Here is a 57,671-nt window from a genome sequence, read left to right as displayed (position 1 = left end):
GGCTTTTGCTTTGGCTAATCGCAGCACTAAAGCATGGGCCGATTCTTCGAGATACGCCGTTTCGTCAATATTAGGATTGCAGCATTCGAAGGGTAACCCGAGTTTTTGCAGTAAAGATTGTCGATATACAGACGTCGAAGCTAAGATTAATGGGGTTGGCATAATGAGATATCCGCAAAAGAATGACTCATATTGTGACCAATCAATGCGAGAGAGTGCAAGAGTTTCGTCTTTTACGGTTTCTTTTCAATGAATGCGACTATTTTAGGCGGCTTGCGCTTGTATGCGGTCCCATGCTTGGGTACTATTTCGCTTCCGTCAATTTCAATGTTGGGGCAGGGGAAAGGCTTAAGTCGCAAACTGGGACTTAATTTAGCATTTTTTCTTTGACTCTAGCGTTTTCAAACTATAATATGCGCGCCTTATGCAAACAGTAAAGATACCGGTTTCAATTGATCCATTTCGCGCCGCCTCGAGTCGCCTAGTTTATCAGGGCGTTGTTCCTGGTGTGCAACTGAAAAGATTAACTGAGTTATGTGCCGGCGACTGTTCCGATGTGGCAGTGTCGCTTGAATGTGGCGTAGATTTACAGGGGATAGTCTACCTGAAAGGGAAGGCTGTGACGGAGCTCACTCTGATATGTCAACGTTGCATGACACTATTTACCACTGAGGTTACGGTCGAGTTTTGTTTTGGTCCATGTCGGACTAAAGCAGAAATCGATGAGCTCCCGGATGCGTATGACCCAATTGAGTGCAATGAAATTGGCGAAGTGCGTCTACATCAATTAATCGAAGATGAATTGATAGTCGCTATGCCGATAATCCCAATGCATCAAGAAATTGATTGCAGTGCGGGATCTAAAGACATGGTTGTAGGCGAGATAGAACCCGCTCAAGAGGAGCGTCCAAATCCGTTTGCAGTGTTAGAAAAACTGAAGAGCAAGTAATCGAGGAGACAGGCCAATGGCTGTACAACAGAACAAAAAATCACGTTCAAAGCGCGGAATGCGCCGTTCACATGACGCACTGAGCACTGCTCAGCTGTCTGTAGACGCTACCAGCGGTGAAATCCATATGCGTCACAATGTGACTGCAGATGGCTTCTATCGCGGTAAAAAGGTAATCAACAAGTAATTTGTTGGTTTCCTAATGACGAATCTGACGCTTGCGTTAGATGCAATGGGTGGTGATCATGGCCCCCACGTCACGGTGCCTGCAGCCTTGCGGGCACTACAATTACATTCTTTTCTTAAAATCATTTTAGTCGGTGACAAGACTGAAATTGATGTCTATCTACGTCAAGCCGAAGCGAGTTTACTTTCGCGCATAGAAATCATTCATACCGATGAAGTCGTTAGTATGTCCGATAGGCCTGTGCATGCCTTGCGTACACGTAAAAACAGTTCCATGCGATTGGCTATTGAGTTAGTGCGTGACGACCGCGCACAAGCGTGTGTGAGTGCCGGTAACACAGGGGCGCTGATGGCAATGGCGAAAGTATTGCTGAAGACCTTGCCTGGTGTTGATCGACCCGCCTTAGTCAGTTGTTTACCTGCGGTGACTCAAAAACCGGTTTATTTGTTGGATTTGGGCGCGAATATTTCCTGTGATTCTGAAACCTTATTTCAATTTGCCGTGATGGGCTCAGTCCTGTGCGAAGCGGTAGATAAGAAATCTCGGCCAAAAGTCGCCTTGCTCAATGTGGGCGTTGAAGAAATTAAAGGTAATGACCAAGTTCAGCAAGCCGCGCAGTTGCTGCAACACACAGAACAAATCAATTACACAGGTTTTATCGAAGGGGATGAAATCTATTCCGGTAATGTGGATGTGATTGTTTGTGATGGGTTTGTGGGTAACATCACGCTCAAGACCTCAGAAGGTATTGCCAAGTTATTAGTACATCAGTTAAAACGGGGACTAACCCAAGGTTTATTCGTTCGTTTTCTGGCTAAACTTATCGCCCCTCGTATCCAGGCGGTCCTTAGTCAGATGAACCCCGACCACTATAACGGTGCAAGTCTGATAGGATTGCGCGGAATAGTTGTAAAAAGCCATGGAAACGCGGATGAAACTGCCTATTTACAAGCAATTAGTTTGGCAGTAACGGAAGCTCAACGTCGACTCCCTGAAATGATAAAAGATCGTTTGGAGTCGATTCTTTTAGATATAAATAACTGATCCCTCCTTATGCATACAAAAATTCTCGGAACTGGTAGTTATCTACCGGTGCAGGTGCGTAGCAATCAAGATTTGGAAAAAATGGTGGAAACCACTGACCAATGGATTGTTGAACGTACAGGTATATCAGAACGTCGCATTGCGGCTTTCGATGAAACCGTTTCAACTATGGGCTACCAAGCGGCATTAAAAGCGCTAGAAATGGCTGGCATAGAAGCATCAGATTTAGACATGATCGTCTGCGGCACCACCAGTGCTTCCAATGCTTTTCCGGCTGCAGCTTGTGAAATTCAAGCCATGCTTGGCGTGCATACCATTCCAGCTTTTGATATCGCAGCGGCGTGTTCAGGCTTTGTTTATGCTTTATCTGTTGCCGATCAATTTGTAAAAACGGGCGCGGCTAAAAAAGTATTAGTGATTGGTGCCGATGTACTGTCTCGCTTATGTGAGCCAGAAGATCGTTCAACGATTATTTTATTTGGTGATGGTGCGGGCGCGGTTGTGATAGGCGCATCCGAAACACCAGGGATCATTTCGACCCACATTTATGCCGACGGTCGCCAAGGTGACTTATTGAAATGCGCTTTCCCACCACGTAAAGGCGAAACTTCTGAAGCGGTCGGTTTTATGACCATGAAAGGCAACGATGTCTTTAAAGTGGCTGTGACTCAATTGTCCCATGTGGTGACTGAGACGCTGCGCATTAACAATATCGATAAGTCAGAAATTGACTGGTTAGTGCCACATCAAGCCAACTTCCGAATTATCAATGCTACCGCTAAAAAGCTCGATATGAGTCTTGAGAAAGTCGTATTGACTTTAGCTAAACACGGTAATACTTCTGCCGCGTCAGTGCCCATTGCATTGGATGAAGCCGTACGTGATGGCCGTATTCAGCGCGGACAATTACTGTTGCTTGAGGCCTTTGGTGCTGGATTTGCGTGGGGCAGTGCGCTCATTCGTTTCTAAGTTCTACATGTGTGTTCCACATGATTTTTCAATAAATTAAGTTAGCCATAGGTAATTTGAATATGGAAAATGTTGCTTTTGTATTTCCGGGCCAAGGTTCACAAGCCCTAGGCATGTTAGCCGAGCTTGCCGAATCTCATGCTGTTGTTGGACAAACCTTTGCTGAGGCGAGTGACGTCTTAGGTTATGATCTGTGGGCATTGGTTCAGCAAGGTCCTGTTGAAAGCTTAAATGAAACCGATAAAACTCAACCAGCCCTATTAGCGGCGAGCGTGGCGATTTGGCGTACCTACGTGGCTTCAGGCAAACCTATGCCTGCTATACTCGCGGGTCACAGCTTAGGCGAGTATTCTGCTTTAGTTTGCGCTGGTGTGATGGATTTTAAAGACGCGATTAAGTTGGTGGAATTACGTGGTCAACTGATGCAGCAAGCGGTTCCAGCTGGCACGGGTGCTATGTATGCGATTATCGGTTTGGACAACGAGAGTATCGCTAATGCCTGCGCCGAAGTGGCTCAAGGTGACGTGGTGAGTCCAGTTAACTTTAACAGTCCTGGTCAAGTGGTCATTGCAGGTCAAAAAGACGCAGTTGAGCGCGCTGCAGTAGCTTGTAAAGCAGCGGGCGCTAAAATGGCGGTGGCTCTACCTGTCAGCGTGCCATCACACTGTGCATTAATGAAACCTGCGGCGGATAAACTGGCCGTGGCATTAAACGATGTACAGTTTAATACCCCAACAATTACAGTGATTAATAACGTTGATGTGGCATCACCCACCTCTGCTGATGACATTAAAGATGCGTTAGTGCGTCAGTTATATTGTCCTGTCCGCTGGAGCGAAACTGTTGAGCTAATGGCCCAAAAAGGCATTACCCAACTGGTGGAATGTGGTCCTGGTAAAGTATTGACAGGATTAGCAAAACGAATTAATAAATCACTATCAGCCCAAGCGGTTAATGATGTTGCTTCATTAGCAGCATTAACTGAGTAAGGAGTTTATATGAGTTTCAACCTGAATTTAACAGGCAAAGTGGCTTTGGTGACAGGTGCGAGCCGCGGTATTGGCCGTGCGATCGCTGAGACACTGGTCGAAGCAGGTGCAGTGGTTATTGGAACCGCAACCAGTGAGAAGGGCGCTGCGGCAATCCAAGAATATCTGGGTGACAAAGGTTTTGGTTTAGTGCTTAATGTCACAGATAGTGAATCTGTTACACATTTATTCGCCTCGATCAAAGAAAAAGCGGGTGATGTTGATATTCTAGTCAACAACGCGGGTATAACCCGTGATAATCTGCTGATGCGGATGAAAGATGATGAATGGCAGGATATTATCGACACCAACCTGACATCGTTATTTAGACTGTCAAAACCTGTGATGCGTACCATGATGAAAAAGCGCTTTGGCCGAATCATCAATATCGGTTCAGTGGTAGGCACCATGGGCAATGCAGGTCAAGTTAACTACTCGGCAGCAAAGGCGGGTTTGATTGGATTTACAAAATCTCTTGCAAGAGAGGTTGCATCTCGTCAAATTACAGTTAATGCTATCGCTCCTGGATTTATCCAGACCGATATGACAGATGAGCTGACCGAAGAGCAGCAAAAAGCTATCATGTCACAGGTTCCGATGGAACGATTAGGGCAAGCGCAAGAAATTGCCAATGCAGTGCTCTTTTTGGCCTCGGACTCAGCCGCTTACATCACAGGCGAAACTTTGCATGTGAATGGCGGCATGTACATGGTTTAAGGGCGAATGGCAGGGATTTCTGTCGCAACTGAGTAGTGATCTGTATCAATTGATAGTGAAATTTCGTGGTTAGACCACGAAAACTAAGCTTGCATTGTCAGCCAAATCTAATAAACTACTCGCAATCTTACGCAAGTGCGTAATTTGAATAGGAAAGAAAACTAATGAGCAACATCGAAGAACGTGTAAAGAAAATCATTGTAGAGCAACTGGGCGTTAAAGAAGAAGACGTTAAGCCAGCGGCATCTTTCGTTGACGATCTGGGTGCAGATTCTCTGGACACTGTTGAGTTGGTTATGGCTCTGGAAGAAGAGTTTGATACCGAGATCCCTGATGAAGAAGCTGAAAAGATCACTACTGTTCAAGCAGCGATCGACTACGTTTCTAAGAATCAGTAATTCTGAATTCTTGAAGACAGGCGGCATTTTTGCCGCCTGTTTTTGTTTTACCCCCGTCAAATTCTGCCTCCGTGCCATTCAATCGTCTCTGGATCGTGTTTTAATTGTTATCCACGAGATGCTCGCCGCAGATTGGCGAATTTTTCTAAATAAACGTTATTTAAGAAATTGTCTAATGATAGAAAACCCTGTGTCCTCTATCTGAATTAACAAATTAGCATTTAAAGGTGACTGCCGTGTCTAAACGTCGTGTAGTGGTAACCGGTTTGGGGTTAGTAACTCCAGTGGGCAATACTGTCGATACTACTTGGAAGGCTTTGCTTTCGGGTAAGAGTGGTATTGCACCGATAACCAAATTTGATGCCAGTGAATTTACCACTCGTTTCAGTGGTTCAGTAAAAGATTTCGATGTTGAGCAATACGTAACGAAAAAAGACGCCCGTAAGATGGACCTCTTTATTCAATACGGTATGGCGGCTGGCATCCAAGCTATCCAAGACTCAGGTCTGGACATGAGCAAAGAAAACCCTGGTCGTGTCGGTACTGCTATTGGTGCGGGTATGGGCGGTATGTGGTTGATTGAACAAGGTCACAGCGCATTGATGAATGGTGGCCCGCGTAAGGTTTCTCCTTTCTTCGTACCTAGTACCATTATCAATATGATTTCGGGCCACTTGTCGATCATGTTTGGCATGAAAGGCCCAAATTTTGCCGTGACGACCGCTTGTACTACTGGCGTGCATAATATCGGCTTTGCTGCACGTACTATTGCCTATGGCGATGCAGACGTGATGGTTGCCGGCGGTGCTGAGGATGTCACTTCTCCTTTAGGCGTTGCAGGTTTTGGTGCAGCGAAAGCGTTATCGACACGCAATGACGATCCGACTGCGGCGAGCCGTCCATGGGATAAAGACCGTGATGGTTTTGTGATCGGTGATGGCGCTGGTGTGATGGTGATGGAAGAGTACGAACACGCAAAAGCACGCGGTGCGACCATTTACGGCGAGTTAGTCGGTTTTGGTATGAGCGGTGATGCGTTCCATATGACATCGCCTCCAAGTGACGGAGCAGGCGCTGCGGCGGCTATGGTCAATGCCATTAATGACGCTAAGTTATCACTGGAGCAAATTGGTTATATCAATGCCCACGGTACGTCGACGCCAGCAGGTGATAAAGCGGAAGCGGCAGCGGTTAAGTCAGTATTTGGAGACCACGCTTATAAAGTACTGGTTAGTTCGACTAAATCGATGACGGGTCACCTATTAGGTGCTGCGGGCGCGGTTGAAGCGATTTTCACTTTGCTAGCACTGCGCGACCAAGCCGTGCCGCCAACGATTAACTTGGATAATCCAGATGAAGGTTGTGACTTAGATTTTGTTGCCCATACAGCCCGTGACGTGAAGATGGATTACGCTCTGTGTAACTCCTTCGGTTTTGGTGGGACTAACGGTTCATTACTATTCAAGAAAGTGTAAAACACGCATTTATGGTGTAAAAAACAGTGAAAAAATGCGCCTGAGGGCGCATTTTTTATGGGTCAAATTCATTGCTCATGTGAGTTGAACTCCGTTATCTTATGGCTTTATTGTGATAGATGTCACTTTCTAACTGTGTGATATCCATAGTGTTAACATTTGTTCATCAAGCTTGTTTAATTCTAGTGACCACAGATAATGACAGACATATTCAATCTTAATGGAGTGTGTCATGTTAAATCCTGCGGTGATCCCGCTTGTTCCCCTCATTGGCGCATTAACTGCCAATCTGACCGAATTGATCCGTGGTGAGTTTAAAGTGTGGCATCCAAACATGGACATTGGGATCAAGACTTTTACCTTAGCAATCGCTGCTTACGTGGTGGTTTGGTTTGCCTTATTGGTGACGGCGATTAACGTCGGTGGCGATAGCAATATGTCTTCGGGCCTCGAAGTGCTGGGTTTCTTTATGTTTGGCTTAGGCGTTTACACTTTTGCTAAGGGTACGCGTTTCGTCAGTAGTGAATTTCAGCTATGGATTTATCGTTTAGCGTTGCCGAGTTTATTGCTTTGCTGCGTGCTTATTAGCCACTTTGGTTAAATCGAATTTTTTGACGAGGTCAATCGTAATTATTTTTACGCTAATGGGGCTTTCTATCGTAAACTCAGCCTATTGCACGAAACATTGAGCCACAGTGGCTGAATAAGTTGAGGTTATATGGCTGGTATAGATAGACAAAGTACCCTGAGATTTTTGTCAGAGCCTGCGGATGTGAATTTTGGTGGTAAAGTTCACGGCGGCGCTGTGATGAAGTGGATCGATCTCGCGGCCTATGCCTGTGCAGCGGGCTGGAGCGGTAAATATTGTATTACTGCTTATGCGGGCGGTATTCGTTTTGTGCAACCCATTTTGGTGGGCAATATCGTTGAAGTCAGCGCAAAAGTGATTTATACGGGTAAAACTTCTATGCATATCGGTATCGATGTGCGAGCGGGCGATCCTAAAGTTTCTGAGCGTCATCTCACCACCCATTGTATTGTGATCATGGTCGCAGTTGATGAAGATGGCCTACCTACGCCTGTGCCTGAGTGGATACCACAGACGGAACATGATATTCATTTACGGGATTCTGCACTGCGCTTGATGGAAATGCGTAAAAAGATTGGCGCCGAAATGGAAGCCCATGTGGTGAAATAGCTCCATAAATTAAATCAACAAAGGCGCTTAAGGCGCCTTTGTTGTTTTTAGCGAAAAGTGCATTTATTACTCGCTCCGATTTCATTCTGACGTTACCGTTGATGAATGTTAAACTGCGGCCACTATTTTGAATCGATTCATTTTGTTTATCTATTTAAGGATCAGCTCATGGCAAAAGTCGCATTTATTGGTTTAGGCGTAATGGGATATCCCATGGCGAGGCATTTACTGAACAAAGGCCATGAGGTCACTGTTTATAATCGTACTTTTGCCAAGGCGCAAACTTGGGTCGACACCTATGGTGGCCGCTGCTGTCCAACACCAAAGGAAGCGGCAGAGGGTCAAGATATAGTGTTTACTTGCGTGGGCAATGACAACGACCTGCGTGAAGTGGTATTAGGCAGTGATGGCGTTATTCATGGGATGGAAAAGGGCACTGTGCTGGTTGACCATACTACGGCTTCGGCCGATGTCGCTCGTGAGCTTCATCAAGTGTTAGCGGAAAAGGGCATTGATTTCCTCGATGCGCCCGTGTCGGGCGGACAAGCGGGCGCCGAAAATGGCGCCTTGACTGTGATGGTCGGCGGCGATGAAGCGGTATTTGAGCGTGTTAAACCCGTGATTGAAGCCTTTGCCCGCTGCGCCGAGCGTTTAGGTGAGGTTGGTGCAGGTCAGTTAACTAAGATGGTGAACCAAATTTGTATCGCGGGTGTGGTGCAAGGTTTGGCAGAAGCGCTGCAATTTGCCCGTAAAGCGGGACTCGATGGCGAGAAAGTCATTGAAGTGATCAGCAAAGGCGCGGCGCAAAGCTGGCAGATGGAAAATCGCTACAAGACGATGTGGGGCCAAAGCTATGAGTTTGGTTTTGCCGTCGATTGGATGCGTAAAGACTTAGGCATAGCCTTAGAAGAAGCCCGCCGTAATGGTTCACATTTGCCATTGACCGCTTTGGTGGATCAATTCTATTCAGAAGTTCAGGGCATGGGCGGTAACCGTTGGGATACGTCTAGCTTGCTGGCGCGCTTAGAGAAATCGGCGAAATAAGTTTTACCTTAAGTTTCATCGTTATAACAACTTAGGTTTTGTAGTGATAAAACTTTGGTTTCGGAGTGATAAACACTCTGGTTTCGCAGTGATAGGTTTTGCAATGATAAAAATGCCCAGTTTCGATTGCGTTGGCAAATAGGACTGGGCATTTTTGTTTGTATCGTTTTTGACTAGGACATTAAGAGCTAGGATATTTAATCGTTAGTCTTTCCAGCAAATATGGGTCACTAAACTGTGGGTTTCACCTGGTGCGAGCACGACTTTATCTTCTAATACATTGGCCGCTTCTAGGCAGACCATGGTCAGATAATCTTCTGGATTAAATCGGCCCAGGCGTTGTGACTTTTCAATCCATGGATTCCATAATACCGCTGATTGGCTGTTTTCACGGCTGACTTCGATTGTCCCCTGCGGCGTATGCAATAACTGCACTGGGCCGAGATCGGTATAGACACGATCTGTCTCGCGATCAAACAGCACTTCATCCGTGGTTTGCGGATAAGGCCCTTGTGCAAATTCGATGTATTTTGACCCACTAAAACCGCTGGCTTTGAGTTGGTGGATATCCTCAATCGGAAAATAGCTGTGCAACGCTTGGGTAAGTGTAACGGGGTCAGTACCTAAGTTGGTATTCACAAGACTAATGCTTAGGGTGTCGCCTAAGGTAAACAGTACGCTGACCTCAGTGTTATGCGGCCAATAGATTTTATCTTGCTCACTGATCTTTAAGCTAAAACGTAAATCTACTAGCTGGTTGCGCATTTCTACCGATCCCAGCGCCCAAATACGTGTACGGGCGAAACCGTGTTGGGGAAAGTTCGCTTCACTACTCATACCAAACCAAGGCCAGCATACGGGTACACCGCCACGGATCCCATTACCGGGTTGATAATCGTCAGCCGATGAAACCCACAGCAAAGGTGGTTTGCCTACGGGTTGAAAATAGTCTATTTGCGCGCCCTGCAAAAAAATTCTTGCCTGACATAACGCCGTATTCACTTCGACATAATCGAGCCCGTTGGCGTGCTTTTTAGTAGTGACAGAACCCATAGTAGCAATATCCTTAACTCTGCTGGCATATCAGAAAAACAGGCAGTTAGCTTACAAAGTTTTCCGCGATAACATAAGGCTTTGTTGCGATCAATTTACGGTTTCGCTGTTCGTTTGTGTAAACAAAAGTCTGTGGCGGATACTGAGGTGCTTTCTTTTTCGGCAGATTTAGCTAAAGTGGTCAGAGCACCAAAGTGGTCAGATCACTTAGTTGAGTTGCAGTCTAACAAGAAAAGGGAAGCGATTATGCCAGTCTATCAAGCGCCGCTGCGCGACTATCAATTTATCCTCGATGAAATGTTACATATTTATCAGCAAGATGCACTCAAGGGATTCGATGAAATCGATCCAGATCTTGTCGATGCGATCCTGCAAGGTATGGCCGACTTTAGTACTGAAGTTATGTTACCGCTCAATAGTGTCGGCGATCTGCAAGGCTGTAAGTTGGTCGATGGTAAGGTGATTACACCGGAAGGATTTGATAATGCCTATCGGCAGTTTGTTGATAATGGCTGGCCGACGCTGACTTGCTCCCCTGAATATGGCGGCCAAGGTTTACCCGAAGTGGTGGGGATTTTTGCCACTGAGATACAAACGGCAACTAACATGGCTTTTGCCATGTATCCCGGTTTGACCCATGGCGCCTATGCCGCCATCTATGCCCACGGCAGTGATGCTCTCAAGCAAAAATATTTGAGTAAACTGGTTAGCGGTGAATGGACTGGGACCATGAACTTGACCGAGTCCCACGCGGGTACTGATTTAGCCTTATTACGCACCAAAGCCGTGCCAGTATCTGAAGGCGTTTTTGCTATTACCGGCGAAAAAATTTTTATCTCCTCAGGTGATCATCAACTCACCGACAACATAGTGCACCTCGTATTAGCTCGTTTGCCCGATGCACCTGAAGGTGTGAAGGGCATATCTTTGTTCGCCGTGCCTAAAGTATTAGTGAATAACGATGGTAGTTTAGGCGCACCGAACACTTTATATGCCAGTGGCCTTGAACATAAGATGGGCATTCACGGTAACTCAACTTGTGTGATGGTATTTGAAGCTGCGCTGGGTGAGCTTGTCGGCGAGCCGCACCAAGGACTGCGCGCCATGTTTACTATGATGAACCAAGCGCGTTTAGGCGTTGGCGTGCAAGGTCTGGGTGTCTCTGAGATTGCCTATCAAAATGCGCTAGCCTATGCCAAAGACAGATTACAGAGCCGCGCCTTAAGTGGCGCCAAAACACCCGAAAAAGCCGCCGATCCGATTTTGGTTCACGGCGATGTGCGCCGCATGTTGCTCTCGCAAAAAGCCTTCAATGAAGGCGCAAGAGCCTTAGTTGGACAACAAGCTTTGTGGCTCGATGAAGCTGAGCGTCATAGCGATCCCGCAAAAGCCAAAGTTGCCTCCCAATTAGCGGCACTGTTCACGCCAGTGGTGAAAGGTTTTATCACTAACCGTGGTTTTAATGCCTGTGTCGATGCACAGCAAGTGTTTGGTGGACATGGTTATATTCATGAGTGGGGTATGGAGCAATTTGTGCGTGATAGCCGTATTGCACTGATTTATGAAGGCACTAACGGTATTCAGGCATTGGATTTAGTGGGGCGTAAGCTGCTTAGCGACCGCGGTGCGGCGATGCAGCAATGGTCGGCGTTAGTGACTGAGTTTATTAAGTCACATAGCACGAATGCGGCGATGCAACCTTACGTGAGTGGTTTAATGGATTGTGCGGGTGATTTGCAAAAGGCTAGCGGTTATTTAGCTTCGCAGGCAGCGACCAATCCTGACATTATCGGCGCAGCCTCTATGGCTTATCTGGAGTTATTTGGGGTGACTGCGCTGGCGTGGATGTGGGCCAGAAGTGCCGCGGTGGCATTAGCGGCGCTGGAGCAGGGCACCGAAGAAACTGCATTTTATCAGGCCAAATTGAAAACTGCCGATTTCTACATGGCTTACTGGGCGGTGCAAGGTCGCAGTCTGCGTAAGCAAATCGAGCAGGCGAGCGAAATGCTCACTCAATTGGATGAAGCTATCTTTTAAGCATTCACCTTATAGGCTGAGTTAAGCCCTTGCTTAAGCACAGCTCAACAATAGCCAAAAACCAGCGCACTGTCGCTGGTTTTTATTTTTATATCGTTTAAATTTTTAACTTATTGTTTTTCTTAGGTTGTACACAAATACTCAGCTTGATGCTGTGAGTCTCTATTTCATTCCAAATTAAAACTTCCATCGAAGGTTTGTGTTACTGGCGCTCTCTTTCGTTTGAGTCATAACCAAACATAACAAGGACTATGTGGGTTGATGTCGATGATTTATTAAACGCGTTTCACAATTGTGTAAATTCAAATGATAATTATTGTCATTCGTAAATCATTCTTTATAATGACGGCCAATTCGTTTGAATACATTTGTAAACCCTTTGGTTTATGCCATTTTTATGCGCTCGCGCTGGGGACATTCTGTGAAGACTCGTTTCGCCTACTCATTAATCGCACTTGCACTCGCTCAACATCAGTCGGCATTTGCCGCTGAAATCGTACTCGATAAAGAGGCTCCACAGCAGACCTTGTCTACGAGCTCACCAGTCCCCAGTCCTGCATCGACTCAATCCGCGGCCGATGGGGAGATAACACTCGCAGCACCTGAGCGTATTGCTGTCCATGGCCGTGCAATGCAAATGTACGTCGATAAAGAAACGACAGTTGGCACTAAGACGGCGATTAATGTGATGGAATTGCCGCAGTCGGTGCAAGTGCTGACCGAGCAGTTAATCGTCGACCAAGCGGCGCGCAATATTACCGATTTATACCGCTCTATCGCGGGCGTGAGTGAGTTTAGTTATTCGGGCGTGACCTTTCGCGGTTTCCGCGACGATGCCAACGTTTTTTATGATGGGGTAAGGGGCGATCCCTATTCGGGATTTTCTGTGCCGCAACTCTTTAACGTGCAGCGGGTTGAAGTGTTAAAAGGTCCTGCATCCGCACTTTATGGCGGCGGTGAACCCGGCGGCATGATCAACTATGTCACTAAAAAACCGACCTTTGTTGAAAGTAAAGAGCTGACCTTAAGCACGGGCAGCGAGGATATGATGGGGGGCTCGCTGGATTTCACCGGTGGCCTAACCCAAAATCTCGCCTATCGTTTTGGCGCTTATTATCAGCAGGAAGATAGCTTTCGCAATAATGCCGATAGCCAAAATGCCGAAGTGGCCGGAGGGTTACTCTACGAAATCAATGATGATACTAAGCTCACCACCACCTTCGATATCATTAAGCAGGATTTAGGTGGTAATCGACTGCGCGGCGTTCCTGTCGATAATGACGGTAACTTCCTGGTTGCGCCATCCTATAATGCCAATGAGAAGAGTGACTTCCAGAAGATGGATGCACTGGTGCTGCAATCGATTCTCGATCATCAATTTACCGATAATTTCTCGGTCAAGACTCAGATCCGTTATCTGAATAATGATTCGACGCAGCAATATCATGAATCGAGAGGTTGGGCGACCTTAGATGCCAATAAAAAGCCCATTATGGGTGATGGCACCATTAAGCGTGAATACCGAGTTCAAGTACGGGCTAATGATGAAATCAGTTTAACCAATGATTTTGTCTATGCATTCGATGCTTTAGGTTTTGAACATGAATTCCTGTTCGGCGGCGACTATCACTATGTCGAAACCGAATATCAGTACAAATTGGCGACTGATAAAGATGGTGTTGGTAACCTGAATATTTTTGACCTTAACTATGGTGAAACCAACCCTAATAGTTACAACTTGAAGGATAAAAATACCGATGGTACCCGCGCTAACCGTTACGGCATTTATGTACAGGAACATCTGCACTTTAATGAACAGTGGTCATTGATTGCTGGTTTGCGTTTTAGCCAGTTTGATGATTATGATAAAAATACCGGGTTCTCTTTCAGCGATAACGCGATAACGCCAAGAGCAGGGCTTAATTATCGTCCAATCGATTCAATGTCCTTTTATTTGAATTACTCAGAGAGCTTCAATCCAGCATCTTTAACCAATCAAGCTGAAGATATTGGTGACGGTTTCCTCGATCCAGAAACGGGCAATCAAATTGAACTTGGGATGAAAAATGAATGGCTTGATGGCCAGTTTATGACCACGCTTGCTGTGTATCGTATTGAAAAACAAAATGTCGCCCAAGCTAACCCTTTAGATACTGGCGATGACGATGGTATTCCCGCTTTACTTAATTTGGGTGAAGTACACAGTCAAGGCCTTGAATGGACGCTGGTGGGGGATTTAACCGATAACCTGACCGTCACGGCAAACTATGCCTATAACGAGACCGAAGTGGTTAAAGGGGTAACGAACGACAGTTTAACCAATACGTTTGATAGTAAGCACTTTGCCAATGCGCCACGCCATCAAGCAGGGATATGGACCCGTTACGATATCAATGCACTCGATTCGGCGATTGCCTTTGGCATGGATTACGTGGGTGAACAGTTCAGCCTCGATGGCCAAACGGTGAAGCCCCATACGATTTTTGACATGAGCTGGACGACCCAGTGGGATCAAACTCAAGTTCGCTTAAATCTTAAAAATATCTTCGATAAAGAATATGCCGTCAGTGGTTTTAGCGAGCGTAATGGCCATTTCCCCGGTGAGCCGCGTAATATCACGCTTGAACTGAGTCATAAGTTTTAATGCATTGATGTAAAAATAGCTTGTTCGTTAAGGATGATGAGCAAGCTGGAGCGAATGGGTTAATCTTGCGCGAATAACCGCTGTAGCTCTCTGTCTGTATTCGTGCCTTGAGCATGGATTAACCTTGTGTGACTTATCATCTTAATAGTTTTTATCTATTAAGATGATAGTTTCTATCCGTTATCATTTCTGATTCAGCTTGTTTAGACTCGCCTTATATGAATTATTCGATAAGGTTTTCCTATGCACGCCGTCAGCCACTTAGCCTCCAAAGACCCTCAATCTAACGCTAGCCCACAGGTGGCCCTGATTGCAGAAGGTGGTGGTCAGCGCGGTATATTCACCGCAGGCGTGCTCGATGCTTGGCTTGATGGCGGATTCGATCCCTTTGATTTGTTTATCGGTACCTCAGCAGGCTCACAGAATCTCAGCAGTTTTTTGGCCCGCCAAAAGGGGTATGCCAAACGCTTAATCCGCGGTTTATCGCGCCATAAACGTTTCTATCGACTTGGTCGCGGGTTAGTCGGCGGCAATGTAGTCGATTTAGATTGGTATTTTGAGCAGACTCGACAAGGGATGTTTAAATTAGATCTTAACGCGGCGGCAGCCTCACTCGGTCATCGGCAGTTACTGATCACAACTACGAATGCCAGTGATCGCAAAGGTTATTTTTTAAGTCCAAGCAGTAAAAGCCAGTGGCGCGAATTGCTAAAAGCTTCTAGCGCATTACCATTTTTGTATAAACAAGGAGTGAAACTCACGCCTTGGCTGAGTGACCGCGCCTGTAATAGCGACAAGGCTTCTAATAACGGCGCGGCTAATCATAACGCTTCTGATAACAGCGCCTCTGATCATGGCACTGCATTAAGCGAAGGTATTGATAGTGATTTTTATCTCGACGGCGGTTTAGCAGCGCCTTTACCTGTGCGTGAGGCCTATCGTCGTGGTGCCCGCAAAATTGTGGTGATCCGTACTGTGAGCGAGGATTTTCAGGCGCAATCGGCTTGGGTTCACAAATTAAAATCTTGGATTTGTGTTTCTGGCTTTTGTCCGAAAACCATAGATTACTTAGTGCAGCACGAACAAGCCTATCAGGATGAATTGGATTTCATCGCTAATCCGCCAGAGGATGTGGAGATAGTGCAGATTTTTGCTGCTGAAAATTTGCAAAGTAAATTGCTGGGCAGTACCGATGCGGATTTACGCCATGATTATCATGCGGGGCTGAGTGCCGGAAAGCAGTTTTTAAGCTTAGATCCGATGGCGTTGACGCAGATGAATGTTCATTTTCAAACTCAAGTGCAAATCAACGACAAGACTCAAATTCATACTAACGCTCATACTCAGGCTCAAATCCAGCCATTCAGTGCGCTGTCGGCCTAGTTTGGTATTTTAGCTAAGTCACCATTTTGTACGTGAGTAAGCAATAAAAGTAAAAAGCATCAAAATACAAGCGCCACCCTAGGGTGGCGCTTGTGGTTGGCTGTATTAACCAGTTCATCAATCTAGCTCATTAACCTAATTTATGAACTTAGTCCTTCAACGTTAGGCTATTAATAACTTGAGGTGTGTACAGAGCGTACTGCTCGGCCTGATGGGTCGATAATGCCGCGTAAGCTTTCGTCCCAAGCCAATGCTTCTGGCGTTGAACAGGCGACGGATTTACCGCCTGGAACCGTTTCTGCAGCGCCGCTCAGTGGATAATGTTCCTCAAAGAAGCAGCGATAGAAATAAGCTTCTTTGGTTTCTGGCGTGTTGTATGGGAAACGGAATTTCGCGTTCGCCAATTGTAAATCATCCACACGCGCTGCAGCTTGTTCTTTCAAACCGTCAATCCAAGAGTAGCCAACGCCGTCACTGAATTGTTCCTTCTGACGCCACGCTACTTCTTTTGGCAATTTGTGCTCAAAGGCTTTACGCAGAATATGTTTCTCAATACGGCCATCCTTAGACATTTTCGCTTCAGGGTTGATGCGCATCGCCACATCCATAAACTCTTTATCGAGGAAGGGCACGCGAGCTTCTAATCCCCAAGCGGCCATGGCTTTGTTGGCTCGCAGACAATCGAACAGATGCAGCTTATCGAGTTTGCGGACTAACTCCTCGTGGAATGCCTGTGCGTTTGGCGCTTTATGGAAGTATAAATAGCCGCCAAATAGCTCGTCAGCACCTTCACCCGATAACACCATCTTAATGCCCATCGCTTTGATTTTACGTGCCATTAAATACATTGGCGTGGCAGCACGTATGGTGGTGACATCGTAGGTTTCTAAGTGATAGATCACTTCTTTAATCGCATCTAAGCCTTCTTGGAAGGTGAAATGGATCTCATGGTGAATCGTACCAATCGCTTCGGCGACCTTTTTGGCGGCGATTAAATCTGGCGCACCTTCAAGGCCGACGGCAAAGGAATGCAACTGTGGCCACCAAGCGTTGGTTTCGCCATCGTCTTCAATGCGGCGTTTAGCAAAGGTTTGCGTCACGGCAGAAATGATCGATGAATCTAAGCCACCTGATAGCAACACACCATAGGGCACGTCTGACATTAATTGGCGTTTGACCGCTGCTTCTAATGCATCACGTAATTCTTCTTGGCTGGCTGGGTTATCTTTAACCGCATCATAGCTTTGCCAATCGCGGCTATAGTATTTAACGGCTTCACCATCTTTTGAATACAGATACTGGCCCGGTAAGAATTCTTCTACCGTTTTACACACTGGCATCAAGGCTTTCATTTCGGAGGCAACATAGAAGTTACCCGCAGCGTCACGACCTGTGTATAGCGGGATGATACCCATGTGATCGCGGCCGATAAGGTATCTGTCTTGGGCTTTGTCATATAACACAAAGGCGAAGATACCGTTTAATTTATCAAGAAATTCAGTGCCGTATTCTTGATACAGCGCCAAGATTACTTCGCAGTCAGAGTTGGTTTGATAGCTGTACTTATCGCCTAGCTGGGCTTTCAATTCTTTGTGGTTATAGATTTCGCCGTTGACCGCAAGGATCAAACTGCCATCTTCAGTCAGCAGCGGCTGAGCACCGTGTTCAATGTCAACAATCGCTAAACGTTCGTGGGCAAGAATTGCCTTATCACTGGCATAAATACCTGACCAGTCAGGGCCACGGTGGCGCATTAGCTTAGACATTTCTAGCGCGACTTGGCGCAGTTCTTTGGCATCAGATTGGATATCTAAAATCGAAAAGATTGAACACATAGTACAACTCCCACACTGTCTGTCATTTGAGGATGTCTCAATTGAGGTTTAATGTGCCAGCAATTTAGGTATTTGCCAAACACTATTTTTGACGTTTTATCTGTTTATTGGTGTTTTTGTTGATTTAGATGTTTATGTTTAATAATTTTATTTGAGAATAATTCATTTAATTTGCATTATTTTTGATGATTTGTTTTTATTATCTGATTTGGCATGAGGGGTTTTGGGGAATTCACAATGTGTTTTAAAAAAGTATCGATGATAGAAAAACCGCTAAAAAAGACCTTAAACAATGAGTTGCCCCGTTTAAGTGTTTTATTTTTAATCAATTAATGCGCCGAGTTTGACATCAACCAATGGCATAAGACTATTCAGAATTGTGTGGCAGGATGGATATTTCGCGATAACGGCATTTTTTGTGGGCTGAAAACAAAAAAGCACGTGAATGGTTCACGTGCTTGTAGGTCTTGTTTGGCGCTTTGGCTGGCGGAGGAGGCGCTTTATTTCACCGGTGCGACTAGCAGGCGCCAAGTAAGAGACGACTAACTAAGCTGTCTCTCGTAAGAAGCCACTGACTCAGCCTGTTATTTTGCGTCCGTTACAAGCGTCGTTTTGGCTGGGCGCAGGCTATTGAATTCTGTGCCTTGATAGTATCCCGGCCAATCTTTACTGTTGCCCAATGTGCGTGTGACTTGGTAGTAGATTTGCAAGTCTTGCAGCGCGCCGCTCAAATCCCAGTCTTCACGGTATTCATCGCAGACATTGTGATAGCAGCCTTTCATTGTGGCTTGCATTTGAGTTTTATAAGCAGCCGTGGCCTCATCAACGGGGTCGCTACCGCCGCCGGCAAATACCGCTGGCACGCCAAGTTTGGCAAAGCTGAAATGATCTGAACGGAAGAAACCGCCCGAAGCGGGATTTTTCTCACCCATGGCGATGCGGTTTTGTTGTTTCGCCGCATCGATAAGGTAGGTTTCTAACTCAGATTTACCTTTGCCAACGATGGTAAAGTCATTGGTTTTACCGTAGATATTCGTGCTGTCGAGGTTTAACACTGCCACGGTTTTGTCGATAGGGTAAAGTGGATTGGCGGCGTAATAGCGCGAACCGAGTAAGCCCTGTTCTTCACCTGTGGTAGCGATAAAGGTAACCGAGCGCGCTAAACCATGGCCTTGTTTGGCATTGTCGGCTAATTGTCTGGCGATTTCGAGAATGCCAGCAGTGCCCGAGGCATTATCCATGGCACCGTTATAAATCTGATCGCCTTCTTTCGTCTCGTCTTTACCTATGTGATCCCAATGGGCGGTGTAGAGGATTTGCTCGTCGGCTTGTGTGCTGCCGTGGAGTGTGGCGACCACATTGTAGCTATTTGCGTATTCGGCTTTATTTTTAAAGGCGATGTTGGCCGTTTGTTCAAGGGGTAAATTGATTGAGCTGTCGGCGGCGCGCGCCATTAAATTAGGCAGTGATAAACCGGCTTTATCGAACAGTTGCGTAGCCGCGTCCAATGTAAGCCAGCCTTCGACTTGGATACGGCTATCTTGTTCTGCTTTACTGAGGACCAGATCTTGCTGTGGTCCAGTCCAACTATTTTCTATCACGGACCAAGGGTAAGAGGCGGGCTCGGTATCATGGATAATCAGTGCGCCGAGTGCACCTTGACGACTGGCCTCTTCAAATTTGTAGCTCCAACGGCCGTAATAGGTCATGGCTTTGCCGTTGAATTTACCCGAGTCAGGGCGAGCAAAGCCGGGATCGTTCACTAAGATCACCGCGATTTTGCCTTTCATGTCGAGATCTTGGTAATCATTCCAACCATATTCAGGGGCATTCACCCCATAGCCGACGAAGACTAATGGTGCGTTCTCAATACTAATACCACCGTTATCGTGGCGACTGCTGAGCACTAGATCTTTTCGGTATTTAAAGGGTAATCCTGCCAGCGTGACTTGCTGCGCTTCATCTGCGGTATAGCTCACCATAGGCACAGGTTGTAAAAAGCTGCCTTGGTACGCGCCCTTGAGTCCCATCTCTGTAAAGGCTTTGGTCAAATAATCCAAGGTGAGTTTTTCACCGTGAGTGGTGGGCGCGCGGCCTTCAAATTCATCGGATGACAGGGCTTTAATATCATTTCTAAAGCGCGCTTCATTAAACTGCACTGGTTTGAGTTCAGCCAAAGTGCTGTTGCCATCAGGCTCTGGTGCATTAGGACTACAGGCACTGAGCATGGCCAACGCACAGAGTGGATACAGACGTCGCATAGGTTAATCCTACTGTTGTTTTAATTAAGGTATTTTAGATTTCTGTTAATCAATCAGAAGCGAGACTTATCATGAAGCAAGCCGCGGTGAGCCACAAGGTTGAGAAGAAGGCGAATATGTTACTTAATGTTGCTTTACCCTATGCAATACGCCTTTGGGCGAGGCGTGTTGCATAGGTAATGTTGGAATGACTTGCAGAATGACTGGCTACGCAGGGTTAGACAAAGGTTTAGATAATTGTTTAAACAACATCTATATCGCCCGCGCAGGCAAACACATGGTTCGGGCGGAAGGGCTCTTTGTCGATATCTTCGAGCTTACTCACACCACTGGTGACCAGAATGGTTTCAAGCCCTGCTTGGAAGCCCGCCAAAATATCGGTACGCATATTGTCACCTATGATGACAGTGTCTTCCGAGTGTCCATCAATATGATTAAGTGCTGAGCGAATAATCCATGCGCTCGGTTTGCCCACGTAGAAAGGTTTTTTACCGGTAATACGTTCGATGGGTGAGCAGAGTGCGCCACAAGCAGGGCTGTAAGCTGGGCCGTGGGTATCAGGGTTAGTGGCAATAAAGCGCGCGCCGCGTGCGATGAAGCCTGCGGCTTTATGAATCATCTCCCAGTTGTATGAGCGGGTTTCACCGACAATCACAAAATCGGGATTAATATCGGTAATGGTAAAGCCTGCTTTGTAGAGTTCGTGGGTGAGGGCGCCTTCGCCAATGACATAGGCCTTGCTGCCTTCTTGGTGTTTTAAAAAGTCGGCGGTGGCCATGGCAGAGGTGTAAAAGCATTCTTCAGGAATATCAATACCGGCGGCACTTAAACGGTTTTGCAGATCCTTACCCGTTTGTACGGGATAGTTAGTCAATATCACTAACGGATTGCCTTGCTCTAAAATGCGCTGGATAAATTTGTCGCTGCCGGGGATCAGTTTATTGTCGTGCAGTAGTACACCATCGATATCGCAGATAATATTTTTCATCTAATAGTCTCTTGTCATGCCGATCAAAAATCACTTTTTCGTTAAGTTATCTAATGCCACATTGCCTAAGAAAACAATGCTTTTGTTGAAAATAGTTAAAAAAATAGAGACCCGAAGGTCTCTATTTTTTTGATTGGTACAACTTACGGTCAAGTGGAACTAATCGGGCGCGTAACCGCTTGGGCCGATAAGGTTGCCATCGAGATAGGCTTGGCCATTTTGCATGTTAAGACGTTGCTGACTAAACCATTTCACCACGAGCGGATAAATAGCATGTTCTTGCTCATGCACGCGGGCGGCGAGCATATCAGCCGTATCTTCTTCATAAACAGGCACTTTGGCCTGTAATATCACTGGGCCAGCATCCAGCTCAGGCGTGACAAAATGCACGCTGGCACCATGTTCGCTATCGTTCGCGTCTATGGCACGTTGATGGGTGTTTAAGCCAGTGTATTTCGGTAGCAGCGAAGGATGAATATTGATCATGCGACCTAGGTAATGATTCACGAAATCATCGGTTAAGATCCGCATAAATCCCGCCAACACGATTAAATCGGGCTGGTACTTTTCAATCACTGTCATTAAACGTGCATCGTATTCAGAGCGAGATTCACCTTGGTGAGCTATCACGCAGCTGGTATCAATTTCGCCATGATGGGCGCGCACTAGGCCATAGGCATCGGGTTTATTACTGATGACTCCGACAACTTCGGCCTGCAGATTATCATCGCAACCGTCGATAACCGCTTGCAGGTTACTGCCATTTCCGGAAATTAATACAACTACACGACAGCTCTGGGGCATTACAGGATCTCCACTTGCTCTTCATTGCCTTCACGATGTGCGATAGCACCGATAAGCCATGCTTGTTCGCCTTCTGCAGCCAGTAATGCAAGTGCTGCATCTACTTTATCGGCTGGCAGCGCGACTAACATGCCGACGCCACAGTTGAAGGTGCGATACATTTCGTATTCTGCAATGTTGCCATTTTCCATTAACCAACTGAAAACAGCGGGCCATTGCCATGAATCGCCTTGGATAACCGCTTTTAAATTATCTGGCAGTACGCGTGGGATGTTTTCCCAGAAGCCGCCGCCAGTAATGTGCGCCATCGCATGGACATCAGATGCTTCAATCAGTTTGAGCAATGATTTTACGTAAATTTTGGTTGGCTCAAGTAGATGTTCAATCAGCGGTTTGCCGTTGAGATCTTGTTGAGGGTTTGCTTGGCTCACTTCTAATACTTTACGTACTAAAGAGTAACCATTTGAATGAGGGCCGCTTGAGGCTAATGCAATAAGCGCATCACCCGCTGCCACTTTGCTACCGTCAATAATGTCGGCTTTTTCAACTACACCCACGCAGAAACCCGCTAGGTCGTAATCTTCACCTTCATACATGCCTGGCATTTCAGCGGTTTCACCGCCAATTAACGCACAACCAGATTGGAAACAACCTTCGCCGATGCCGTTGACGACGGACGTTGCCGTTTCAACATCGAGTTTGCCTGTTGCGTAGTAATCGAGGAAAAACAGTGGCTCAGCGCCTTGGACGATCAGATCGTTCACACACATGGCAACTAAGTCTATGCCGACAGTGTCATGTTTTTTATAGTCGATAGCTAAACGTAATTTAGTCCCAACACCATCGGTGCCAGACACTAAAACCGGTTGTTTGTATTTAGTGGGGATTTCACACAGGGCGCCAAAACCACCTAAGTTGCCCATAACTTCTGGACGACGGGTACGTTTAACGGCGGCTTTAATGTTACTTACCAGTGCATTACCTGCATCAATATCAACGCCGGCATCTTTATAGCTCAGTGGGGTAGGTGTGCTCACGGAGGGATCCTCTCGGGTACATCGTTATTGGATTTTATGCGGCGGTATTCTACCAGCTTGTGCTAGGGGTCGAAAGTCATGATTTGGATTTATGCCCCTCGGCGGAGTTTTTTTGGTCTGAATGCGAGATATTCTATTTTTAGAGGTCTTGAGTTTGGTCACAAAATAGTAAATCACAGTAGGTATCTTAGACGATTGGGGATTATTCTTGCGAGATAGCTCACGATTAGACCGAATGGCAAAACTTTCTGTTTTACCTAGTAAACAAATCAACTAGAATCTGAAAAATTTGCCTAAAATAATACGCCGAAAAATAAGCAGGAGAGAAAAATGAAAGTTGTCGAGGTTAAACATCCTTTAGTGCGTCACAAAATCGGTTTAATGCGCGAAGGTGACATTAGCACTAAACGTTTCCGTGAACTAGCCGCCGAAGTGGGTAGTTTATTAACCTATGAAGCTACCGCAGATTTCGAAACTGAAACGGTGACGATTGAAGGCTGGAATGGTCCGGTTGAAGTCGATCAAATCAAAGGTAAGAAAGTCACTGTTGTGCCAATTTTACGTGCGGGTTTGGGCATGATGGACGGCGTACTCGAGCACATTCCAAGTGCGCGTATCTCAGTTGTCGGTATTTACCGTGATGAAGAGACCCTTGAGCCAGTGCCTTATTTTGAGAAGCTGGCCAGCGACATGAACGAGCGTATCGCCTTAGTTGTTGACCCTATGTTGGCGACAGGTGGTTCTATGATTGCGACCGTCGATTTATTGAAAAAGCGCGGTTGTACTTCAATTAAGGCCCTAGTGCTAGTGGCTGCGCCTGAAGGCATTAAAGCCTTAGAAGCGGCGCATCCGGATATCGAATTATATACTGCCGCTATCGATAGATGCTTAAACGAGAAAGGCTATATCCTGCCAGGTCTTGGTGATGCGGGCGATAAAATCTTTGGTACTAAATAGCTAAAGTTGCTAAATAATCAGAGTTGCTGATGCTCAATTGAGCGGATGTGGTCAGTAAGGGAGCCTGGGCTCCCTTTTTGTTTTTGTTCAATACAGTAATAACAACTTTATCTTAAGCTGCTAAAGTTTAGGATAAGGTAAATAATAATTCTCTATTGAAGTTGTTTTTATTGGCTTATTTTGCAATTTTATTGATCGCAGTTTACGTTTTGTGCAAGGTACATATCGGTAGAACAGGGATTAAGAGGAATTATGGGAAATTCGGCTCTCAACTGGTTATTATTGCGTCGATCATTTGAATTTGCGACCCTCTTGTTTGTCGTACTCCTACTTATTCTATTATCGTTTAAAATCGATAGAGAGCATAAATCCTTTGTGTCTTTTGTAAAAAACGAGCAACTTACACCGAGTTATATTGAACTGCTCGGTAAAAGCTTATCTCTGCATGATATTATTGATTTCAATAAATCCTCTTTAGCGCTTTTTCAGCTTGACCCTTCTAGATTAATGCTGCCGCAAGGGGGAGTGCTTTCCGCAGAAGAAGAGCAAGTCTTACGCTATTTTGATTATCTCTATTCCAGTAAAACCAGTAAAAAGACCAATGTCGAAGATATATTTCTGTATGTGGGACTTTATCGCAGTGATGCCATGTATTTTGCCTCCCCAATTCCTGAGGACGTAAAAGCGCGGCTGATTAAAGACCGTACTTCAACGAATGAGTTTTGTCAGAGTCTGCACTATTGCGCGAAAGACGCGACCCCAGAGTCCTTAGCCGATGGAATCGTATTATCCATTCCTTATCAAGATGAAGTCAGTGGAAAAGTCATTTTATCGATGGCATCACCGATTTCATCATCTAATGATCCTAATCATTTCATCGGTGATGTTATTGCCGACACGGCTCTAATGACGTCGGTTTTTATGCGTAATAAACATGTTGAATTACAGAAAACGGATTATGGTACTGAGTTGGTGATCACGACAGATAGCCTTTGGGCTGAATTGACGCCGGAGTTCTTGTTTTATTCGATGACAAATCATTTAGATAACATGACTTCACTGACATATAAAATCAGTATATTTCGTTTCATTGTGTGGAATTTGCCCCTATGGTTTTTGTTATCTATCGTGATCTTCTTCGTTCAAATTAATATCAATCGTTTTAGGAAACTTCGTACTGAGCGTCAACGGTTTAGTGAAGCGATGTTATTGGATGCTTTTACTCGAACCTATAATAAGAAAGTCTATGAGACCACACTGTTTGATGTCGCAACTAAGGGGCATTACGCGGTGATCTGCGTGGATGGCGACAAAATCAAAACCATTAATGATACCTATGGGCATAAACTCGGGGATATGGCGATCATGCAAATTGTTGATGCGATGCGCAGTGTATTTCGAGAAAATGATTTGTTAATCAGAACCGGCGGTGATGAGTTTGTCGTTATCTTAGCTAATTGTACTTTTGAACGGGCCTTATTGTTGGCTGAACATTTACGTCAGGCGGTCGCAGAGCGGCAGTTTTTAAATGTGCTGACAGTCTCCTGCGGTGTGGCTGATTCGCAAGATTATGCTTCCTTTGAGGCAGTGCTACAAGCGGCGGATAAAGCGTTATATGAGGATAAAAAGAATAAGCAAGGAAGTCGCAAGCTTGACCCGACATCTTAATTATCACGTTAATTATTACGTTAATTATTACGTTAATTATTACGTTAATTATTACGTTCATTATTACGTTCATTATTACGTGAGTTATCGAGTGAATCAGTGAGTTAACCTGCTGCCCGCAATAAAGTGAATACCCGCGATAAAAAACAGCGCGGAGAATGCCGCGCTGTTGTTACTTTCTAATCCGGTAATGTAAACATCTGCGATAACACTTACAACACCATGGCCGCAATCCACCCAAACACTAATAGTGGAATATTGTAGTGGATAAATGTTGGGATCACGCTGTCACGAATGTGGTCGTGTTGACCATCGGCATTCAAACCTGCAGTGGGACCTAAGGTGGAATCTGATGCTGGCGAGCCCGCATCACCCAGCGCGGCGGCAGTGCCAACTAACGCGATTGTGGCCGCTACTGAAAAACCAAAACTCAATGCCAATGGTACATATATCGTCGCGATAATTGGAATGGTGGAGAAAGACGACCCAATTCCCATAGTGATTAGTAGACCAACCAGTAGCATTAAGAAGGCTGCGAGGGCTTTATTATCCCCAATGATGTCGCTAAGCGAGGCCACAAGCGTACCCACTTCACCGGTTTCTTTCACGACAGCGGCAAAGCCAGCTGCTGAAATCATGATAAAGCCGATATTGGCCATCATTCGCACACCTTGGTTGAAAATATCTTGGTCGGCGACATGCTTCAAGGCTCCCGAAAAACTGAAAATCATGAAGCCGACTAAGGCACCAAAAATCATAGAGTCAGTTTCAAGTTGTACGACGAGAGTGGCTAATATCGCCAGTGCAGCAATGATGATATTGCGTTTGTTGAGATTTTCTTCAGGTTCAGCGACCAACACTTTTGCCTCGTCGTAAGTCCGAGGTTTACGGTAACTGATGAATACTGCGGTGAGTAACCCTACGACCATACCCGCGGCAGGGATTAACATGGCTGGCGGAATTTGCTCACGAGCAGCGGCTAAGCCATTGCTGGTTAAGTTAGAAAGCAGAATATCATTTAAGAAAATGCCACCAAAACCAATCGGTAAAATCATATAGGTGGTGACTAGGCCGAAGGTGAGAACACAAGCCACAAGGCGGCGGTCGATGTTCAGTTTGGTCATCACATGTAAGAGTGGTGGCACTAAAATCGGAATAAAGGCGATATGGATCGGTAAAATATTCTGTGAAGCCATCGACATGACGAGTAGCGATAACAGCAGTAACCAGCGTACCCAGTTAGTGTTAGTGGGATTAGGATCTTGTCCAAGGCTACTAATGATGCTTCTGGAAATCAGCGTCGTTAAACCTGAATGCGATAGTGCGACAGCGAAGGCGCCTAATAATGCGTAACTGAGCGCAATTTGTGCGCCGCCACCTAAGCCTGTATTAAAGGCATCTATAGTTTGGTGCAGATCCATTCCGCCTACTAATCCCGCCACGAGGGCGCTCACGGTCAGGGCAATAACCACATTCACCCTAGCTAAACTGAGTGCTAACATTAAGCACACTGCAATTACGACTGCATTCATTATCAATTTTCTTAATTCTTTAAGCCAAAGGAGCTATTTTCGACTGCAAAGGCAGTGGATGTCCAGTTTGCCGAGGGCTTATCTGAAAAATATCTGAAAATGTGATCATGCTGGGTTTTGTCTGTTAGCCGAATGTGGATTGCTCCGCACACAGGATACGCAGATTGCTCTATCCTTAGTCAGGCAAAACGGAAATACCCTTGAAAAATGTGATATTGGTCTTAAATAGGTTGTAAGGCACAGCACACGACTTATAATGCCTAAGGATTTGATTGGTAAGAACACCTTTTAATCAGTAAGGATTTAACTTGACCTAGGTTGAGAACATACTGGCTAGAAGGCATCTTGCCTTACACTTAGTTCAACTCATAGATGGAGATATAAAATGAGCGTATTAGTAGGCCGTCAGGCTCCTGATTTTACTGCTGCAGCTGTATTAGGTTCTGGCGAAATCGTTGATAGCTTTAACTTGACTGCAGCCATCAAAGGCAAACCAGCCGTCGTATTCTTCTATCCACTTGACTTCACTTTCGTTTGCCCATCAGAGTTGATCGCTTTTGATCACCGTATGGAAGAGTTCACTAAGCGTGGCGTAGAAGTGATTGGTGTGTCTATCGATTCTCAGTTTACCCACAATGCATGGCGTAACACCCCAGTTGAAAAAGGCGGTATTGGCCAAGTTAAATACACGCTAGTGGCTGATGTTAAACATGAAATCTGCAAAGCATACGATGTTGAGCATCCAGAAGCGGGTGTGGCTTTCCGTGGTTCATTCCTGATCGACAAAGAAGGCATGGTTCGTCACCAAGTCGTTAACGATCTGCCATTAGGCCGTAACGTTGATGAAATGCTACGTATGATCGATGCACTGCAATTCCATGAAGAGCACGGTGATGTTTGTCCTGCTGGCTGGGAAAAAGGCGATAAAGGTATGAATGCAAGCACTGAAGGTGTTGCTGCTTACCTGTCTGAAAACGCAAGCTCACTGTAATTAGTACTTTTCTAATCACAGTCGCCTGTTAAATGAAAAAAGCTGCCAATGGCAGCTTTTTTGTTTTTCATTGCTGAAGATCTATTGTTAACTGTTCAATTTATTCTACAGTACTGCTTTCTGCATCCTGCGCACCCACGGCCAGTAACGGCCAGCCACCTAATGATTTCCAACGATTCACGATGTGACAAAAAAGCTCCGCGGTACGTTCGGTATCATATAGCGCCGAATGGGCTTCTTTATTATCGAAGGGAATACCCGCCATAATGCATGCCTTGGCAAGTACGGTATGACCAATGGCGAGTCCGGCGAGCGTTGCTGTGTCAAAGGTGGCAAAAGGATGAAACGGCGAGCGTTTTAAGTCGCAACGTTCTATCGCCTTACTCACAAAACCATGATCGAAGGCCGCATTGTGCGCCACTATGATACTGCGATGGCAGTCGGAGGCTTTTTGGGCTTTCTTCACGGCTTTAAAGATTTCTAAAAAGGCTTCTTTCTCGCTCACCGCTCCCCGTAACGGATTAGTGGGATCAATACCGTTGAATGCTAACGCTTCGGGTTCTAAATTTGCGCCTTCAAAGGGCTCAATGTGGAAGTGTAGGGTTGTATCGATTCCTATTACACCTTCATTGTCCATTTTTAGTAGGGTGACGGCAATTTCTAGCAACGCATCGGTTTGAGAGTTGAAGCCCGCAGTTTCGACATCAATGACTACGGGAAAGTAGCCTCGAAATCGGTATTTCAATTTGTTCGCGTCGCAAATGTCACTCATAAAGTACTCAAGAAAATTCACAGGGCGCTATTATGCTAAATGTGTTGGGGTGTGTCATGCTTGATTGGTGGTTTTATGAGCTAAAGGAACTAAATAGTTTGCCGATAAAGCCATGTAACCGATTAAACATGAGTAAAGGCTATGTGGCGAAAACTGATATTAGTATCAATTTTATGCGTTCCAGCAACTGCAATGGCAGAGTTGCGCCATTATGTCGCCTCTTTAAGTGATTCCCAGTGGCGAGTGAGTGAAAATACTCCCATCGTCTGTCGCCTTGAGCATGATATTCCTTCTTACGGTAAAGCGATTTTTACCAGTGAAGCGGGTAAACAGCAGAATATGACTTTTACCTTAGATATGTGGGTAAAACCTGATCAAGTGACGCAGGCGAAATTAATTAGCCGCGCGCCGCAGTGGCGTCCTGGTGTGGTATCGAAAGAGATCACGTCATTACATTATCAAAAGTACTTTAACGGTGAAGTGCCTAAGCGTGCAGCTTGGTCTATGTTGGCAGAGTTGAGTCGCGGTATGGAACCAACGTTTTACTATGCTGATTGGTATAACGAGTCGAATAAGATAGCTGTGGGTTTGTCTTCAGCTAATTTTGGCCGTAAATATACTGAGTTTAAAGCTTGTCTAGCGCATTTATTGCCCTATAGCTTTGAAGATATCGCTTTTACTGTATTAAATTACGATGAAGGCGGAACCGATTTAACTCGTTTCTCCCAGCAACAACTGTCTCGGGTGCAAGAATATTTAGCCTATGATCCCTTGGTAGAGTTAGTGCTGGTGGATGCGTATACCGACAGCTATGGCGGCCGTTCAGTAAACCAGAAAGTGTCGGATACACGAGCTGCGTCTGTAAAAGAGTTCTTTGTTGCCAGTGGTATTCCTCAAGATCGTATTGTCACATTTGGGCATGGTGAGCGTCGTCACGTGGCTTCCAATGATGAAATGGATGAAAGGGCGCGTAACCGTCGTGTTGTTATACGGATCAGTAAACCTTTGTAGTGTTTGTTTTACCTAGGTTTTAAGTGTTTTCCAATGCCAAGTTTATGACTTGGCATTGTCGTTTTTAAAAGAAGGAGAGTTCAGGCAGTATGCCACTTTAATCGAATGATTCGCTCAATTTGCGCGTATGGGTAAAAATAATGAGATTTTTTAATTTGTAGATATGACATATCCACCTCAACAAGTACTGCAGAAAGCGAGAGTGGGATAAGTACGAGTAATATAGATGAAGTATAAAACTTGGCCGTTGCAATAATCAGGATTGTGTTTGAAATGCTAAAAAAAAGCCCGCTTAAACTAAGCGGGCCGCAAAAATAATGCATTTGCAATCAACAAATTGAAGGAAGGAAGTCAAGCATAAGAACCAGAAAAGAAACTGAAGTGTTGGGAACACACCAGTTTAAAAGTTCTTTGTTTTCGATATCTGCAAGCAGTTATCTCCTGAAAACAAGCACATTCTATTGGGAAACCTGTTGTAAAACAAACGAGAAAAATTGCCCATAAACATTAGTAATTCTAATGGCTACAAAGGTGATTTATATCACTTAAGTCACTATTTACCTTGATTAATAACTTATAACTCACTATTAATGCATAATAATACACTTCAATAAGCTTATCCTTGCTGCTATTTTGTTAAATTCACGATACAGCTTAAAAAACTTCATATTAAGTTACGCCATTGCCATGATTTTTTTTGCTTGTATAGTACTTGCTGAAAAGGCCTTAAGCCCGAAACCATAAGAAGGACGACAACACGATGGCATTAAGATTTCGCCTTGCAAAGCAAGGTTTGTTAGTGGCCACATTGGGGATGGCACTCGGTGCCTGCCAAAGTGGCAATGCACCTGAGCAAAATTCGACTGAGCAGGCAAGCGCAACTAAACTCGTTTACCCTGTTACTGAAAAAGATGACCTCGTCGAAACCATTCATGGTGTCGCAGTGGCCGACCCTTATCGTCATCTGGAGGCCAATACGCCTGAAACTGAAGAGTGGGTAAAAGAACAACAAGACTTTGGTCAAGCCTACCTCGCTAAGATCCCCAATAAACAAGCTGTGGTCGAACGTATTACAGAACTTTGGAATTACGAAAAAGTCTCTGCTCCGTTTGAAAACGGCGACAATCAATTTTACTACCGTAATGATGGCCTACAGGCGCAATCGGTTTTGTACGTTAAAGGTTTAGATGGTGTTGAAAAGCCTGTTCTTGACCCAAATAAACTGTCTGCGGATGGTACTGTTGCCTTATCCGGCGTGGCAGTGAGTAATGACGGTAAAATTTTAGCCTATGGCGTTTCAAATTCTGGCTCAGATTGGCAACAATGGCAGTTCGTTGATATTGCAACCGGTAAGAAACTGGCCGATGAACTGAAATGGATTAAATTTTCTAGCGCAGTGTGGGATAAAGAAAACCAAGGTGTGTTCTACGCCCGTTATGATGCCCCAGCAGGGGGTGATGTCTTAGCTGACGTTAATTTTAACCAAAAAGTGTATTACCACAAATTAGGCACAGACCAACATCAAGATCTATTGATTTATGAGCGTCCACAGAATAAAGATTGGGGCTTTGGCATTGATGTCTCTGAGAAAGGTGAATACTTATTACTGTCGATTTCTCAAGGTACGGATAAGCGTAATCGTTTCTTCTATAAATCGTTATTTGAGCCTAAATCCCAAGTGGTGGAATTGATCCTCAAATTAGAAGCTGAATATGAGTTTCTCGGTAATGATGGTTCAGTGTTTTATTTCAAAACCGACTTAGAGGCGCCTAATGGTAAAGTGATTGCGATTGACACCCGCAATAGTGATAAATCGCAATGGCAAACGATTATTCCTGAGTCTAAAGATCCGATTAATAATGTCGCCATTATTAATGACCATTTAGTGGTGAGTTATTTACATGATGTGTTGGGTCAATTATCGATTTACAGTATGGGTGGTCAGAAGCGTCAAGATGTGACATTGCCTGGTCTTGGCAATGTGGCAGGGCCTTTTGGTAAAGCCAGCAAAGATTATTTCTATTATGTGTTCAATAGTTATATTCAGCCTGAAACCACCTATAAGTTTGATTTTAAAACTGGCGGTTCAACCGTCATTGCTAAACCCAAAGTCTCGTTTAATCCCGATGACTATGTTTCTGAACAGGTTTTCTATAGCAGCAAAGACGGTACGCGTGTGCCTATGATGCTCTCCTATAAAAAGGGCTTAGTGAAAAACGGCCAAAATCCGACATTACTTTATGCCTATGGTGGTTTTGCCATTTCGATGACACCACGTTTTAGCCCTGCCAATATCGCTTGGTTAGACATGGGTGGCATTTATGCCGTGCCGAGTTTACGTGGCGGTGCTGAGTATGGCGAAAGCTGGCATCAAGCGGGGATGTTCGACAAAAAGCAAAATGTGTTTGATGACTATTTTGCTGCTGCTGAATATCTGGTCAGCGAAAAATATACCAACAGCTCTAAACTCGGTGCCTATGGCCGCAGTAATGGTGGTCTGTTGATGGGCGCTGCTGTGACTCAACGTCCTGAACTTTTTGCTGCCGTATTACCTGCCGTGGGCGTGTTGGATATGCTGCGTTTTCACAAGTTCACTATTGGTTGGGCTTGGACGAGTGAATACGGTAGTGCCGATAAAGCAGAGCAATTCCCTGCGCTATTGGCTTATTCGCCCTATCACAATGTAAAAGCGCAAGCTTATCCTGCGACTATGGTAATGACAGCGGATCATGATGATCGTGTTGTGCCATTACACAGTTTCAAGTTTGCGGCCATGCTGCAGGAGAAACAGCAGGGCAATAAACCAGTCATTATGCGTATCGAGTCAAATGCTGGTCATGGAGCGGGTAAGCCCACGGCGATGAAGATCGACGAATTTGCCGACATCTACAGTTTCTTGTGGCAGAGTTTTGGCTTAACCTTGCCACAAGCTATCGCAAAATAACTAACTATGTTAATAAAATGGGGTCGTTTGACCCCATTCTCTTTTACAATTGCCCCTATTCATCTGAAACCCGCGCTATTCCTATCTATATCTTCATCGGGTCATTCACAAGTCTTGTTTCCCTAGGTATAGTAAGCGTCAATTTTTCAACCAAAATTTGCTTATTTTCAAATGATGTTTCATTGGCCAATTTCAGTCTATTACGAAGACACCGACGCTGGTGGCGTTGTCTATCATTCGAACTACCTCAACTTTTTTGAGCGCGCGCGAACCGAGTGGCTAAAAGCCCTTGGCGTGAGTCAGACTGCGTTATTAGCCGACGACACTGCTTTTGTCGTAAAGCGTGCGGAACTCGATTTTCGCAAAGCAGCACGTTTTGAACAGAACCTTATTGTTGAAACTAAGGTCATAGAGTTGAAAAAGGCCTCGTTGATCTTTCATCAACGCTTGGTCGATAAACAGGGAGACTGTTATTGTGAAGGCACAGTGCTAGTTGTTTGTGTTGCGCTATCACGTATGCGTCCCCGAGCTATTCCCTTAAATATTGTGCAGGAGTTTGACAGTGCAAGCTGATATGTCGATTGTTGGGTTATTTTTACAAGCCAGTTTATTAGTGAAATTTGTTATGTTCACTTTACTTTGCTTGTCGGTGATGTCTTGGACGGTGATTTTACAACGCCGTAGCTTACTGACATCCGCAAAAAGTAAATCGGCGAAGTTTGAAGACAAATTTTGGTCAGGTGTTGATTTAAACCGTTTGTATAAAGAATTATCATCCCGTCCAGATAATAGCGGTTTAGAGTCATTATTTGTGACTGGCTTTAAGGAATATTCACGCCTGAATAAATTAAATAGCAAAGTGCCCGATGCCGTCATGGATGGTACATCGCGAGCTATGCGTGTGACCTTGTCTCGCGAAATGGAAAAGTTAGAAGCTAACTTACCGTTATTAGCAACGGTTGGTTCGACTAGCCCTTATATCGGTTTATTTGGTACGGTATGGGGGATCATGAATTCTTTTATCGCTATTGGTTCGATGGAAAATGCCACCTTAGCTATGGTTGCACCCGGTATTGCTGAAGCTTTGATTGCAACGGCTATGGGTTTATTTGCTGCAATTCCAGCGGTAATTGCGTACAACCGTTTCTCGACCCAAGTCGATAAATTAGAAATGGCTTACGCAAACTTTATGGAAGAGTTCTCCAGCATTTTGCATCGCCAAGCATACAGTGAGAAGGAAGGGGCATAATGCAACCAGCTTATCAGCGCAAACGTCGTCGCCCCGTTGCTGAAATCAACGTGGTGCCTTATATCGACGTCATGCTCGTGCTGTTAATTATTTTTATGGTAACAGCACCCATAGTGACCCAAGGGGTCAAAGTTGAGCTACCTCAAGGGGCGGCAGAAGTGTTACCCAATGACAGTAAGCCGCCCATTGTTGCTTCAATCGATGGTGACGGTGATTACTTCCTCAATAAAGGCGGTTCAACGAATGTGCCTATGGATTTGGAAGAATTGGCAACGGAAGTGGCTGCACTTATCGTGACTGAACCTGAGCGTCCTGTTGTGGTTAAAGCCGATAGAAATATTCCTTACGATAAAGTGATTCAGTTGATGGTGACACTGCAGCAAGCTGGCGTGCCATCAGTCGGTTTGATGACGGATTCACCCAAGGAGAAATAGGTGGCAGATAAGTCAGATGTAACATTACCTCTGTCAATTTCAGCGGGTATTCATATTGGCGTGATAATTATTCTGGCATTAGGAATAGATTTTTCTCACAAACCTGAGCCTATGCAACAAGTTAGCGCACCAGCAATCAAAGCGGTTATGGTTGATCAGCAAAAAGTGGCTAATCAAGTTGAGAAACTTAAGCAAGAAAAGCGTGATGCCGAACGCCGTGAGCAAGAACGTCAAGCCGAGCTTGAACGCAAAGCTCAAGAAGCGAAACAGGCACGCGAGCGCGAACAAGCTCAGATTAAACAGCTAGAGCAAGAACGTAAGCAGCAGGAAATTGAGATTCAAAAAGCCAATGAAGCGACCAAATTAGCCCAGGTGAAACAGCAGCAGGAAAAGGAAAAGGCGGTCAAAGCCGAAGCCGACCGTAAGCTGAAAGAGCAGGAGCGTAAGGTTGCTGAAGACGCCGCACAAAAAGCCGCTGAAAAACGCAAGGTTGAAGAAGCTGCTGCAGTGAAAGCTGAAACTGACCGTAAGCAAAAAGCAGATGTGGAAGCTAAAGCGGAGGCAGATGCTAAAGCTAAAGCAGATGCCAAAGCTAAAGCAGATGCCAAAGCTAAAGCGGATGCTAAAGCTAAAGCGGATGCTAAAGCTAAAGCGGATGCTAAAGCCCTTGCCGATCAAGAGCAGGAAATGGCTGATGCATTAGCGGCTGAGCAAGCGGCGCTGTCGCAAACCATGAATAAGCAGATGCAGAGTGAAGTCGGTAAGTATCAGGCAATGATAAAATCAACTATTCAACGTAATTTGGTAGTGGATGAATCTATGCGTGGAAAGACTTGTACTGTCTCTGTGCGTTTAGCGAATGATGGGTTTGTGATCAGCAGCCAAACAAAAGGTGGTGATCCCAACGTTTGTCGTGCAGCAAAAGCGGCGATTTTGAAAGCGGGCAAACTGCCTGTGTCTCCGGATCCTGCGGTTTATAACTTGATGAAAGAAATTAACTTAATCGTTGAACCAACGTTTAATTAAAGGAGCACCATGAAAATATTGGCAAAATGGTTAGCACTGGCAGTTCTGCTGTGCACCACCCCCGCGAAAGCGGCATTGGATATTGTGATCACAGAAGGTGTTGACGCAGCGCGTCCCATCGCTGTAATGCCTTTTGTATGGCAAGGTCCTGGCGCACCGCCACAAGCGATTGCTGATGTGGTGATGTCTGACTTAGCTCGTAGCGGTACCTTTAAACCTTTAGACGAGCTCGGACTACCTCAGCGTAATATTGGTGCTTTGGCTCAGTTTCAACCTAGTTCATGGTCTAGCGTTGGCGCAGAAGCTGTGGTGTTAGGTACTGTGAAACCTTACGGAACCGATCAGTATTTGGTGAGCTTTGATTTAATCGATTTAGTTAAAGCACAAAACCAAGCATTGAAAGGCTCTGTCAGTGCTACAGAATTTTTGATGGACAGTCGCCAAACTGTGATTTCAGCAGCGCAATTTCGTCAATATGGTCATAGAATTAGCGATATCGTCTATGAAAAGTTAACCGGTATTCGCGGTGCATTCTTAACGCGGATCTCCTACGTCGTGGTCAATCATACTCAAAAAGCACCTTATCAGTTGATGGTTGCGGACTATGATGGTTTTAACGAGCAAATGTTACTGCGCTCACCTGAGCCATTAATGTCACCTACTTGGTCGCCTGATGGACGTCGTTTGGCGTATGTTAGCTTTGAAAATAAAAAAGCAGAGATTTTCGTACAAGACCTTTATACCCAAGTGCGCACTAAAGTGAGCTCTTTCCCAGGTATTAATGGTGCGCCGGCTTTCTCTCCTGATGGTAAATCTTTGGCTGTGACGCTGTCTAAGGACGGTCAGCCTGAGATCTATGTTATCGATATTGCGACAAAAGCGATTAAGCGTATTACCAATCACTATGCTATCGATACTGAACCATCATGGTATCCTGATGGGAAGTCGTTGATTTTCACCTCTGAACGTGGTGGTAGACCGCAAATTTATCGCGTAGAGTTAAGTTCAGGTAAAGTGAGTCGTGAAACATTTGAAGGTGAATGGAACCTTGGCGGTTCAATTACGCCTGATGGACGTAGTATGATTTTTGTTAACCGTACTAACGGTAAGTTTAATATTGCGCGTATGGATTTAAATACGCGTTTTATGCAGGTGCTAACCTCTACACGCTTGGATGAATCCCCAAGTGTGGCGCCTAATGGTACTATGGTCATATATGGCACTACACACCAAGGTAAGCAAGTATTAGCAGCTGTTTCTACGGATGGACGCTTTAAAGCGAGATTACCCGTGGGTCAAGGCGAGGTGAAATCACCTTCTTGGTCTCCGTTTCTCTAATGTTATACCTTGATTTAATCACATTTAATTTTATAAGGAACACGTAATGGATCTGAATAAGTTGTTAAAAGCTATGTTGGTAGCACTTCCAATTATGGCTATTAGTGCATGTAGCTCAACTTCAGAATCAGAAACTGATGCAATGGGCTCAACAAACGGTTCAGGTAGCGAACTGAATGGTGGCATTCAAACTGGTGGTGTGGGTGCTATGTTGTCATCTGAAGAGCAGCAACGTCAGCAGTTAGAAGAGTTGAGAAAAGAACACATCATTTACTTCGATTTCGACCGCAGTGAAGTTCAAACTGAATTCGCCGCTGTATTAGAAGCTCATGGTACTTACTTAGTTGAGCACCCAAGTGTGCGCGTACTGATTGAAGGTCATGCGGACGAGCGTGGCACTCCTGAGTACAACATTGCTCTGGGCGAACGTCGTGCTAAAGCCGTTGCTAAATACCTACAAGGTATGGGCGTACAGCCAAGCCAAATGAGCGTAGTCAGCTATGGCGAAGAAAAACCACTTGATTTTTCTCGCACTGATGAAGGTTTTGGCAAAAACCGTCGTGCAGTTTTAGTTTACTAAGATTGAATCTCGGAGAGTAACACAATGAAACGTGCCGTCTTAATTACGGCAATGTTCCTTGGTGCGGGCGCTGCAGTTGCAGCGCCTGCTCCTGTGGAGGATATTGCTGGTGGTTCGGGTGATGACAGACTTGCTCGTATCGAACGTATTGTAAAATCGAGACAACAAAGTGAGCTCGAGATGCAACGTCGTCTTGATACACTGCAACAGGAAGTTCTCGATTTACGCGGTTTAACCGAACAACAGAATTATCAGATTGAGCAGATGCAAGAGCGCCAGCGTCAGTTATATGATGAGCTTGCTAATTTATCCTCAAAGGCATCTGCCGCACCTGCAGCTGCAGCGACATCAATCCCCTCTGTGGTATCGACCAATGCTGCCGCAAGTAGTTTAAGTGAAACTGCAAGTTATGAAAATGCCGTTAACTTAGTCTTAAAAGAGCGTAAGTATGACGATGCCATTCCTGCCTTCCGTGCTTTTATCAAACAATACCCAGACTCTGTGTATGCCGCGAATGCGAACTATTGGTTAGGACAGCTATTATTTAATAAGAGCGAATTTGCAGAAGCCAAACAAGCCTTCAAAACTGTGGTTGATCGTTTTAGTGATTCTAATAAACGTGGCGATAGTTTAGTGAAGCTTGGCATGATCGCCGAGAAAACCGGTGATAAAGCTGGTGCGATGCAATACTACCAACAAGTTGTCAAAGATTACGCAAACAGCGCCGCAGCACGCATTGCACAGCAGCAACTGGCTGCAATTAAAGCGTAATTAACTAAAAAACATACTCTTAGTCTGTTTTTCATGCAAACGACAAAAAATTGGGAATTTGCGCTTGCATGAGAAGATGAAAAAGGTATTATAGGCGCCCTCAGAGCGGCGAGGTCGTTCGGGGCGTGAAATGCCAGTAAATGGGTCGTTAGCTCAGTAGGTAGAGCAGTTGGCTTTTAACCAATTGGTCGAAGGTTCGAATCCTTCACGACCCACCACTTACTCTAATGAATAGAATAAGTTAGTGGTATTTAGTGAGATAGTCAGTAGTACAATGGGTCGTTAGCTCAGTCGCTTTTTTATAAAGCTAGGGCAGTTGGCTTTTAACCAATCAGTCGAATGGTTCTAATTCTTAATGACACACCACTTTACTGAAAGTGCATAAATCAGCGCAACACCAGATGGGTCGTTAGCTCAGTCGGTAGAGCAGTTGGCTTTTAACCAATTGGTCGAAGGTTCGAATCCTTCACGACCCACCACTTATTATTCGCATTGTTGATGCCAAAATAAGTGAACATTTTTATCGTAATGCCTAGATGGGTCGTTAGCTCAGTCGGTAGAGCAGTTGGCTTTTAACCAATTGGTCGAAGGTTCGAATCCTTCACGACCCACCACTTTACTGAAAGTGTATAAATCAGCGCAACACCAGATGGGTCGTTAGCTCAGTCGGTAGAGCAGTTGGCTTTTAACCAATTGGTCGAAGGTTCGAATCCTTCACGACCCACCACTTATTATTCGCATTGTTGATGCCAAAATAAGTGAACATTTTTATCGTAATACCTAGTTGGGTCGTTAGCTCAGTCGGTAGAGCAGTTGGCTTTTAACCAATTGGTCGAAGGTTCGAATCCTTCACGACCCACCACTTTACTGAAAGTGTATAAATCAGCGCAATACCAGATGGCTCGTTAGCTCAGTCGATTTTTTATAAGGCGAGGGCAGTTGGCTTTTAACCAATCAGTCGAATGGTTCCAATCCTTCATGACACACCACTTTACTGAAAGTGTATAAATCAGCGTAACAGTTTTAATAGACAATAGATGGGTCGTTAGCTCAGTCGGTAGAGCAGTTGGCTTTTAACCAATTGGTCGAAGGTTCGAATCCTTCACGACCCACCACTTTACTGAAAGTGCATAAATCAGCGCAACACCAGATGGGTCGTTAGCTCAGTCGGTAGAGCAGTTGGCTTTTAACCAATTGGTCGAAGGTTCGAATCCTTCACGACCCACCACTTATTTTTCCCGCTGTGTTTCTCTCGAATAGTCACTGAATTTTCCAAGCTAAACTCCAATACTCAGTATCAAATTTAATACCTTCGTCTTATTCTTCCCACGGAAAATACTTTTCTAACATATTATTTATGCTGGCATTTTCTACTTTTGTCGCATAATGTTCTCAGCTAAGTATCTAATTTAAGCCGCTTAGGTTAAAGACTAAAAAGGAGACCTTAGGTCTCCTTTTGCATTAAGCGGATCACATATCTATAACGCTTAATCTAACAGATTGTTTTCACGAACATATTGCTCGAAATCTGTGCAGCCACCTATGTGCTTCTCATCAACAAAAATCTGCGGTACTGTTTCAACTGGCTTACCGACAGTTTTTTCTAAATCTGCTTTAGAGATGCCTTCTGCATGGATATCGACATATCTGAACTTAAAGTCATCACGTTTTTCAACGAGTTGCTCAGATAATTGCACAGCACGAACGCAATAAGGACAGCCTGGACGGCCAAAAATAACAACGAACATAATAGCTCCTTAGGATTACTTTAGTCGTTTTATACCATAGGCCTAAGTGAATTGATAATGTCAGCCGCGTTTATTTTCAGTTTGATAGCGACCTTGATAATCAAAATAGCTTTCGAGCAGATCCCAGCCTTTTTTATGTTTCTTCAGCAGCAAGAGATCGGGCATGCGGAATTTATCCGCGTCGCTGATTAACTCTGTCACCTTAGTGTATTTTTTCGGTTTTAATCCCGGTGTACGGCTATGGGGAAAGATGAATAAGGCATATAGGGCTCGCCACTGGGCCGGTGTTTGTAATTTAAAGCGGCGATTGAATTCATTACCGTCGATATCGAGGTACTGCACTTTCAGATTGCCGTCATCGTCGATGAGGCTCATATGCTGGCAGCGGAATAAATGATGGTGCTGCTGGCTGAGCACTTGGCGTAGGCGTTTATCGGGATCGATGAGGGTCGATTGGCAGTGCTGGCAAATGCGCGCCGCGATATCATTCTCTTCGCCGCAATCAGGGCAAGATTTAGATCTAAATCGAAAGTCGCACTGCAGCTTTTTACCTTGCTGTTCGACTATGCCCTGACAGCGGCGACCAAAGTGTTCGATAATGTCGCCATCGTCGTCCGTGAGTCCCCAGAATATATTGGCAAAATCGCATACTGGGCAATGCACTTGCACGGGTACCGATTTACTGTTGGGTTTCGCTTGGCCGACCTCAGGGAAATACAAGTCATAACCATTGGCAGCATAGTCGATGATAAGACAATCTTTTTTGCCTTCAGCGATTCGCAATCCACGGCCGATCATTTGTTGAAACAGACTGACTGAGGCGGTAGGGCGCAAAATTGCAATCAAATCCACATGGGGCGCGTCGAAGCCTGTCGTCAACACAGCCACGTTGACTAAAAACTTAAGCTCTTGGGCTTTAAAGCGTTCAATCGTCGCGTCGCGTTCATTGTCGTGCGTTTGTGCTGTGATAATGGCACTTTGTGCAGCGTGAGCTTGGTTGAGTAGGCCAAAAATCTCATTAGCGTGGCGCACCGTTGCCGCAAAAATGATAATGCCTTTTCTATGTTGGCTCAGTTCAATGAGTTGTTTCACAATCGCAGTGGTCGCGCGGCCGTAATGTCCCAGTAAATCGTTAACCTCGGCTTCGGCATATTCGCCATTCTCGTTTGCTTTAAGTTGGCTGAAATCGTACTGGGCACTGAGGCCATCAAACAGGGTTGGCGCTGTGAGGTAACCTTGCTTAATGAGCGGCCTTATGGGCAGCTCGAACACACAATGTTCGAACACGGCATGTTCGGGAGACCCCACTTTGCCGTGATAGTGTTGCTGATAAATCCAGCCAGTGCCAAGGCGATAGGGTGTGGCGGTGAGACCGAGCAATCTTAATTGGGGATTTTTCGTGCGTAAATGGTTGAGTACTTGCTGATATTGGCTGGTTTTTTCTAGGCTGACTCTGTGGCATTCATCAATAATAACTAACGAGAATGGCTGATCGAACTGCGTTAATCCCCGCGCTGCCGATTGAATACTGGCAACGACGGTTTTTCCGTCGGTGGCTTTTTGATTAAGCCCCGCCGCATAGATACTGGCTTGTGCCGTGAGGAGGCCGACTTTCTCGGCATTTTGCGCGACTAATTCTTTCACATGGGTGAGCACTAATACTCTGCCTTTGGCGATGCGTGCCAGTTCGGCGATCACTATGCTTTTGCCGGCGCCTGTGGGTAATACGAGTACGGCGGAAGCTTGGCTTTGCCTAAAATGGGCGATGGCGGCATTAGCCGCTTGCTGTTGATAGTCTCTGAGTTTGACTGACACGCTGATAAAAAATCTATGCTGAATAAAAGTGAGGCTGCAAGCTTAACATAACAGGCAAAAAAAATGCCCCTGGTTGGAGGGGCAAGCTAGAGAAAGGAGCAATCACACACACTCTCTCAACAGGGTTCACTTTTAACCTGAGGTTTAAAAAGGGAGGTTCAGGTTACGCTTAGCCTATTGGGCATAGACTAAGCGTTGTGGACGTTATTCTTAACTCGGATATTACTCAGTACGATTTAAGCGTGATTCAATCAAGGTCTCGATCACAGCTGGATCTGCCAAGGTTGATGCATCCCCTAAGTTGGTCACTTCGTTAGCGGCAATCTTACGCAGGAAGCGGCGCATGATCTTGCCCGAACGTGTCTTAGGTAAGCCCGTCGCCCATTGGATGAGATCTGGGGTTGCCAGCGCACCAATTTCTTTACGAACCCATTGACGCAGCTCTTGACGTAGCTCTTCGGTTTCTTCAGTACCACGGGTTAGCGTGACGTACGCATAAATACCTTGGCCTTTAATATCGTGTGGGTAGCCAACTACCGCAGCTTCTGCAACCAGTTCGTGTGATACCAGCGCACTTTCGACCTCTGCCGTACCTAATCTGTGGCCGGATACGTTGATTACGTCATCAACGCGGCCAGTGATCCAGTAGTAGCCATCTTCATCACGGCGTGCACCGTCACCGGTAAAATACATGCCGCGGAAGGTTTTAAAGTAGGTCAGTACAAATCGTTCGTGGTCGCCATACACAGTACGCATTTGGCCCGGCCAAGAATCGAGTAACACTAAGTTACCTTCGTTCTCACCTTCTAAAATATTCCCCATGTTATCCACTAAGGCGGGTTGAACGCCAAAGAACGGACGGGTAGCTGAGCCGGGTTTAGTATCGGTCGCGCCTGGCAGTGGCGTGATCAAAATGCCGCCTGTTTCAGTTTGCCACCAAGTATCGACGATAGGGCAATGTTCATGACCTATGACCTCATGGTACCAACGCCACGCTTCTGGGTTGATAGGTTCGCCTACTGAGCCCATGATCCTCAAGCTGCTACCATCGAACTTATCGAAGTGTTGCTTACCTTCTGCCATCAACGCGCGAATTAACGTTGGCGCTGTATATAGAATGTTCACTTTATGGCGGTCAATCATTTCGCCTAAACGGGCAGGGCTTGGATGATTCGGCACACCTTCATGGATAAGCACAGTCGCACCATTGGCGAGCGGGCCGTAAACCATGTAAGAGTGGCCAGTGATCCAACCCACATCCGCGGTACACCAGTACACTTCACCCGCTTTGTAGTCGAACACATATTCATGGGTCATAGACGCATAAACCATGTAGCCGCCAGTGGTGTGCAATACGCCCTTGGGATTACCGGTTGAACCTGAGGTATAAAGCAAGAATAACGGTGCTTCGGCGTCCATTTCTTCTGGTTGGCAGTGCTCTGATGCGGTTTCCATCAGTGAATGCCACCACACATCACGGCTTTCTACCCAATCTACTTTGCCACCTGTGCGTTTAAGTACGATGACTTTTTCAACCGTAGTGACATCAGGGTGCTTTAAGGCATCATCTATGTTGCGCTTCAATGGAATAGCACGGCCACCGCGCATACCTTCATCGGAGGTAATGATGACTTTGGATTTTCCGTCAATGACGCGAGAGGCGATTGAATCCGGTGAGAAACCACCGAAGACCACAGAGTGCACCGCGCCGATACGGGCACAGGCGAGCATAGCGACTGCGGCTTCTGGCACCATAGGCATGTAAATTGTGACTATATCACCGCGGCGCACGCCTTGGCTGCGCAGTGCGTTGGCGAATTTACACACATCTGCATGTAATTCACCGTAGGTGATTTTGCGTTGTTCGCTGGCGTTGTCGCCTTCCCAAATAATCGCCACGCGATCACTGTGCTCGGCTAAGTGACGATCTAAACAGTTGGCAGAAGCATTTAGGGTGCCGTCGTAAAACCAGTTGATCGATAAGTTATGATCATCAAAAGAGGTTTTTTTAATTTTGGTATAGGGTTTTATCCAATCAATGCGCTTGCCGTGTTCTCTCCAGAAACCTTCAGGATTGACAATCGACTCTTGGTACATTGTTTTATATTTATCGTTGTTTACAAGTGCATTGGCAGCGATATTGCCGGAGACTTTGTAGAGAGACTGCGAGCTCATAGGGCTTCCCTTTTGAAAAATTGCGTGGACTGAGTATGGTATGCAAGGGGGCGGCAACTCCATTAGACCTTGGTCTAGTGTTAAATTTTCCTTTATATTTAGTCTGTTGCATTAAAAATCCGGCTAGATTTTAGGCAGGTTTTATCGCACAATAATCAGAAAAAAGAGCAAAGTATGAATTTAACCTTAGTCGTTGCTGTTATTGCCGTCTGTTATGTCTCGCTTTTATTCCTATTGGCTTGGGGGGCGGAGCGTTGGTTTACTCAGATCACTAAAAAGCTTCAGGTCGTTATCTATGGTCTGAGCTTAGCGGTTTATTGCTCCTCGTGGAGTTTTTTAGGCACAGTTGGGCAATCGGCTAAGGATTTTTGGTCTTTCTTACCGATTTTTATCGGCCCTATTCTGATTTTTACTTTAGGTTTTGGCATGTTACGCAAGATGGTATTAGTGTCTAAGGCGCAAAATATCACTTCCGTGGCCGACTTTATTGCCGCCCGTTATGGCAAATCTCAAACCTTAGCCGCCTTAGTCACCTTAATTGCCTTGTTTGGCATCATGCCCTATATCGCCCTGCAGCTTAAGGCGATGGTGTTCAGTCTTAATTTGTTTCAACCCGCTGACGATCCCCTCGATGGCGTGACAATTCCGTTACTGATCACTTCGCTGTTAGCCATATTTGCCATTTTATTTGGTACTCGTAAACTCGATGCGACTGAGCATAATCCCGGCATGATGCTCGCGATTGCCTTTGAGTCTCTGGTGAAACTTGCCGCATTTTTGTTGGTCGGCATCGTCATCAGTTTCGGAGTGTTCGATGGTTTTGGGGATATTTGGCAGCAGGCCAATGCGCAGTCACTAATTAATTATCCCAATCCACGTATTGAAGCTTTAATGCCTGAGTTACTCGTCGGAATGGCGGCCTTTTTATGTATGCCAAGGCAGTTCCATGTGATGGTGGTGGAATGCGCCGATGAGTCCGTGTTGTCAAAGGGGCGTTGGCTGTTTCCCATCTATTTAGCGCTTTTCGGTTTATTCGTTGGACCGCTTGCCTTGGCGGGGAAGATCATCCTCGGCGATTCAGTGTCGGCCGATACCTATGTGATTAATTTACCGCTGGCGTTAGATCAACCCTTGTTGGCTGTTATTGCTTTGCTGGGCACCTTATCTGCGGCAACGGGTATGGTCATTGTTGCTGTAGTGACTATCAGTGTGATGGTAAGTAATGAATGGCTGGTGCCAGTGATGCTGCGCACGGGTCATATCCGCGAGAAAAACTTCAGTCAGTTCTCGCAGTTGTTGCTCAATGCCCGCCGTTTGGCGATCGTGATCATTCTTGGCTTAGGTTATGGCAGTTATCTGGCCTTAGCGGACAGTGATTCCTTATCCCATCTCGGCATGTTGTCCTTCGGGGCTTTTGCTCAGTTAGCGCCTGCCTTAGTGGGCGGACTCTATTGGAAACACGGCAATCGTGCTGGGGTATTTTTAGGGCTCGGCGTGGGCTTTACGTTGTGGTTCTACATCATGTTGCAGGGCATGACCGATGTGCAAAGCTCATCGGCGTTCTTGTCTGGCGTCGTGAGCGAAAAAGGCCTGCTAGATGCAATAACGCCCAATGTGCGTGATGCGCTGACGGCTCTTTTTGCCAATATCGCCTGTTATATTTTGGGTTCTATTTGGTTTAGGGCGGGTGTGGCCGAGCGTATTCAGGCCAGTGCCTTTGTCAGTCCTGGCAAGTTGAAAAACAGCGCCAATAAGAAAAATGGCCCGATTTCACAGCAGGATTTGCTTATTCTCGCCAGTCGATTCGTCAGCCCAACACGGGCCTACGAGAGTTTTAGCCGTTTCTCAATTGACGCCGTAAAAAGTGATAGTTGGCATAAAGCGGCGCCGCCAGAGCTGATTTTCCACACGGAACGTTTATTAGCGGGCGTACTCGGCGCCTCAAGCGCGGCGTTGGTGATGGATTCTGTGCTACAAGGGCGTGATTTGGCGCTGGATGAAGTGTTCAGTCTAGTCGATGAAGCTTCATCGAAAATTATGCTCAGCCAAGACATGCTGCGCGGCGCGATTGAGCATGCCTATGAAGGCATGAGTGTTATCGATAACGATCTCAATCTCGTGGCATGGAATTATAAATATGTGGAGCTGTATCAATATCCCGATGGATTTTTGCAGCAGGGCATGCCGATCAGTGAAGTGATCCGTTTTAATGCGGCGCGGGGTTATTGTGGTGAAGGGGAAATCGAACAGCAGGTTGAGCAGCGGGTGCAGCATATGCGTAATGGCACGCCGCACACTTCTGAGCGCCATCGCAGGGACGGTAAAGTGATAAAAATTCAGGGAAATCCTATGCCAGATGGCGGCTTTGTGATGACCTTTACCGACATTACTCAGTATCGCGAACAGGAGCGCGCGCTGCTTGAGGCCAATGAAACCTTAGAGAGCCGTGTTAACGAACGTACCTATGAATTGGCTATGTTAAACAGTGAGTTACTGGAGGCTAAAGCGCAGGAAGAAATTGCCAACGCTTCTAAGAGTCGCTTCTTGGCCGCCGTCGGACATGATTTAATGCAGCCACTTAATGCTGCGCGACTGTTCACTGCGTCGTTATCTCAGTATCCCAATCTCGATCGTGAGGCCAGAACCACCTTATCCCATGTGAATAGCTCGCTAAAAATTGCCGGCGAATTGCTCACCGACCTATTGGATATTTCTAAACTCGACTCAGGTATGGTGGATGTCAATCGCCGTGACTTTACGATTTCAGAACTGATCAATGGCTTATCCGTTGAATTTGAAGCGATGGCAGCGGATAACCAAATTCGTTTTAAGATGGTCCCATGCAGCGCAACCGTTAATTCTGATCCTTCGCTGTTACGGCGTGTCCTGCAAAACTTTTTAACCAATGCTTACCGTTATGCTCGCGGTGGCAGAGTGTTATTTGGTTGCCGTCATCGAGGTCATTACCTTGAAATCCAAGTGTTAGACACGGGTTGTGGTATTGATGAAAAAGAAACCCAAGAAATTTTCAAAGAATTTAAGCGGCTGAATAATCCTAATAGCAACAATGTTAGCGGCTTGGGCTTAGGTCTGGCGATTGCTGATCGCATTAGTAAAGTGTTAGAACACGGTATTCAGGTTTCATCCCATTTAGGGCGCGGCTCGGTCTTCTCCATTTGTGTTCCGCTTGGAGAAACTGTGCGTCAGCCACAAGTGAAAGCGTTGCCGTCGCTGCTGCAGCCGTTATCGGGTATCAAAGTGCTGTGTATCGACAACGAAGAGGCGATTCTTGCGGGGTTAGAAAGTCTATTAAGTCGTTGGCAATGTGAGGTTATTTGCGCAAAAGATTTATCTGATGCACGCATTAAGCTAGGGCTGAAAGGCGTTGCGCCAGATATTGTGCTCGCCGATTACCACTTAGATGATGGCCAAAATGGCGTTGATGCGATGGACGGTATTCGTGCCCTGTACGGCAAAGACTTGCCCGGCATTTTGATCACCGCCAATACCCGTAAAGAGCTGGTGGAAGATGTGCAACGCCGCGGCTATCACTATATGGCGAAAATGATAAAACCTGCCGCGCTGCGCGCCTTGATTTCTAGCTTGGTAAAATAAGCTTGGTATGCGTGTTCGGTAACATGAGTTTAGTGACGTCGGCACGTTTAACGAAATGCCAAGATAATCGCGTAATTTTTTATGCGGCTTATCTTGGCTAAACGGTTTGACACAGGTTTGTGGGTGTAACTAAATACATGACTAGAGTTTGAATACGGCCAGTTTATTGTTTAAATTCAGTGATAATTCGGCCAAACTTTCACTTTCTTGAGCCAAATAAGTTGCCGATTCAGAGACTTCGAGCGCTGAGTTATTAATCCCGCACACGTTTCTGTTCATGTCTTCTGCGACCACACTTTGCTCTTCTGCGGCGGTGGCGATATGGGTTGCCATGTCACTCACATGTTTTATATGAGCAACGATAAGCGATAAATCCTTCCCCGCTTTTGCTGATTGACTCACACTGTTTTCTGCCAAAGCTCGGCTTGCATCCATTGCCTTAGCGGCGCTCACTGCCCGTTGTTGCAATAATGAAATCGTGTTTTGAATTTCTTCGGTCGATTGCCTAGTGCGACTGGCAAGTTGCCTCACTTCATCGGCGACTACAGCGAACCCTCGCCCTTGCTCGCCAGCGCGGGCGGCTTCAATGGCCGCATTCAGTGCCAGCAAGTTGGTTTGGTCTGAAATCGCGCTGATCACTGAGGTGACCTCGCTGATCTGCATGACTTCCTCTTTAAGCATATTCACTTGATCCGTCGCTTGCTCCACTTCTTTGGCAAGAGCATGAATACCATCTACGCTGGCGTGAACATCTTGGTCGCCAAGGCCAGCTTCCCAAGTGGCTTCTTTGGTATCTTTGGCTGTGCTCTCCGCATTATTCGCGACATCGGCGATAGTGGCGCTCATTTCATTCATGGCTGTGGCAAGTTGGGCGAGTTGATCCCGCTGATTATTTACCGCTTGATTGGTTTCCTCTGCAGTTGAGGCGATCCGAGCCGAGGCCTGTGCAACATTGTCAGCGCTATGACTCGCTTGAAGTAAAGTGCTACGAATGGAGTCTATGCTTTGGTTTATATTGTGGGCTAGGATGCCAAGTTCATCTTTACCATAGATTTTTAGCTGAGTCGTTAAATCACCTTTTGTGATGGCGAGCATAGCCAGATTCACATCATCCAATGGCTGAGTAATAGAGCGGCTAATGGCATAACCTAGCCAAGCCATAAGCACAATAATGACAAATGTAATGCCTCCCATGGTGAGGTATTCAGTCCAAATGGTGGCTTCGATATCTTGGAGTAACATACCTGAGCCTAAGATCCAGCCCCAAGGTTTAAATCCCATGACAAGTGAGATTTTTTGCGCTGATTTGCCATTCGCCGTCGTCCAGCGGTATTCGACTAATCCTTGTTTGCCATCACGGCCGAGTTCGACCATTTCGAACCAATAATTCTCTTCGCCTCGATTACCCATTTGTTGGCCAACCAGTTCTTTTTTGATGGGATGAACGATAACGTGCCTCGATTCATCAATCACAAACAAGTAGTTATCACCATCAAAACGCATGTCGTTTAACATGTCTTTAGCGGCTTGCTGTGCTTGCTCTAGGGGTAGCGATTGCGACAACGCTTGGATACGGCTACTGGCGAGGGATAATACGGCATTAAGTCGTGCTTCACGCTCTGCCATCAGGTTGTGCTTGAGGGCTGTGACGGAAATAGTGAGTAAAATTAAGGCACCTGCGAGGGCGATAATGAGCTGTAGTGCGAGTTTTCGATTAACGGGGATGTCAGCGAGTTTGAACATATGCTCTCCTTTTCTTTGTGTAGCGATTTAAGCCATTCCCTCTGCTCAAGTTGTTGTCAGCTTTTGGCGAAAGATATGTTGTGTAAAGTGAGTGATATAAGCATCGTTGGCTTTGATAAAATTTCCAGTTGGCGGATTAAATAAATGCACTAAATTACAGGGTTTTAATGGAAATTGTGAGCAATATTGCAATTGCAACCTTAGCGCGTTTATCTATCGAGAGGATGCGAGATTCGAACAAGGGAAGGGGCTGCTGAGTACTGATATAAGCCAGGCAGTTCGAACCCCTAGCGCACAGTGCGCAGGGGTTCGTTTATTTGAGAGCCTATGTAAGTTGAAGGCTTATTGAGTTGAAAGAGCGTTAAGCTAAAAGATGGTCAAGCGCTAAAGCATTAACCGTGGCTGATAAGCTGCGGCTCAAGACTTTTTGATACCGCGCTAATACCTGCTGCGACTTGCTTCATCGCACTGGTGAGTTGGCTTAATTGTGCTGAGCTAATGATATAGGGCGGCATGATATAGATAAGGTTGGCGAAGGGACGCACCCAGACGCCTAAATCGACAAATTGCTGCTGTAACTCAGCGGTATTGACGGGTTCGTGCATCTCTAACACGCCGACAGCGCCGAGCACGCGCACATCTTTTACGCTTGGCAAATCAATCGCATCGTTAAGTTCAACGCGCATTTGCTGCTCGATAGCGGCCACTTGCGCTTGCCATTCATTACGGTTAATTATGTCTAAGCTTGCACACGCCGCCGCGCAGGCCAGCGGGTTGCCCATAAATGTCGGACCATGCATAAACACGCCCGCAGGAGATTGGCTGATTCCTTGGGCAACTTTATCGGTACATAGCGTTGCCGCTAGGCTGATATAACCGCCAGTTAGCGCTTTGCCTAAACATAAGATATCAGGGGTAATATTGGCGTGTTCATAAGCAAAAAGCTTGCCTGTTCGACCAAAGCCAGTGGCTATTTCATCTAAGATCAGCAGGACATCAAATTCATCACATAGGGCACGAAGACCCGTTAAATAATCTGCGCTGTAGAAACGCATACCGCCAGCGCCTTGCATTATCGGCTCTATAATCACTGCGGCAATCTCATGGTGATTAATGCTTAATATGTCGCGCATTGCGGTTAAATCATCGGCTTGTAAGGCTTCGCCAAAGGCGGTTTGTGGCGCGGGCACAAATGATTGCTTGGTTACTGCATCGCCAAACATAGTGTGCATGCCGCCTTCGGGATCGCATACGCTCATCGCGGCAAAGGTATCGCCGTGGTAACCCTTCTTAACGGTAAGAATGCGTTGTTTTAGCGGTCGCTCTTCTCCATGTACACTTCGCCCTTGCCAACTCTGACCTTGCCAATATTGCAACGCCATTTTAATTGCCACTTCGACTGAGATAGATCCAGAGTCGCACAAAAAGACCTTTGTTAGCGGTTCGCAGGTCATAGCGATAAGTTTTTTACACAGTTCAATGGCGGGTTCATGGGTGATACCGCCAAACATCACATGGCTCAGTTGATGCAACTGTTTTTCCATCGCGGTTAATATCTCGGGATGTGCATATCCGTGCACACAGGCCCACCACGAGCTAGTACCATCGACCAACTTGCGGCCATCGACCAGTTCAAGCTCGCAGCCTTTGGCGCTGTGTACACCAAAAACAGGAAGAGATCGGGTCATTGAGGTGTAAGGATGCCAAATATGGGCGCTATCAAAGTCAAAATCGAGTAAATTGCGCATAAATGCTCACTTTTTTGGTGATAAAGTAGCCATTAGTAAACTGGGTTCACTGGTTGGCGTTGACAGTTTAAGGGCTGAGGTTATCCTAGCCAAGATAAAAAACAGAATAAAAAGGGTGTTCAATGTCGCAGTTGCAAGTTCGTCATGATTGGAAGCGGGAAGAAATCGAAGCCTTATTTGCGCTGCCGATGAATGATTTGTTATTTAAAGCCCACAGCATTCACCGTGAAGTGTACGATCCTAATGAAGTGCAAATTAGCCGCTTGTTATCGATTAAAACCGGTGCTTGCCCTGAGGATTGTAAATATTGCCCACAGAGCGCCCGTTATGACACAGGTCTAGAAAAAGAGCGTTTGCTGGCAATGGAAACTGTGCTGACCGAAGCGCGCAGCGCTAAGGCCGCGGGTGCTTCTCGTTTCTGTATGGGCGCAGCTTGGCGTAACCCAAAAGAAAAAGACATGCCGTACCTTAAGCAAATGGTACAAGAAGTCAAAGCCTTAGGTATGGAAACCTGTATGACGCTCGGCATGCTTTCTGAAGATCAAGCGAACGATTTAGCCAGTGCTGGCTTAGATTATTACAACCATAATTTAGATACTTCGCCTGAATATTACGGCGATGTGATCACGACACGTACCTATCAAAATCGTTTAGATACACTGACACATGTGCGCGCTTCTGGTATGAAAGTGTGCTCGGGCGGGATTGTCGGCATGGGTGAAAAGGCGACGGATCGCGCAGGCTTACTACAACAGCTGGCTAATTTACCGCAGCATCCTGATTCAGTACCGATCAATATGTTAGTTAAAGTGGCGGGCACGCCGTTTGAGAAGCTTGACGACCTCGACCCACTCGAATTTGTGCGCACTATCGCCGTGGCGCGTATCTTAATGCCGCTTTCCCGCGTACGGTTATCGGCAGGCCGCGAAAATATGAGTGATGAGCTGCAGGCCATGTGTTTCTTTGCTGGCGCTAACTCGATTTTCTATGGTTGTAAATTGCTGACCACACCAAACCCAGAAGAAAGCGATGATATGGGGCTATTTCGACGTTTAGGCTTACGTCCCGAGCAGGGCGCAGCGGCAAAACTGGAAGAAGAAAGTGCTGTATTAGCCAAAGCGGCGGCCTATCAAGATAAGTCATCGGCACAATTCTATGACGCGGGTGCTTTGTAATATCACTGAGCGCATGTTGTCCGACAAACAGGTCGAATAGCCTGTAAACCTTGTTGGCTGCAGCCTATTTTGATTGCGGCCGATAGCTTTATTGACCGCACTCCATTTTTCAAGCAAGCATTTTTAAGACAATCATTCTTGAGGCTAAATCGATGAGTTCTCTGCTCGAGATGAAAATTGCCGACCGTCAGCAAGCCTTACGTGAGCAAGGTTTATTACGGCAACGTAAAATGCTGAGTGTTGATCACTGCTTTGATGTTAACGCACCCACTTCGAGCCCGCGCTTTGTGTTCGAAGGGCGATCCTATGTTAATTTTAGCAGTAATGATTATTTAGGCTTATCCCGCGTTCCTGAGTTGGTTGAAGCGCTGCACCTTGGGGCGCAGACCTACGGTGTGGGTAGCGGCGCATCGCCCTTAGTGACAGGGTACAGTGATGCGCATGTCACACTTGAACGTGAACTCTGCGCCTTAACGGGGCATGAAGCGGGATTACTATTCTGCTCGGGCTTTAGTGCTAATACGGCGTTAATGAAAACCTTGTTTGATCAGCAAGATACTGTGATTGCCGATAAACTTGTGCATGCCTCAATTATCGATGGTTTGCAGGACAGCGGTGCGCAGCTTAAACGTTTTTTACACAATTCCCTTGAGAGCGCTGAGCGGCTTCTGACTCGAAATCACGCATCGGCGTTAATCACAGAAAGCGTGTTTAGCATGGACGGGGATTGTGCGCCGATCACTCAGTTATCGGCGCTTTGTCGTCAACAGAATACTTGGTTGATTGTTGATGATGCCCATGGTTTTGCGGTGCTCGGTGACTATCAAAATAGTGATGTAAGAGATAAAGCCGCCAAGCTTATTGATGTGCAAGTGGTGACCTTTGGTAAGGCATTAGGTTGCCAAGGCGCAGCGGTTTTGGGGAGTCAGGCGCTGATTGACTTTTTGGTCAGTAATGCCCGCGAATATATTTATTCGACCGCCTTATCGCCCGCCAATGCCGCATTAGCGTTAGCCGCGACTCAGTACTGCACTGCACATCCTGAGTTACAGCAGAAACTGCTTGAGAATATTTCGCTATTCAAACAGTTATGCCTCGATGCTGCCGTGCCCCTTTTAGGTTCGGATACCGCAATTCAGCCGCTGATCATTGGCGATGCGCAGCAAACCCTGCAAGTCGCCGAAGCGTTAAGAGCCGCGGGCATTTGGGTTGGGGCGATTCGCCCGCCGACGGTGCCTGTAGGGTCGGCGCGGTTACGCATTACCTTAACGGCGACCCATACCGCTGAAGATATCGCTGCTTGTGTTGAGCAATTAGCCCAAGTGCTCAGTCGTGTTGGTATTCCGCTTGTCAGTGAACGAGAATCTGCCGATGAGTACAGATAAATGCACCCTATAGATCGCGTTATTTTATTGAATGTTAAGTTTTTATGGTTGAGTGTTAGTTAAAATGCCAAGCCTGATAAAGTCTAGTGATCCAAGCTGTAGTGAGTTTGCTCATGAGTCAAACAAGTTTATTTCTTGCGATCTTAAGCTGAGTGAGCTTAATGCGGGCGTTTCTTATGGGGGCGTTCTCGCGGGGACTGTGTCCAATGTGCACGGGACTCAAATTGCTGAACGTTTTTCCGCAGCGGCCCATAGTTACCAAGATCATAATCAATTACAACGCCTGAGCGCTGCCAGTTTACTCAGTGAGTTTTCGGCAGCAGGTTATCTGTTAGATATAGGGGCAGGCCCAGGCACGGATTTTTCTAGGTATCACAGTGTGTCTCAACCAGCGGATCTCTCTACGCAAAATTCATCCACAACTGTATTTGCCGTGGATATTGCCCTTGGCATGCTGCAAAAGCTAAAACAGTCTTATCCCGATTATCTCGGCGTATGTGCCGATGCGCAGTGTTTACCTTTTACCAATGGCTGCATGGATGTTATTTACTCTAATCTAGCCCTGCAATGGTGTGCTGATTTTCCCGCTGCGGTAGCCGAAATGGCGCGGGTACTTAAGCCGAACGGTGAGTGTCATTTGAGCCTAGTAGCGCAGGGGAGTTTGAATCAATTAGCTGAATTAGGGTTAAGAGTGAATGACTTTTCGACGCTGGAGGTGCTAAAAGCTGCATTTAAACTCGATACATGGCAATTATTTGAAGTGCGACTCGTCCCTATGACAGTGTATTTTGACACTCTTAAGGTACTACTATATTCAATTAAAGGTGTGGGGGCTTCTGTACATGTAGCCAGTTCAACAACTCGGGTTTCAGGTTCAACAGTGAGTGCTTCAGAATTCACTCCACGGCTGCGTGGTCGTCAAGATTGGCAGGCCATGCAGGCCAAAGCTGAATCGCTACGTTTACCCCAAGGTTTGCCTTTAACCTACCAGATAGTTCAAATACGTGCTCGGCGTAGGTTTTAAAGTTCACATATTATGCCTTTAGTCATGGCATTATCAATTAGCACTAATATCTAGAAAACGTTGGATTTTTAACATTACGTATAGAGATCGTTAGCTATATGGACATTTAGCTTATGGAGAGTGTGCTTAACAAAGCACAACTCATAGCAACAGATAAGGATCTAATATGTATTTTGTAACAGGTACAGATACCGATAGCGGTAAGACTTTGGTTTCGGCGGCATTATTAACCGCTGTGAATCGTTTAGGGCTCATAGCCAATGCTGACTCCGCTGTGAGTATTCTTGCAGCCAACACTATGTTGACTTTAGGTGTTAAACCCATCGCCTCGGGCTGCGCGCAAACCTCTGAAGGATTGCGTAATGCCGATGCGTTACAGCTGATGACGTCATCATCGTTAAAATTGGCTTATCCACTCATCAATCCTTTTTCCTTCGAACCTGCGATTGCACCGCACATTGCCGCCGCCCAAGTGGGCGTGAGTTTAGCGCCTGAAGCTATCATTGAAAGTTTAGATTTAGTGGCATTTGCTCAAGCGGATTTTTGCTTGATTGAGGGCGCGGGAGGCTGGCGTTTACCCTTAGGTGATGGCAGGTATCTTTCGGAAGTCGTACAGAGATTAGAACTGCCAGTGATACTCGTGGTTGGCATGAAACTCGGCTGCTTAAATCATGCATTGCTGACTCAAGAGGCGATATTGGCCGATGGGCTTAAGATTGCAGGCTGGGTTGCTAATCGTGTCGACCCGAATATGAGTATGTTTGAGGAGAATCTGACGAGCCTTAAAGAGATGATGACAGCACCTTTCCTCGGTTGTGTGCCATTTCTCGAGGATCCAAGTGCTGAAAACGCTGCTGACTATGTCGATATTGCGCCACTTTATCAAGGTGAGGAGAGCAATACTTAGCGACTACTTAATTGTTTAAGGCTTTCCCCTAAGCGGAACGGTTATTTTTCTTTTGATAAAAAATGAGCCTCAAATTATGTTGAGGCTCATTTCTATCAAGGCTGCTGACTAATGTTCGCAAAATCTCGCAAAATAGTGCCTGCACATTAAAGCTAAGCGCCGCTATTGATTTTCTGCTTCAATGCGGTTGAGGCTTTAAAACTGGGCTGATTGTAACCGTCGATTTCTATGGCTTTGCCCGTTTGTGGATTACGCCCTGTTTTAGCGACATGGTATCTGAGTTCAAAGGTGCCAAATTGTGGCAGGAAAATTTTCTCGCCTTCGCTCAAGGCGACGTGGATCTGTTGCAGTATCTGCTCAACCACAGGTTTAGTGCTCGCTTGCGATGCATTGAGCTCGGCGGCAATACGTTGGATAAGTTGTGCTTTGTTCATAGAAACCTCTGAAGTCAGCTTAGGTTCAATCGAAGGGGAGTTATAACAAGCTCGTCCCGAGATTGAAAGCCATAGCAAGCTCAGCGCGGTTGATTGGTGGTTTATTGACAGGCTTGTGAAGCTTTTGGTGATTGTGTGTTGCTAAAGTAAGTACAAGTTTGTCGGGTTGAGTGGCGGGCTGATTGTATTGGGTGAATTGACTGCCTTAGTTTAAAACCTTAGTTAAAAGGCTTAAGCGCAAGGCGTATTGCGCTTAAGCTGTGGATTGAACACTAATCAACCGTTGGGTGATGAGAAACCCCTTTTAACGCTTGCCTATGAAAAGAGTGTTTCTTCCAGAGTGCGACCTTTCAGCAGCATCTTGTATTGCCATTGATGCTGATTGAAGAGGGCGAATAGGCGCATCTCAATATCACTGTTGTGCGCTTTTTCTGTATTTGTGTCTAGCTGGATAATAAACACATTGCTTTGTTTTGAGCTAATGTTCACTACTCCCGCCAGTTTTGCCACTTCCGCTTGCAGTGCATCGCTCTCACAATTTTGCATGGTTAACGTCAGGTAATCGCTGTCGGTCGACGCATGTATTGACACAGCTTGGCTCAGTTGGCCTTTATCTAAATACAACACTTGATCGCACAGCTTTTCGAGCTCATCGAGATTATGGGAGCTGATCATAAAGGTCGTGGTGGGTGATAAGGCTTTGACCAGTTCACGGACTTTTTTTGCATTGGCAGGGTCGAGTCCCGCCGTCGGTTCATCTAATAATACTAATTCTGGCGAGCCAATCAGCGCCTGCGCAATCGATACACGTTTACTCATACCGTGGCTAAGGCTAGGCGGTTTTTGTTCGGCAACATCAATTAGATCGACCAAGGCCAACACGCGAATGGCCTCTTGCTTTGCTTGCTCCACGTTCATGCCCTGCAGGCGAGCGAAAAATATTAACTGGCTGACAATCGTCAAGTTGGGATCGAGTACTGCATCCTGGGGTAAAGCGGCAATCTTGCCTAAGAGTTTAGGGCTATTGGGGGCTTCACCGAGTAGGGTTATGGTTCCAGAGCTGGGTGATAAATAGCCGCATAACAGGCTAAAAAGCGTGGTTTTACCCGCGCCATTGGGACCGACAAGGGCGATGGGGGCACCCGCTTCAAGACTGAAACTCACATTATTCAGCGCCTTTTTGCTGCCGTAAAGCTTCGATAGCCCTTGGCATTGGATCAGACTCATAGCGAGCTCCTTTGCATATAAATTCTGCCGAGCAAGAGGGCCACAGCGGTTTGTAACAGTGGAATTGGGGCATAGACTAAGCTATTGAGTCCATTGGTATTGAGCACTGAAGGATCCCCTCATAAATCAGCCATAGCATAGCCATATTTGAGCAACTGATTGGCGAATAATACCCAGGCCGCCAGCAATTCTTTCTCCGTGATTTGATAATCAGGCCGCCTGAGTACCTCCAATCCCAAGCGAATCGTTGAGAGTACCGTTCGATGCCCAATGGTATTGGCCTGAAAATGCTTATCCCAGCCCTGTTGCTGTGCGTGTAAACCAACTAGCCACAACAGGCATTGAACCATC

At 45.9% G+C, this 57,671-nt stretch carries 47 protein-coding genes, 8 tRNA genes and 2 pseudogenes (1 of these 57 running past the window's edge); 39 read left to right on the top strand and 18 right to left on the bottom strand.

Annotation, left to right across the window (positions count from 1 at the left end; all coding sequences use genetic code 11):
• Positions 1-162, bottom strand: partial view of a Maf family protein gene (locus L5M10_RS11185; RefSeq protein ID WP_263144546.1) — the beginning only. 423 nt of this gene lie to the left of the window's left edge; only the first 162 of its 585 coding nucleotides appear in the window; it begins with the start codon at positions 160-162; its stop codon lies beyond the left edge, outside the window.
• A 262-nt stretch (positions 163-424) separates the two neighbouring features.
• Between L5M10_RS11185 and yceD the strand changes: the two genes are divergently transcribed.
• The 11 genes from yceD to L5M10_RS11130 all read left to right on the top strand — a co-directional run bounded on the left by yceD (position 425) and on the right by L5M10_RS11130 (position 9,009).
• Positions 425-949 (top strand): 23S rRNA accumulation protein YceD, encoded by a 525-nt coding sequence (gene yceD, locus L5M10_RS11180; RefSeq protein ID WP_028760371.1) that lies wholly within the window; start codon positions 425-427, stop codon positions 947-949.
• 16 nt (positions 950-965) lie between these two features.
• Positions 966-1,136, top strand: a complete 171-nt coding sequence (rpmF, locus tag L5M10_RS11175) for a 50S ribosomal protein L32 (protein ID WP_006081226.1) — start codon at positions 966-968, stop codon at positions 1,134-1,136.
• 15 nt (positions 1,137-1,151) lie between these two features.
• On the top strand, positions 1,152-2,180 hold the full coding sequence (gene plsX, locus L5M10_RS11170) for a phosphate acyltransferase PlsX (RefSeq protein WP_028760370.1): 1,029 nt from the start codon (positions 1,152-1,154) through the stop codon (positions 2,178-2,180).
• Between the two features lie 9 nt (positions 2,181-2,189).
• Positions 2,190-3,149, top strand: a complete 960-nt coding sequence (locus tag L5M10_RS11165; RefSeq protein WP_263144550.1) for a beta-ketoacyl-ACP synthase III — start codon at positions 2,190-2,192, stop codon at positions 3,147-3,149.
• A gap of 62 nt (positions 3,150-3,211) precedes the next feature.
• Positions 3,212-4,138, top strand: a complete 927-nt coding sequence (fabD, locus tag L5M10_RS11160; protein WP_173245461.1) for an ACP S-malonyltransferase — start codon at positions 3,212-3,214, stop codon at positions 4,136-4,138.
• Between the two features lie 9 nt (positions 4,139-4,147).
• A complete protein-coding gene (fabG, locus tag L5M10_RS11155) occupies positions 4,148-4,894 on the top strand; it encodes a 3-oxoacyl-ACP reductase FabG (protein ID WP_006081230.1) in 747 nt (248 codons plus the stop codon).
• A 164-nt stretch (positions 4,895-5,058) separates the two neighbouring features.
• Positions 5,059-5,292, top strand: a complete 234-nt coding sequence (gene acpP / locus L5M10_RS11150; RefSeq protein WP_006081231.1) for an acyl carrier protein — start codon at positions 5,059-5,061, stop codon at positions 5,290-5,292.
• 236 nt (positions 5,293-5,528) lie between these two features.
• Positions 5,529-6,767: a beta-ketoacyl-ACP synthase II gene (gene fabF / locus L5M10_RS11145; RefSeq protein WP_006087466.1), complete on the top strand. Its 1,239-nt coding sequence runs from the start codon at positions 5,529-5,531 to the stop codon at positions 6,765-6,767.
• 232 nt (positions 6,768-6,999) lie between these two features.
• Positions 7,000-7,368 carry a hypothetical protein gene (locus L5M10_RS11140; protein ID WP_028760367.1) on the top strand — a complete coding sequence of 123 codons (369 nt, stop codon included), beginning with the start codon at positions 7,000-7,002 and terminating at the stop codon, positions 7,366-7,368.
• A 117-nt stretch (positions 7,369-7,485) separates the two neighbouring features.
• Positions 7,486-7,965, top strand: a complete 480-nt coding sequence (locus L5M10_RS11135; protein WP_105252855.1) for an acyl-CoA thioesterase — start codon at positions 7,486-7,488, stop codon at positions 7,963-7,965.
• A gap of 168 nt (positions 7,966-8,133) precedes the next feature.
• Entirely contained in the window at positions 8,134-9,009 is an 876-nt protein-coding gene (locus tag L5M10_RS11130) for an NAD(P)-dependent oxidoreductase (protein ID WP_263177336.1), read from the top strand.
• A gap of 204 nt (positions 9,010-9,213) precedes the next feature.
• Here L5M10_RS11130 and L5M10_RS11125 read toward each other — a convergent pair whose 3' ends face one another.
• Positions 9,214-10,062 (bottom strand): D-hexose-6-phosphate mutarotase, encoded by an 849-nt coding sequence (locus tag L5M10_RS11125; RefSeq protein ID WP_173245456.1) that lies wholly within the window; start codon positions 10,060-10,062, stop codon positions 9,214-9,216.
• 246 nt (positions 10,063-10,308) lie between these two features.
• Here L5M10_RS11125 and L5M10_RS11120 point away from each other — a divergent pair, with 246 nt between their 5' ends.
• The 3 genes from L5M10_RS11120 to L5M10_RS11110 all read left to right on the top strand — a co-directional run bounded on the left by L5M10_RS11120 (position 10,309) and on the right by L5M10_RS11110 (position 16,126).
• Positions 10,309-12,099, top strand: coding sequence for an acyl-CoA dehydrogenase C-terminal domain-containing protein (locus L5M10_RS11120; protein WP_263144829.1), 1,791 nt, complete (start codon positions 10,309-10,311; stop codon positions 12,097-12,099).
• A gap of 397 nt (positions 12,100-12,496) precedes the next feature.
• Entirely contained in the window at positions 12,497-14,743 is a 2,247-nt protein-coding gene (locus L5M10_RS11115) for a TonB-dependent siderophore receptor (protein ID WP_263144831.1), read from the top strand.
• Between the two features lie 243 nt (positions 14,744-14,986).
• Positions 14,987-16,126, top strand: a complete 1,140-nt coding sequence (locus L5M10_RS11110) for a patatin family protein (protein WP_198572251.1) — start codon at positions 14,987-14,989, stop codon at positions 16,124-16,126.
• Positions 16,127-16,296: 170 nt separating this feature from the next.
• Here the strand turns inward: L5M10_RS11110 and asnB are convergent, their stop codons facing one another.
• From asnB to purM, 5 genes are all read right to left on the bottom strand, one after another.
• Positions 16,297-17,961 carry an asparagine synthase B gene (gene asnB, locus L5M10_RS11105; protein ID WP_263144563.1) on the bottom strand — a complete coding sequence of 555 codons (1,665 nt, stop codon included), beginning with the start codon at positions 17,959-17,961 and terminating at the stop codon, positions 16,297-16,299.
• A gap of 584 nt (positions 17,962-18,545) precedes the next feature.
• Complete coding sequence (locus L5M10_RS11100) at positions 18,546-20,222, bottom strand: M28 family metallopeptidase (RefSeq protein WP_263255271.1); 1,677 nt, start codon at positions 20,220-20,222, stop codon at positions 18,546-18,548.
• Between the two features lie 241 nt (positions 20,223-20,463).
• Entirely contained in the window at positions 20,464-21,210 is a 747-nt protein-coding gene (locus L5M10_RS11095; RefSeq protein WP_028760358.1) for an HAD-IIA family hydrolase, read from the bottom strand.
• A 159-nt stretch (positions 21,211-21,369) separates the two neighbouring features.
• A complete protein-coding gene (gene purN, locus L5M10_RS11090) occupies positions 21,370-22,014 on the bottom strand; it encodes a phosphoribosylglycinamide formyltransferase (RefSeq protein ID WP_113938787.1) in 645 nt (214 codons plus the stop codon).
• Positions 22,014-23,051 carry a phosphoribosylformylglycinamidine cyclo-ligase gene (purM, locus tag L5M10_RS11085; protein WP_263163150.1) on the bottom strand — a complete coding sequence of 346 codons (1,038 nt, stop codon included), beginning with the start codon at positions 23,049-23,051 and terminating at the stop codon, positions 22,014-22,016. Before purM ends, purN begins: the two co-directional genes overlap by 1 nt.
• Positions 23,052-23,381: 330 nt before the next feature.
• Here purM and upp point away from each other — a divergent pair, with 330 nt between their 5' ends.
• Together upp and L5M10_RS11075 are read left to right on the top strand one after the other, a co-directional pair.
• Positions 23,382-24,008, top strand: a complete 627-nt coding sequence (gene upp / locus L5M10_RS11080; protein ID WP_011789711.1) for a uracil phosphoribosyltransferase — start codon at positions 23,382-23,384, stop codon at positions 24,006-24,008.
• Between the two features lie 252 nt (positions 24,009-24,260).
• The gene (locus tag L5M10_RS11075) at positions 24,261-25,676 is read left to right on the top strand and encodes a GGDEF domain-containing protein (protein WP_263255270.1); all 1,416 of its coding nucleotides are present in this window, start codon (positions 24,261-24,263) and stop codon (positions 25,674-25,676) included.
• Between the two features lie 212 nt (positions 25,677-25,888).
• Here the strand turns inward: L5M10_RS11075 and L5M10_RS11070 are convergent, their stop codons facing one another.
• Positions 25,889-27,208 (bottom strand): Na+/H+ antiporter family protein, encoded by a 1,320-nt coding sequence (locus L5M10_RS11070; protein ID WP_173496537.1) that lies wholly within the window; start codon positions 27,206-27,208, stop codon positions 25,889-25,891.
• Between the two features lie 385 nt (positions 27,209-27,593).
• Between L5M10_RS11070 and L5M10_RS11065 the strand changes: the two genes are divergently transcribed.
• Complete coding sequence (locus tag L5M10_RS11065; protein WP_006081247.1) at positions 27,594-28,199, top strand: peroxiredoxin C; 606 nt, start codon at positions 27,594-27,596, stop codon at positions 28,197-28,199.
• A 100-nt stretch (positions 28,200-28,299) separates the two neighbouring features.
• Here L5M10_RS11065 and rnt read toward each other — a convergent pair whose 3' ends face one another.
• Positions 28,300-28,971, bottom strand: coding sequence for a ribonuclease T (rnt, locus tag L5M10_RS11060; protein WP_263255269.1), 672 nt, complete (start codon positions 28,969-28,971; stop codon positions 28,300-28,302).
• Positions 28,972-29,112: 141 nt separating this feature from the next.
• On the opposite strand from rnt, the gene motY reads away from it, so the two are divergent.
• From motY to L5M10_RS10975, 17 genes are all read left to right on the top strand, one after another.
• The gene (gene motY / locus L5M10_RS11055) at positions 29,113-29,982 is read left to right on the top strand and encodes a flagellar protein MotY (protein ID WP_263199126.1); all 870 of its coding nucleotides are present in this window, start codon (positions 29,113-29,115) and stop codon (positions 29,980-29,982) included.
• 760 nt (positions 29,983-30,742) lie between these two features.
• Positions 30,743-32,926: a prolyl oligopeptidase family serine peptidase gene (locus L5M10_RS11050; RefSeq protein WP_173496538.1), complete on the top strand. Its 2,184-nt coding sequence runs from the start codon at positions 30,743-30,745 to the stop codon at positions 32,924-32,926.
• Between the two features lie 171 nt (positions 32,927-33,097).
• The gene (ybgC, locus tag L5M10_RS11045; RefSeq protein WP_006081251.1) at positions 33,098-33,499 is read left to right on the top strand and encodes a tol-pal system-associated acyl-CoA thioesterase; all 402 of its coding nucleotides are present in this window, start codon (positions 33,098-33,100) and stop codon (positions 33,497-33,499) included.
• Positions 33,489-34,175: a protein TolQ gene (gene tolQ, locus L5M10_RS11040; protein ID WP_263255268.1), complete on the top strand. Its 687-nt coding sequence runs from the start codon at positions 33,489-33,491 to the stop codon at positions 34,173-34,175. The genes ybgC and tolQ overlap by 11 nt, the downstream gene beginning before the upstream one ends.
• The gene (tolR, locus tag L5M10_RS11035) at positions 34,175-34,609 is read left to right on the top strand and encodes a protein TolR (protein ID WP_113938780.1); all 435 of its coding nucleotides are present in this window, start codon (positions 34,175-34,177) and stop codon (positions 34,607-34,609) included. Before tolQ ends, tolR begins: the two co-directional genes overlap by 1 nt.
• Positions 34,610-35,635 (top strand): cell envelope integrity protein TolA, encoded by a 1,026-nt coding sequence (gene tolA, locus L5M10_RS11030; RefSeq protein WP_263255267.1) that lies wholly within the window; start codon positions 34,610-34,612, stop codon positions 35,633-35,635. It abuts the gene before it with no gap.
• Between the two features lie 9 nt (positions 35,636-35,644).
• On the top strand, positions 35,645-36,973 hold the full coding sequence (gene tolB, locus L5M10_RS11025) for a Tol-Pal system beta propeller repeat protein TolB (protein WP_028760347.1): 1,329 nt from the start codon (positions 35,645-35,647) through the stop codon (positions 36,971-36,973).
• A 46-nt stretch (positions 36,974-37,019) separates the two neighbouring features.
• Positions 37,020-37,553: a peptidoglycan-associated lipoprotein Pal gene (gene pal / locus L5M10_RS11020; RefSeq protein WP_028760346.1), complete on the top strand. Its 534-nt coding sequence runs from the start codon at positions 37,020-37,022 to the stop codon at positions 37,551-37,553.
• A 24-nt stretch (positions 37,554-37,577) separates the two neighbouring features.
• Positions 37,578-38,324, top strand: coding sequence for a tol-pal system protein YbgF (gene ybgF, locus L5M10_RS11015; protein ID WP_028760345.1), 747 nt, complete (start codon positions 37,578-37,580; stop codon positions 38,322-38,324).
• 142 nt (positions 38,325-38,466) lie between these two features.
• A tRNA-Lys gene (locus tag L5M10_RS11010) sits at positions 38,467-38,542 on the top strand.
• Between the two features lie 58 nt (positions 38,543-38,600).
• Positions 38,601-38,690 (top strand) — tRNA-Lys (locus tag L5M10_RS11005).
• Positions 38,691-38,727: 37 nt separating this feature from the next.
• Positions 38,728-38,803: transfer RNA gene (locus L5M10_RS11000), tRNA-Lys, on the top strand.
• A 59-nt stretch (positions 38,804-38,862) separates the two neighbouring features.
• Positions 38,863-38,938, top strand: a tRNA-Lys gene (locus L5M10_RS10995).
• Positions 38,939-38,975: 37 nt separating this feature from the next.
• A tRNA-Lys gene (locus tag L5M10_RS10990) sits at positions 38,976-39,051 on the top strand.
• A 59-nt stretch (positions 39,052-39,110) separates the two neighbouring features.
• Positions 39,111-39,186, top strand: a tRNA-Lys gene (locus L5M10_RS10985).
• Positions 39,187-39,363: 177 nt separating this feature from the next.
• A tRNA-Lys gene (locus L5M10_RS10980) sits at positions 39,364-39,439 on the top strand.
• 37 nt (positions 39,440-39,476) lie between these two features.
• Positions 39,477-39,552 (top strand) — tRNA-Lys (locus L5M10_RS10975).
• Between the two features lie 259 nt (positions 39,553-39,811).
• Here L5M10_RS10975 and L5M10_RS10970 read toward each other — a convergent pair.
• The 3 genes from L5M10_RS10970 to acs form a co-directional block, all read right to left on the bottom strand.
• Positions 39,812-40,072: a GrxA family glutaredoxin gene (locus L5M10_RS10970; protein WP_028760344.1), complete on the bottom strand. Its 261-nt coding sequence runs from the start codon at positions 40,070-40,072 to the stop codon at positions 39,812-39,814.
• Positions 40,073-40,132: 60 nt separating this feature from the next.
• Positions 40,133-41,887 carry a DEAD/DEAH box helicase gene (locus L5M10_RS10965; protein WP_263255266.1) on the bottom strand — a complete coding sequence of 585 codons (1,755 nt, stop codon included), beginning with the start codon at positions 41,885-41,887 and terminating at the stop codon, positions 40,133-40,135.
• 222 nt (positions 41,888-42,109) lie between these two features.
• A complete protein-coding gene (gene acs, locus L5M10_RS10960) occupies positions 42,110-44,062 on the bottom strand; it encodes an acetate--CoA ligase (RefSeq protein WP_198572683.1) in 1,953 nt (650 codons plus the stop codon).
• A 174-nt stretch (positions 44,063-44,236) separates the two neighbouring features.
• Between acs and L5M10_RS10955 the strand changes: the two genes are divergently transcribed.
• Entirely contained in the window at positions 44,237-47,677 is a 3,441-nt protein-coding gene (locus tag L5M10_RS10955) for a PAS domain-containing hybrid sensor histidine kinase/response regulator (RefSeq protein WP_263255265.1), read from the top strand.
• Positions 47,678-47,818: 141 nt separating this feature from the next.
• Here the strand turns inward: L5M10_RS10955 and L5M10_RS10950 are convergent, their stop codons facing one another.
• Complete coding sequence (locus L5M10_RS10950) at positions 47,819-49,420, bottom strand: methyl-accepting chemotaxis protein (protein WP_263255264.1); 1,602 nt, start codon at positions 49,418-49,420, stop codon at positions 47,819-47,821.
• A 392-nt stretch (positions 49,421-49,812) separates the two neighbouring features.
• Positions 49,813-51,168, bottom strand: a complete 1,356-nt coding sequence (bioA, locus tag L5M10_RS10945) for an adenosylmethionine--8-amino-7-oxononanoate transaminase (RefSeq protein ID WP_263235454.1) — start codon at positions 51,166-51,168, stop codon at positions 49,813-49,815.
• A 122-nt stretch (positions 51,169-51,290) separates the two neighbouring features.
• Here bioA and bioB point away from each other — a divergent pair, with 122 nt between their 5' ends.
• The 4 genes from bioB (at position 51,291) to bioD (ending at position 55,659) form a co-directional block, all read left to right on the top strand.
• A complete protein-coding gene (bioB, locus tag L5M10_RS10940) occupies positions 51,291-52,343 on the top strand; it encodes a biotin synthase BioB (RefSeq protein WP_028760338.1) in 1,053 nt (350 codons plus the stop codon).
• Between the two features lie 152 nt (positions 52,344-52,495).
• The gene (locus L5M10_RS10935; protein ID WP_263235451.1) at positions 52,496-53,728 is read left to right on the top strand and encodes an aminotransferase class I/II-fold pyridoxal phosphate-dependent enzyme; all 1,233 of its coding nucleotides are present in this window, start codon (positions 52,496-52,498) and stop codon (positions 53,726-53,728) included.
• Positions 53,729-53,792: 64 nt separating this feature from the next.
• Complete coding sequence (locus L5M10_RS10930; protein ID WP_263235447.1) at positions 53,793-54,752, top strand: methyltransferase domain-containing protein; 960 nt, start codon at positions 53,793-53,795, stop codon at positions 54,750-54,752.
• 166 nt (positions 54,753-54,918) lie between these two features.
• Positions 54,919-55,659, top strand: a complete 741-nt coding sequence (gene bioD / locus L5M10_RS10925; RefSeq protein WP_105252838.1) for a dethiobiotin synthase — start codon at positions 54,919-54,921, stop codon at positions 55,657-55,659.
• Positions 55,660-55,811: 152 nt separating this feature from the next.
• On the opposite strand, the gene L5M10_RS10920 is transcribed toward bioD, so the two are convergent.
• From L5M10_RS10920 to L5M10_RS10905, 4 genes and pseudogenes are all read right to left on the bottom strand, one after another.
• Entirely contained in the window at positions 55,812-56,093 is a 282-nt protein-coding gene (locus L5M10_RS10920; protein WP_263235445.1) for an HU family DNA-binding protein, read from the bottom strand.
• A 315-nt stretch (positions 56,094-56,408) separates the two neighbouring features.
• On the bottom strand, positions 56,409-57,320 hold the full coding sequence (locus L5M10_RS10915) for an ABC transporter ATP-binding protein (RefSeq protein ID WP_263255263.1): 912 nt from the start codon (positions 57,318-57,320) through the stop codon (positions 56,409-56,411).
• Positions 57,317-57,427, bottom strand: a pseudogene (locus L5M10_RS10910) (ABC transporter); the annotation flags it as partial. The pseudogene L5M10_RS10910 and the gene L5M10_RS10915, both read right to left, overlap by 4 nt.
• Positions 57,428-57,439: 12 nt before the next feature.
• A pseudogene (locus tag L5M10_RS10905) lies at positions 57,440-57,671 on the bottom strand (IS4 family transposase); the annotation flags it as partial.

This window comes from Shewanella sp. SM32 (assembly GCF_025654235.1).
GTDB lineage: Bacteria > Pseudomonadota > Gammaproteobacteria > Enterobacterales > Shewanellaceae > Shewanella > Shewanella oncorhynchi.
The sequence above is the reverse complement of the archived record's forward strand: the minus strand, read 5'-3'. Positions and strand labels throughout refer to the sequence as shown.

What these genes read in the sequence shown, in the direction of transcription:
- yceD (WP_028760371.1), top strand. Translation starts at nt 425, where the DNA reads ATGCAAACAGTAAAGATACCGGTTTCAATTGATCCATTTCGCGCCGCC.
- rpmF (WP_006081226.1), top strand. Translation starts at nt 966, where the DNA reads ATGGCTGTACAACAGAACAAAAAATCACGTTCAAAGCGCGGAATGCGC.
- plsX (WP_028760370.1), top strand. Translation starts at nt 1,152, where the DNA reads ATGACGAATCTGACGCTTGCGTTAGATGCAATGGGTGGTGATCATGGC.
- L5M10_RS11165 (WP_263144550.1), top strand. Translation starts at nt 2,190, where the DNA reads ATGCATACAAAAATTCTCGGAACTGGTAGTTATCTACCGGTGCAGGTG.
- fabD (WP_173245461.1), top strand. Translation starts at nt 3,212, where the DNA reads ATGGAAAATGTTGCTTTTGTATTTCCGGGCCAAGGTTCACAAGCCCTA.
- fabG (WP_006081230.1), top strand. Translation starts at nt 4,148, where the DNA reads ATGAGTTTCAACCTGAATTTAACAGGCAAAGTGGCTTTGGTGACAGGT.
- acpP (WP_006081231.1), top strand. Translation starts at nt 5,059, where the DNA reads ATGAGCAACATCGAAGAACGTGTAAAGAAAATCATTGTAGAGCAACTG.
- L5M10_RS11140 (WP_028760367.1), top strand. Translation starts at nt 7,000, where the DNA reads ATGTTAAATCCTGCGGTGATCCCGCTTGTTCCCCTCATTGGCGCATTA.
- L5M10_RS11135 (WP_105252855.1), top strand. Translation starts at nt 7,486, where the DNA reads ATGGCTGGTATAGATAGACAAAGTACCCTGAGATTTTTGTCAGAGCCT.
- L5M10_RS11130 (WP_263177336.1), top strand. Translation starts at nt 8,134, where the DNA reads ATGGCAAAAGTCGCATTTATTGGTTTAGGCGTAATGGGATATCCCATG.
- L5M10_RS11125 (WP_173245456.1), bottom strand. Translation starts at nt 10,062, where the DNA reads ATGGGTTCTGTCACTACTAAAAAGCACGCCAACGGGCTCGATTATGTC.
- L5M10_RS11120 (WP_263144829.1), top strand. Translation starts at nt 10,309, where the DNA reads ATGCCAGTCTATCAAGCGCCGCTGCGCGACTATCAATTTATCCTCGAT.
- L5M10_RS11115 (WP_263144831.1), top strand. Translation starts at nt 12,497, where the DNA reads ATGCGCTCGCGCTGGGGACATTCTGTGAAGACTCGTTTCGCCTACTCA.
- L5M10_RS11110 (WP_198572251.1), top strand. Translation starts at nt 14,987, where the DNA reads ATGCACGCCGTCAGCCACTTAGCCTCCAAAGACCCTCAATCTAACGCT.
- asnB (WP_263144563.1), bottom strand. Translation starts at nt 17,961, where the DNA reads ATGTGTTCAATCTTTTCGATTTTAGATATCCAATCTGATGCCAAAGAA.
- L5M10_RS11100 (WP_263255271.1), bottom strand. Translation starts at nt 20,222, where the DNA reads ATGCGACGTCTGTATCCACTCTGTGCGTTGGCCATGCTCAGTGCCTGT.
- L5M10_RS11095 (WP_028760358.1), bottom strand. Translation starts at nt 21,210, where the DNA reads ATGAAAAATATTATCTGCGATATCGATGGTGTACTACTGCACGACAAT.
- purN (WP_113938787.1), bottom strand. Translation starts at nt 22,014, where the DNA reads ATGCCCCAGAGCTGTCGTGTAGTTGTATTAATTTCCGGAAATGGCAGT.
- upp (WP_011789711.1), top strand. Translation starts at nt 23,382, where the DNA reads ATGAAAGTTGTCGAGGTTAAACATCCTTTAGTGCGTCACAAAATCGGT.
- L5M10_RS11075 (WP_263255270.1), top strand. Translation starts at nt 24,261, where the DNA reads ATGGGAAATTCGGCTCTCAACTGGTTATTATTGCGTCGATCATTTGAA.
- L5M10_RS11070 (WP_173496537.1), bottom strand. Translation starts at nt 27,208, where the DNA reads ATGAATGCAGTCGTAATTGCAGTGTGCTTAATGTTAGCACTCAGTTTA.
- L5M10_RS11065 (WP_006081247.1), top strand. Translation starts at nt 27,594, where the DNA reads ATGAGCGTATTAGTAGGCCGTCAGGCTCCTGATTTTACTGCTGCAGCT.
- rnt (WP_263255269.1), bottom strand. Translation starts at nt 28,971, where the DNA reads ATGAGTGACATTTGCGACGCGAACAAATTGAAATACCGATTTCGAGGC.
- motY (WP_263199126.1), top strand. Translation starts at nt 29,113, where the DNA reads ATGTGGCGAAAACTGATATTAGTATCAATTTTATGCGTTCCAGCAACT.
- L5M10_RS11050 (WP_173496538.1), top strand. Translation starts at nt 30,743, where the DNA reads ATGGCATTAAGATTTCGCCTTGCAAAGCAAGGTTTGTTAGTGGCCACA.
- ybgC (WP_006081251.1), top strand. Translation starts at nt 33,098, where the DNA reads ATGATGTTTCATTGGCCAATTTCAGTCTATTACGAAGACACCGACGCT.
- tolR (WP_113938780.1), top strand. Translation starts at nt 34,175, where the DNA reads ATGCAACCAGCTTATCAGCGCAAACGTCGTCGCCCCGTTGCTGAAATC.
- tolB (WP_028760347.1), top strand. Translation starts at nt 35,645, where the DNA reads ATGAAAATATTGGCAAAATGGTTAGCACTGGCAGTTCTGCTGTGCACC.
- pal (WP_028760346.1), top strand. Translation starts at nt 37,020, where the DNA reads ATGGATCTGAATAAGTTGTTAAAAGCTATGTTGGTAGCACTTCCAATT.
- ybgF (WP_028760345.1), top strand. Translation starts at nt 37,578, where the DNA reads ATGAAACGTGCCGTCTTAATTACGGCAATGTTCCTTGGTGCGGGCGCT.
- L5M10_RS10970 (WP_028760344.1), bottom strand. Translation starts at nt 40,072, where the DNA reads ATGTTCGTTGTTATTTTTGGCCGTCCAGGCTGTCCTTATTGCGTTCGT.
- acs (WP_198572683.1), bottom strand. Translation starts at nt 44,062, where the DNA reads ATGAGCTCGCAGTCTCTCTACAAAGTCTCCGGCAATATCGCTGCCAAT.
- L5M10_RS10955 (WP_263255265.1), top strand. Translation starts at nt 44,237, where the DNA reads ATGAATTTAACCTTAGTCGTTGCTGTTATTGCCGTCTGTTATGTCTCG.
- L5M10_RS10950 (WP_263255264.1), bottom strand. Translation starts at nt 49,420, where the DNA reads ATGTTCAAACTCGCTGACATCCCCGTTAATCGAAAACTCGCACTACAG.
- bioA (WP_263235454.1), bottom strand. Translation starts at nt 51,168, where the DNA reads ATGCGCAATTTACTCGATTTTGACTTTGATAGCGCCCATATTTGGCAT.
- bioB (WP_028760338.1), top strand. Translation starts at nt 51,291, where the DNA reads ATGTCGCAGTTGCAAGTTCGTCATGATTGGAAGCGGGAAGAAATCGAA.
- L5M10_RS10935 (WP_263235451.1), top strand. Translation starts at nt 52,496, where the DNA reads ATGAGTTCTCTGCTCGAGATGAAAATTGCCGACCGTCAGCAAGCCTTA.
- L5M10_RS10930 (WP_263235447.1), top strand. Translation starts at nt 53,793, where the DNA reads ATGCCAAGCCTGATAAAGTCTAGTGATCCAAGCTGTAGTGAGTTTGCT.
- bioD (WP_105252838.1), top strand. Translation starts at nt 54,919, where the DNA reads ATGTATTTTGTAACAGGTACAGATACCGATAGCGGTAAGACTTTGGTT.
- L5M10_RS10920 (WP_263235445.1), bottom strand. Translation starts at nt 56,093, where the DNA reads ATGAACAAAGCACAACTTATCCAACGTATTGCCGCCGAGCTCAATGCA.
- L5M10_RS10915 (WP_263255263.1), bottom strand. Translation starts at nt 57,320, where the DNA reads ATGAGTCTGATCCAATGCCAAGGGCTATCGAAGCTTTACGGCAGCAAA.